The following is a 57,155-nucleotide window of genomic DNA, read 5'->3' on the forward strand; positions in this document are numbered from 1 at the left end:
GCCGGAAACTCTAACCTCCGGCGCTCCAATGTTGGGGTTCGGTCCATCGTCGACGGATCCTAGCTTCTGAGCGAGGGCATTCCAGGGGGCAAGGTCACCACTTGTAGATGCTCGCGTCGCTGACCCCATGCTTGCGGCAAAGGTCCGAGACCGGGATCCCGGCCTCGTGCTCCTTCAGGATCCCGATGATGTCAACGGCGGAGCAATTCCAGGCCAGTGGTGGAGTGGGCCCCTAACGCCGGACAAAGCTCATGCTGCTGATTTGGCAGTGACCCGGGAGTGCTGATCCTCGAACTGGGTGGGGCTGAGATAACCGAGCGCCGAATGAAGGCGCTTGGCATTTTAGACATCGTCGATGAACCTGGGGAGGGTCTCGGCGACGTCGGCGAAGGACTCGAAGGCCATCGGGTAGACGCCCTCGACCTTCAACGTCTTCATGAAGCTCTCCGCCTTGGCGTTGTCGTACGGATTGCCCCGCCGTCCCATGGATCCGACGAGGCCGACGTCGGCGAGGGCAGACCGATAGGCCAGGGCAGCATATTGCGATCCTCGGTCCGAGTGGTGAATGCATCCGGGCGGTGGACTGCGCCGTTCCACGGCCGCAGCCAGGGCGGCGAGGGTCAGGCGCGCGTCGATCGAGCGGCTGATAGCGTAGCCGACGACGCGGCGAGACCAGGCATCGAGAACGACCGCGACGTAGACGAAGCCGGTCAGGATCGCGACGTAGGTGATGTCGGCAACCCAGATCTGGTCCGGACCATCCGGAATCCGCCCGGCGATGAGATTCGGGAAGATCGGGTGGTCGTGGTCACTGTCGGTGGTCGCGACGTGACGCTGGCGGGTGCGGGGCTGAAGACCATGCTCTCGCATCAACCTCCTGATCTTCTTGTGGTTCACGACGACACCCTGGTGCCGGAGTGTCGCGCGGACTCGCCGCCAGCCGTAGCTTTCGAACTCTTCGCAGATCGCTGCGATCGCCTCGACGATGGCCGTGTCGCAGCTAGCCTCGGCATCGCCGTCGTAGTAGGTGGAGCGCGCGATCCCCATCAGCTGGCACCCTTCGCCGACGCTGATCCCGTCGGGCCGGTGATCACGGAGGTACTGCCGCTTCTCGCGCGCGGTCCGTTTTTCAGAGCCCCCTTTAGAAGCTCCAGCTCCATGGCCTGCTTGCCGACCAGCCGCTCCAGGGCCGCGATCCGTGCTTCGTACTCCTGGACCATGTCGGCCGCCACCGCCTCCTCTTCAAAGGCGCCGGCCTCATGCTTCTGAAGCCAGATGCGGATGAGGTTGCGCGACAGGTCGTGTCGTTTGCCTAGCGCGTGGAGCGTCTCGCCCGCCAGATACTCCTGGACGACCTGACGCTTGAACGCCGTGCTGTGAGTGCGGTGCCTGCTCATGGGCTTTCCTCCTCCGAAAGCCCGGACGCCTGTCAATTCGGAAGCCGCATCCTGTCCGGCTCAAGGGGCCCACTCCACCCAGAGGGGCAACGTCATCCGATTTTGATAGCCCCGGCCCAACTTCTTAAACAAAGCACGGCCAAGCCGCGCCTCATGGGCTGGTCCTTCCGATAGGCCAGAACGGAAATCATGCGGAAATGTCTCAGAGGGGCAACGTTACTTCCTCTGCTTCAGCGACGCCGTCCACAAGGCTGGGCCCCTCGCAATTAGCGGGACGCTGAGCCGTTGCGGATTGAACCGAGGATCGCTGAGATCTTCCGACTGGCATCAATCTGACGCGAGCAGATATAGTGTCGCTCTGTCGTCCCGAAATCGGCATGTCCAAGCAGTGGTGCGGCTAGCCGGGCTGTTTCAGGTGAGTGATCTGCCATAGCAGTCGCTGCGATTGTGCGGAACAGGTGAGGATTCACCGGCTGTCCAAGTAACCTTCGGGTAGTGGCAGTCACTCTCTGGTAAATGGAGTTCAGGGCAAGCCGTCCGCCGCCAGCACGGAGCCAAAGTGCAGCGGATCCGGATTTCGGGAAGCACGGCCGCACGCGTTCAAGGTAGTGTTCTACGATGGGTGTCAGTTCCGGAGTGATTTGCAGGCTGAGAGGCCTGCGGTTCTTTGTCTGGTCCGCAGTGAATCGAAGCTCGTAGGCTTGATCGCTTCGGACGAGGTGAACGCCAACATCGATCATGGCCATGTTGCGGATCCTGATCGGGGCCACTGTGAAGAATGCTACCACGAGCGTGTCGCGGTAGGCGAGACGAGCTCTGACGCTGGTCAGAGCCGACGCCCTAAGCCGATCTAGCTCGGAGAGACAAGTGGAGTAGACGTTCTCAATCGGAACCAGGCCGGCGTCTGGATCGCGACAAGGCCGCGCCCAACGCTTGACTCGCGCGGTGATCCCATCGAACCAGCGCCAGTCTTTGGCAGGTGCCAGCGCCTTTGCCACGACCTTCAAACCGATGAGCGAACTCTCGACGGTTTTGGGTGCTAGCTCAGCCATCATACTCCGCGCATAGGCGTTTACGGCTTCTGGTGTGACACGTTCGGTGGGGTCACTCCTTTCGTCCAGGAGATCATGGATATGAAGCCACTTTAGAAAGCAGCCGTAATGCCGCCGATTAGTCCGGCGAGTGGCCGCTGCCCAGTGCAGTCCAGACCCGGCATCCGTCAGAAGATCCCCTTCTCGGAACAGGCCGTCCCAGGCCCGCCGGTCGGCCGCCGGCCAAGCACTAAATAGCAGCTGGCGGGTGGCCATATATTCCCGTGGCATCGGCTATACCTCCGTCGGCAGCCCGGACCGGGCTTCATCAATGATCTTGTGGAGGTGGCGGCTCGCGACCTTGGTTTCGGTGCCAAGATAGGAACCAAGGGTGGTGTTCAACGACGTGTGGCCGAGGTGGCGTGAAATGAGGGCGTAGGCACCTGGATCGCGCTCGATCACGATCTTTCCGATGACGTGACGAAAGGCATGAGGATTGAGCCTGATGCCGGTATGCCGGTAAAGCGGCTCCGATATACAGTTCCGCATGGCGCTCTCGGACTTCGGGCCGCCCGTTTTTCCCGGAAACAGGTATGGTCCATCCGAGCCTGGCAGGATCGGGCGGTGATCGCGCAGATACTCGTCAAGCAAGACCACTGTCGCCGGCGGCAGAATGTGGTCGAGCGGTCGGTCTGTTTTGCTCTGATCGCGGTGAACGTGGAGGTACACGGTTCCATTGGCGCGACGGAAGCTCATGTCGAGCCGTAAAGTCCGCAAGCTGTGCAGGCGTAGGCCTGTATCGATCAGAACAGCCGTTGCCAGCGAGCGCTCGATGCCGCGAGCCCGGCGCTCCGGGTTTCTCTGGGTCCTAGCGCGAGCTGCCTCGTCGGCTGGGAAATGCAAAAGACGTTGGACATTGTCCGGATTGTCGAACTGCTCGACGCGTTCTCGGTGCCGCTTGCCCATTCCGGGCGGAAGACGTTGGTGCAGGCGCCTCAACACGGCTTTCAGCTGAACAAGGTCGGCTTCTGTGACTGGAACATGGATTTTGGCAATTCCGATCAGCGTCCGAGCGATCCTGGCAGCGTCGGTCGGAGGCAGCGTTGCATCGGATGGCATGAACGCACGGAGCGCATTCACGAAGTTTAGTGGTTGCACAAGAACGGCAAGGCTCGTGATCTCTTCAATGGGCAGATGGCCACCACGAACGAGCGCCGAAGCGGCACGTCGGATGTGGTAGACGGCGCTCTTAATCGTTGCCGGGCGTGCGGCTTTTGTTCGAGCGCGCAAGTCAAGCGGGTCCGCAGTCGTGGCAGAGGTTACCCAGCGCTCTGCGTCCGCGCCGAAGGATGCCGGAAATGCGGACAGCGGCAACATGAACGGCTCGGTCTTGAACGGAGATGAGAGCTTCGGGAGCGGCCACTCGCCTGAGATGCGCTTGCCGGCCATGTTGGCCACCGCGATCGTATGCTTCAGAATATTTCGGGGGTTCTTGACGAAGGACTCTGCCACCAGAGCCTCATGGAGGCCGAGGAGTGTTTCCTTGTCGACCTCGCTTGGGCCGATGCCGACGACCGTGCAGTAACGGGCCAAACGCGCCAAAGCGTGGCGCTCCTCCCTCTTGAGCTGTTTGAACAAAGTGTCCCACGCCAGCGATAGTGGCAGATCCTTCGTGAGCATACGCCGACGCATCCCATGCTGCTTGATGGCAGCTACAACCAATGATCGCACGTTGCGCCAGCGCAACTCGGTGACGCCGAGTGCTGTGGGTCCGTTTTCGGCGAACAACCGACGGACGGCCTCCGCAGTCGCAGGCAGCGCGTCGGTGGCTTGCACTCGAGAGAAGAGGACGCGCAGTGCGGAAAGCGTATCGCGCCGCCTTAGGGACGGTGGCTCTTCCGCCACACGCGCTTTGACATCCGCGAGGGTTACCGCTCCACCAGGGCGAAAGAGCTGGTCGCCTTCGGGTCGTTTCAAGGGCGACTGGTTGGATCCGGCGTCCGGCTCGGCAGTGGTAGGTCTTACCGACGCTGCACCTGAGACGACACACTCGTCAGGCATTTTGCTCTCCGGTTCTTCCTCGGGGAAAATCCCTGGAAAGCAGGGTTGAAAACGGTCATCGTGACGCTTTCTCGTGGACATAAGTATCCTCGTGTAGTCATAGATGTTCAGTCTAGCATGATAGTGAAACAGGTCCAGATTATCTTCCGCTCACCTAAGGTGATACTGTTTCACTACGCGATTGATTACATAGCGATAGCTGGACAGAACTGGACGGCGCTGGTCACCCGCGCCGGCGGTCGGCGATGAAGCGGTCGAGATCCGAAGGCGTAACCCGGATCTGCCGACCTATGCGCACGACGGGCAGTTCACCAGCTTCGTAGAGCCGGCGCAGCGTTTTCACCGACACGCCGAGGACCCGGGCTGCGTCGCCGAGGCTCAAGAGGCAGGTGGACGGGAACTCGCGCGAAGGGGCCGGGGCACGGGCGGCCAACTCGCCCCGGTAAGAGCCGCGGTCTTGCGAGACCGTTCGACAGTCCCCTGCAGTGGTCTTACTGCTGCCAGTACAGGAAGAAGTGAGAGCAGCTGCCACTTGGGAACCCGGCGCGCGAGCTTGTCCGGACCCCGGCTTTGCGGGTCGACTTTGAGCCGCCATCAAGATCTCTCCGACTGAAGGCGACGCAGAAGCGTCTCCAGCTCGGAGTGCGGAATCAGGACGCGGCGGCCGATCCGGATCGGTTTGATCTCACCCAAGCTGATGAGGTTGTACAGCTTGGTTCGCCCGATGCCGAGGACTCGGCAAGCCGAGTTAATACGATAGGAGAGGGGAGGATCGGTATGTACAGTCATGGACGCCTCCGTTGTCGGAGGTTCATCATTGGCCAACCAAGCCCAATCCTGTCATCGTTGTAAAACGCCTGGATTGCCCTGCCAATTACCCACGAGAGCTCGCACGGGACCGCTGCGACGTTTTTGCTTTTCGCAGCTGCTCGTATGACAGATCGAAGAACAGCTGGTTCTTCAACCACCCTATATTTCTAAGTAACGCCAAAAGCTCTGGAAGGGTTCCCGACGGAAGGCCACCATACTGGCTGATAGACGCGGTTCCTCCCGCGGATTCAATCCAGTCAATAAGAAGTCCCAAGTAATGATCGTGAATCACTGTGTTTTTTGACCGAGGTCGTCCTGGTGGTCTCATGTTTTTAACTTCTTGGATAGCTTCATGAGTCGCACTTGCAAGACGCCCTATAGTTTTCTTAATCTCCGCAATGTTCAGGCCTGACTTTTCTTCAATAAGGCCTGTTGCCACAAAGAAATATAGGTCGCCAGTATCCCCACTCGTGTCCGTCGTTACGGACTTTTCAAAAGCAGTGGCTGTTTTGTAAATGGTTTCAAGATGTGAAACCGGAGTTCCATAATCGAAAAACCCGGGGCCCCATTCTCTGTATTCTTCTCCATTCACTTTTCGAAGCCAGATTATAAGGAGTCTTAGAAACATTTCCTCTTTGTCATGGTCAGGTTTGCACAATTCTATGATAGATCTGATGTCGTCTAGTCGTAAAGCTGTAGATTTCTCGCTCATATAAGACCTCGAAAGCTTCAAACACCGCTCAGGCTTCCATTAGATTCGGCCGCTTCTGGGGTGTATCGCCCCTGCGATGCGTTTTTTCGGTGCGGTGGCCACCATGCGCAGTTGATCGGCTAAATCACGAAGAGTACGACTGCACTGCCAGCTCAGTTCTAAAATTTAGCTTGGAATCGTGCACCGCCACACCGGCTCTGCCCATGCGACCGAACAGTACATTGACTGATGTACTTATTCTGTGGAGGACTGCCGCTGTTTCCGACTGCCTGAAGGCGCCTACTTCCCGGTTACACTGTCAACGGCACCACTGCTCGGGCCGCGAGCTCGTCGAGGGCGTCCACCACGAAGGCTGCATAGTGCCGTTCGATCATCGCCGCCGACGTGTCATGGATCCCGGCCACCAGTCGGATGGGCAGTCCGGCGCGAAGGCCGCGTACGATAGACGAGTGCCGGAGGGCATAGGGTATCGTGTCGGCTGGAAGCTCGGCCCTCTCGATAATTGCAGCCCAAGGCCGCGTCATCTCGGCCGCTACACCCCAGGGCGCGCGGCGGTCGCGAGTCCAGACGCCGACCTCGGTTTGGCGATGCTTCCAGCGCTCCAGGAGTGTCATCGGCCCTTTGCGGCCGGCTATGGCTGGGCGCAGTGCCCGTAGCACGTCCTCGCCGACGCGCACCCCGACGCGGCCACCCTTAGCGCCGCGTCCCTTCCGGCTGGTCGGGATCATGAGCCGGCCATCGGCTGACTGCACGTCAGCGACGGTCATGCGGGCAACCTGAGAGAAGCGCGCGCCTGTCGCGGCGAGGACCAGTACTAGTCGTGCAAGGTCGCCATCCCATTCCGCCCTGGCGTCTACCTCCTGCGCAGCAAGTACGATCCGGCGCACGTCCGCATCACTAAGGATTTGTCGTCGCGCTTCGCCACCGTGGGCTTCAGGGGTGGCCAGTCCGTTCCGAACGACCACGGGTAAAGAGGCAGGAAGGCGCGCCCGGTGCATCCGTGCTGCAAGGTTGATCGCGGCCTTCAAATCATTGACCAGTCGTCGAACGCTCGCGGGCGCAAGCGTCTTCGCAAGCCCGGCGAGCCATGCCTCCAGATCGGGCTCGGCGAGCGAGTGCAGGGCCGTCGCTGCGAGAGGTGTTCCAAGGACATACCGCGTAAGCCGAGACCGCGCGTCCCGCTTCATGCCCGCGGGGCGTAGTGCTTCCTCCTTAGCCTCGCGAACTGCAAGGTAAGCTTCGATTGCGGTCGAGACGGTCAGCACCGGGCCAGCAGCGGCGGCGAGGCGGTCCGCGCGCACCTTTGCTACGTGGGCACGCGCAGTGCGTGCCGCTTGATCGAACGAGAGTACGATATCGCCATCTGCGTCGAGCGCGTCGTCCGCGGACGCGAGCGTCGCCTGTAGATAAGCGCCGCCACCCTCGTAGGAGCGGACCAGCCACCGGCCGCCGCGTACGCCCTTGCGATATCCAAGGTGTACGTCGGGATCAATGCCGCGCCAGTGCAGTCCGGTCTTCAGCTTTGCCCGTGCGTTCCGGGTGGTGATGCCGCTTTCGCTGAGGGTCTTCGCCATGGGTCGAAATCCGAAACCGTCAAATATTCATCAAATATATAGCAGCGCGTTTCGGCGGACGCCAGCGGACAATTTGCAGTTAAGTCTTTGATACGAAAAGAGCCAGCACGGACGGCAGCGGACGATAAAAGGTTAAAGTTTCGCCCTCTCACGGCGAAAACAGGGGTTCGATTCCCCTAGGGAGCGCCATTTCCACCCCCGGCTAAGTGTCTGATTCGTCTGGATTTCGCTTCGAGCGAACCGCATGCGTATGCAAGGACGTATGCAGGCCATGTCCAGTCATCTGACGCGCCGCGGCGCTGTCTACACCTTCCAGGTCCGCGTTCCTTCCGATCTTGTAACCCTTTTCGGGCACAGTCCTTTCTGGCTTCGGCTGGCGCGTATCCCGGCGGGCGACGCCGCCCGGGCAGCGCGTATCCTCGCCGGCCTCGTGCACGGCGTATTCCCCGAATGCATGGGCATTTTTTCGGGCACGTCGCGGGATCGCTCGCGGGTCAGCGACAACGACGGTTTCAACGGCGTCGTCTCGGAGCCCTCTGACACACGCCCTTTCGCTGAGTGGTGCGCCATCAGATCGGGAACGGCACGAGGCTTGCTTTACTGATCCGGATGACAACCAGTTCCGGCCAGCCACGATCCGCCATCCGAGTCGCCGTGATCGATGACAATCAGGTGCGCGCCGCCATCTTGGAGGATGGCCTGCGCGAGGCGGGCATTGTCGAGATCACCGTGCTGACGGGCATGGCCAACCTCCTGAAGCGGCTCGTCGCCATTGACCCGGACGTGGTCATCATCGACCTGGAGAACCCTAGCCGCGACGTGCTGGAGCAGATGTTCCAGGTCAGCCGCGTCGTCTCGCGCCCGGTGGCGATGTTCGTGGACCAGTCCGACGCGGCGACCACCGAGGCGGCGATAGAGGCCGGGGTGTCGGCCTATGTGGTGGACGGGCTGAAGAAGGAGCGCATCAAGTCCATCCTTGAGATGGCGGTCAGCCGCTTCAACGTCTTCTCACGGCTTCAGAACGAACTCGCGCAGGCCCGCAACGAACTCGCCGAGCGCAAGCTGATCGAGCGGGCCAAGGGCATCTTGATGAAGCACCGGGGCTTCACCGAGGAGGAGGCCCATGCGGCGCTGCGCAAGGCGGCGATGAATGAGAACAAGCGCATGCACGAGATCGCCCAGAGCGTGATCACGGCGGCGCAATTGCTCGGCTGAACACCGGGCGGCGGCGTCCAACGGCGGGCGCACCAAGGCGACGAAGCCGCACCGTTCGGATCCGATCGGATCCGTGAGCGCAATGCCGTGCGCGGACCGGATGCCGGTCTGCTGCCGACGACAGAATAGGTGGACAGCGTGCTAGAGGACGACACTTCGATCGAGGAGGAGCGGATCGGCGCCCTTCGGGCGGTCGGCAACGATCCGATCGCGACGGATCCGTCCGCGCCGACCGTCGTCCGTGCGGGCTTCATTCCGCTCGTGGACAGCGCGGCCCTGGTCGTGGCGGCCCGCAAGGGTTTCGCCACCGCCGAGGGACTCGCGATCGAGCTCGTGCAGCACACCAGTTGGGCAGCCCTTCGCGACAGGCTCGCGGTCGGCCATCTGGATGTTGCCCACATGCTGGCGCCGCAGCCGATCGCCGCCTCGCTCGGCGTCGGCGGGTTCGCGGTGCCGATGGCGGTGCCGATGGCGCTCGGCCTTGGCGGCAACGCCATCACCGTGTCGACGGACCTCTGGTCGGAGCTTCAGGCGGCCGGGGCGGTCGCCGGCGGCGGGCCGGCGGCACTCGGCGCCGCGCTGAAGGCGGTGGTGGCGCGCCGGCCAAGGCCGCTCATCTTCGCCATGGTTCACCCCTTCTCGTCCCACAACTACGAGCTGCGCTACTTCCTCGCCGCCGCTGGCATCCATCCGGACAAGGACGTCCGGCTCACGGTCGTTCCGCCGCCCTACATGGTGGAGGCCATCGAGAGCCGGCAGATCGACGGCTTCTGCGTGGGCGAACCGTGGAACAGCCTCGCCGTGGAGAGCGGCGCCGGCGTCCTTCTCCTGGCGAAAGCCGAACTCTGGCGCTCAAGCCCCTGCAAGGTGCTCGGGCTGCGGACGGCCTTCGCCGAACGCGCGCCGGCGACTGTGGCGGCCCTCGTCCGGGCCGTGGAGCGCTCGGCCCGCTGGGCGGACGACCCGGCAAACCGCGCCGAACTCGCGCACCTTCTCGCCGAGCCCGGCCTCGTCGGCGTCGACGCGCCGATCGTGGAGCGCGCCTTGTCCGGCCAACTCGTCCGCGAACGTGGCGCCGCGCCGCTGCCGCAACCGGACTTCCTGACCTTCCACGGCCGAGCGGCCACCTTCCCCTGGCGCAGCCACGCGCTCTGGTTCTACAGCCAGATGGTCCGCTGGGGACAGATCCCGCCGACGCCCGAGGCTGAGGCAGCCGCGGCGGCCACCTATCGTCCGGATCTCTACCGGGCCGCGCTCGCCGGCACCGACGCCATCCTGCCGTCGGCCTCCTCCAAGCTGGAGGGCGCGCTTACGGCGGAGCGGTCGGTGGGCACCAGCCACGGACGCCTCGACCTCGGCCCCGATCCCTTCTTCGACGGCCGCGTGTTCGACCCGGAGGACATCGCCGGTTATGTCGCCGGCTTCTCGTTGCGGGCGGATCCGCCCTGATTACGAAGCAGGCAGTATGCCTAGGGCCACAGCCTACTGACTAGGCGCCCGACCCGATGCCGCTGTCGCGGCGCGACAGCCGGGAGAGCGGAAAGGGAGCGGTTTTCCAACCGACGACCGGTTGGCACGCCAGGTGCATGGAATGTGCTGACTGCGCCAACGACGGCGCTTCTTCCTCAGATGATTCGCCCGAAGCCGGGCCCACCGCGCGACGCCGCCGGACCGAAGATGCTCCTCCTCCCGGGAGCCCTTTGGCCGGCGGCTTTTTTCGTTTTTCAATCGGGGCAGAGACCATGACCGAGACGACGAAGACCGGCCCGAACGCCGGGGCCACGACCGACGCAGGCGCCGGACTGGACCGCCGCCGCTTCCTGAAGACGACCGCCGCGACAGCCGCCACGGCCGCTCTCTTCACCGCCATCAAGGCGACCTTTCCGGGTGGCGCGTTTGCTGCCGGCACGGGTCCGGAGGTGAAGGGCACCAAGCTCGGCTTCATTGCGCTCACCGACGCCTCTCCGCTGATCGTCGCCAAGGAGAAGGGGATCTTCGACAAGCACGGCCTGCCCGAGATGGAGGTGCTGAAGCAGGCCTCCTGGGGCGCGACCCGCGACAATCTGGTGCTCGGCCTGGAGGGCGGCGGCATCGACGGCGCGCACATCCTGACGCCGATGCCCTACCTGATCTCGGCCGGCAAGGTGACGCAGAACAACGTGCCGCTGCCGATGGTGATCCTCGCCCGCCTCAACCTCGACGCCCAGGGGATCTCGGTCGCGCAGGAATACGCGGACTTGAAGGTCGGCGTCGAGGCCGGCGTCCTCAAGGAGGTCTTCGCCAAGAAGGCCGCCGCCGGCGCCATGGCCAAGGTGGCGATGACCTTTCCGGGCGGCACCCACGACCTCTGGATCCGCTACTGGCTCGCCGCCGGCGGCATCGATCCGGACAAGGACGTGGAGACCATCGTGGTGCCGCCGCCGCAGATGGTGGCCAACATGAAGGTCGGCACTATGGACGCCTTCTGCGTCGGCGAGCCCTGGAACGAGCAGCTCGTCAACCAGGGCATCGGCTACACCGCCTGCAACACGGCGGAGATCTGGAACCGGCATCCGGAGAAGTCGCTCGGCATGCGCCGCGACTTCGTGGAGAAGCACCCGGTCGCGAGCCAAGCCATCCTGATGGCCGTCATGGAAGCGCAGCAGTGGTGCGACGACATGGCGAACAAGGACGAACTCGCCGCCATTGTCGGCAAGCGCGCCTGGTTCAACGTGCCTCCGAAGGACATCGTCGACCGGATCAAGGGCGAATACGACTACGGCAACGGCAAGGTCGTCGCCGACAGCCCGCACTTCATGAAGTTCTGGCGGGACGACGCCTCCTTCCCCTTCAAGAGCCACGACACCTGGTTCCTCGCCGAGGACATCCGCTGGGGCAAGTTCGCGCCCGAAACGGACATCAAGGCCCTCGTCGCCGAGGTGAACCGCTCCGATCTCTGGCGCGAGGCCGCCAAGACCCTCGGCATCGCCGGCCCGGCTTCCGACAGCCGCGGCGCCGAGACCTTCTTCGACGGCAAGGTCTTCGACCCGGAAAACCCCGGAGCCTACCTGGAGAGCCTCGCCATCAGCCGGATGGCGTGACGGGCGAGGGGTACGCGCCGGGCCACCCCCCACCCCGACCCTCCCCCTCAAGGGGGGAGGGAGTTCGTTGCGGATCCGCTGCCTGATCCGCCGACCGGCACCGTTGTCGTCCCCTCCCCCCTTGAGGGGGAGGGACAGGGTGGGGGGTGGCTCCCGCGACCGCAGCCGCCCTTGAACACATACCTCGAAGCCAGGACCAGCCCATGCCCACCACCGCCCTCAAGATCGCCAAGCCCGCCGCGAAGGCCGCGGCTCTCGGCCCGGCAACCGTCGTGCCGCTGCCGGTAAAGGCACAGCCGTCCGGCGCGCGCCTCCTGGCTGTCGCCCGCCGGACGGCGGAACTGGTCGTTCCGCCGGCCGTCGTGCTCGCCGTCCTGCTCCTCGTCTGGGAGGTCACCTGTTCGTCTCCGACGGCCAGCCTGCCGCCGCCGAGCGTGATCGTCACCGACAGCTGGGAACTGATCGTCGCGCCCTTCTATGACAACGGCGGGATCGACAAGGGCCTCGGCTGGCATCTGATCGCGTCGCTGCAGCGGGTCGCGGTGGGCTATGCGATCGCCGCCGTCGTCGGCATCGCCGTCGGCGTGCTGATCGGCCAGTCGCTCTGGGCGATGCGCGGCCTCGACCCGATCTTCCAGGTTCTCCGCACCGTTCCGCCGCTCGCCTGGCTGCCGCTCTCGCTCGCCGCCTTCCGCGACGGCGAACCGTCGGCGATCTTCGTCATCTTCATCACGGCGGTCTGGCCGGTGATCATCAACACCGCGGTCGGCATTCGCAACATTCCTTCGGACTACGTCAACGTCGCCCGGGTGATCCGCCTCAACAGTCTGGAGTATTTCGCCAAGATCATGATCCCGGCGGCCGCGCCCTACATCTTCACGGGGCTCAGAATCGGTGTCGGTCTCTCCTGGCTCGCCATCGTGGCGGCGGAGATGCTGATCGGCGGCGTCGGCATCGGCTTCTTCATCTGGGACGCGTGGAACTCGTCCCTCATCTCCGACATCATCGTGGCGCTCGTCTACGTCGGCCTGACCGGGTTCTTCCTGGATCGGCTGGTCGCCTTCGTCGCCCTCCTCGTCACCCGCGGCACCGCGACCAGCTGAAGGCGAGCCGTCATGAGCAAGGCCTATCTCTCCATCGAAGCCGTGGACAAGACCTTCACGCGCGGCGGCGTCTCCTCCGAGGTGCTGAAGGGCGTCAGCCTGGAAATCGCCAGGGGCGAATACGTGTCGATCATCGGCCACTCCGGCTGCGGCAAGTCCACCCTCCTCAACCTTATCGCCGGCCTTACCCCGGTGACCTCGGGCGCGATCCTTCTCGACAACCAGGCGGTCGAGCAGCCTGGGCCGGATCGGGCGGTGGTGTTCCAGAACCACTCGCTGCTGCCCTGGCTCACCGTCTACGAGAACGTCGCGCTCGCCGTCGACAAGGTGTTCGGCCGAAGCCGCACCCGGGCGGAGCGGCACGACTGGACGATGCGCAACCTGGAACTCGTCCACATGGGCCACGCCAAGGACAAGCGGCCCTCGGAGATCTCCGGCGGCATGAAGCAGCGCGTCGGCATCGCCCGGGCGCTCGCCATGGAGCCGAAGGTGCTGCTCCTCGACGAGCCTTTCGGCGCCCTCGACGCCCTGACCCGTGCGCACCTGCAGGACCAGGTGATGCAGATCCACGCCTCGCTCGGCAACACGGTGATCATGATCACCCACGACGTCGACGAGGCGGTGCTCCTGTCCGACCGGATCGTGATGCTGACCAACGGCCCCGCCGCCCGGGTGGGCGAGGTGCTGGACGTGCCGCTGGAGCGGCCGCGTCGGCGGATCGAGCTCGCCGCGGATCCGACCTACATCCGCTGCCGCTCCGCGGTGCTGAAGTTCCTCTACGAGCGCAACCGCTTCGTGGAAGCGGCCTGAGGACATGCCCATGACCAGACAGAAGCTCATCGTCGTCGGCAACGGCATGGCCGCCGGGCGGGTGCTGGAGCACCTGTTCGAAGAGGCGCCGGATGCCTTCGACGTCACCGTGTTCAACGCCGAGCCGCGGGTGAACTACAACCGCATCATGCTCTCGCCGGTCCTCTCCGGCGAGAAGGCCTACGAGGACATTCTCATCCACGACGACGCCTGGTACGCCGAACGCGGGGTGACCCTTGTCAAGGGCGTGGCGATCGGGGCCGTCAACCGCGAGACGAAGACCGTCCGGGCGACGGACGGCACGGTCCACGGCTACGACAAGCTGCTGATCGCCACGGGATCGAACCCGGTGATCATCCCGCTGCCGGGCAAGGACCTGCCGGGCGTCGTCACGTACCGCGACCTCGACGACGTGGAGAAGATGATCGCGGCGGCGAACGCCGGTGGACGCGCGGTGGTGATCGGCGGCGGCCTCCTTGGGTTGGAGGCGGCCGCGGGCCTGAAGGCGCAAGGCATGGACGTCACCGTCCTCCACCTGATGCCGACGCTGATGGAGCGTCAGCTCGATCCGGCGGCGGGCTATCTCCTGCAGCGGGCGATCGAGGCGCGCGGCATCGAGGTGGTCTGCAAGGCCAACACCCACGCCATCCTGGGCGAGACCCGCGTCGAAGGCGTCCGCCTCGACGACGGGCGGGAGATCGCGGCGAGCCTCGTCGTCATGGCGGTCGGCATCCGGCCGAACATGGGCCTCGCCAAGGCGGCGGGTCTCGACGTCAACCGCGGCGTCCTCGTCGATGACGCCATGCGCACCTCCGACCCGGACATCTACGCAGTCGGTGAGTGCGTGGAGCACCGCGGCGCCTGTTACGGCCTGGTGGCGCCGCTCTACGAGATGGCGAAGGTGGCCGCGCAGGGCCTCCTCGGCGCGCCGGGCACCTATACCGGCTCTGTCACCGCCACCAAGTTGAAGGTGACCGGCATCGACCTCTTCTCCGCCGGCGACTTCGCGGACGCCAAGGGCCGCGAGGAGATCGTGCTCCGCGACGCGGCGCGCGGCGTCTACAAGCGCCTCGTCCTGGAAGGCAACCGGCTCGTCGGCGCGGTCCTTTACGGCGACACCGCGGACGGCACCTGGTTCTTCGACATGGTGCGCAGCGGCACCGACATCTCGGACCTCAGGGAGATGCTGATCTTCGGCCCCGCATTCTCGGGAGCCACCCCGCTGGACCCTACGGCGGCCGTTGCAGCCTTGCCGGATGACGCTCCCATCTGCGGCTGCAACGGCGTCTGCAAGGGCAGGATCGTCACGGCGATCACCGCCAAGGGGTTGTCGAGCCTCGACGAGGTGCGCACGCACACGAAGGCGTCGGCCTCCTGCGGCTCCTGCACGCCGCTCGTTGAAAAGCTCCTCACCGCAACCCTCGGCGACGCCTACGCGGCGGCGGCTGTCCAGCCGATGTGCAAGTGCACCGACCTCGGCCACGACGAGGTCCGGCGCCTGATCGTCGCCAAGAGCCTGAAATCCATTCCGGCCGTGATGCAGGAGCTGCAGTGGAAGACGAGCTGCGGCTGCGCCAAGTGCCGGCCGGCGCTCAACTACTATCTCCTCTGCGAATGGCCCGGCGACTACGTCGACGACCAGCAGTCACGCTTCATCAACGAGCGCGTCCACGCCAACATCCAGAAGGACGGCACCTATTCGGTGGTGCCGCGCATGTGGGGCGGCCTGACGACGCCGGACGAGCTGCGCGCCATCGCCGACGTCGCCGACAAGTTCAAGATCCCGACGGTGAAGGTCACCGGCGGGCAGCGCATCGACCTCCTGGGCGTGAAGAAGGAGGACCTGCCGGCGGTGTGGGCCGATCTCGGACGGGCCGGCATGATCTCGGGCGCCGCCTATGCCAAGGGCCTCAGGACCGTGAAGACCTGCGTCGGGTCGGAGTGGTGCCGCTTCGGCACGCAGGACTCCACCGGCCTCGGCGTCAAGCTGGAGAAGGCCATGTGGGGCTCCTGGACGCCGGCGAAGGTCAAGCTCGGCGTCTCGGGCTGCCCGCGCAACTGCGCCGAGGCGACCTGCAAGGACATCGGCGTCGTCTGCGTCGACACCGGCTACGAGATCCACTTCGCCGGCGCCGCGGGCATGCACGTGAAGGGCACGGAGGTGCTGACCCTCGTCGCCTCGGAAGCCGAGTGCATCGAGATCATCATGGCGCTGACCCAGCTCTATCGCGAGCAGGGGCGCTATCTGGAGCGGATCTACAAGTGGGCCGACCGTGTCAGCGTCGCGACGATCCGCTCCCAGGTGGTGGACGACGTGCCGAAGCGGGCGGCGCTCTTGCAGCGCTTCCTCCTCAGCCAGGCCACCGCGCAGGTCGATCCGTGGGCGGAACGCGTCAAGGGCTTCGAGGCGCACGAGTTCTCGCCGATGGCCGAAGTCGGCAAGATGGAGGCGGCGGAATGAACCGCGTGCTGCAAGGCCAGTTCGCCGCTGACTGGGTGGCGGTCGGCGCGGTCTCCGACATCCCGATCCAGGGCGCGCGCGTGGTGAAGAGCCGCCACGGCGACATCGCCGTCTTCCGGGCCGCCGACGACACGATCTTCGCCCTCCGCAACCGGTGCCCCCACAAGGGCGGCCCGCTCTCCGAAGGGATCGTGCACGGCCATTCGGTGACCTGTCCGCTCCACAACTGGGTGATCAGCCTGGAGACAGGTGCCGTCGAAGGACCGGACGAGGGCTGCGCTCGGGTCATCGGAGTGAAGGTGGAGGATGGGACAGTGTTGCTGGACCTGTCCCGGTTGACTGTCTCATAGGGATGTTCGCCCGCCTCCGGCGGCCGAAACCCCTCTCTCTAGCTCTCCCCCACAAGGGGGGGAGAGGACCTGTCGAGGATCCGGTGGGCAGTCGGGACCGGGTGGGAAACGGCAGAGGTCGAGCGATGCCGCTCCATCCTCCGCAACCTGTCCTCTCCCCCCTTGTGGGGGAGAGTTAGAGAGAGGGGTGCCGGCGCCGCCCTCTCCCGAGAAGACCGCAAACTCCGTCGCCAAGAGCCCCCATGCACCACACCCCACCCCCCGAAGCGATCGTCACCCGCACCACTTGCCCCTACTGCGGCGTCGGCTGCGGCGTGCTGGCGACCGTGTCGCCGGAGGGCGGTGTTTCGGTCTCCGGAGACCCGGACCATCCCGCCAATCTCGGACGTCTCTGCGCCAAAGGCGCGGCCCTCGCCGAGACGCTGTCGCTCGACGACCGCCTCCTGCACCCCACCGTCCGCGGCGAGCGCACGACCTGGGACACGGCGCTCGACCATGTCGCCGAGCGCTTCGCGGCGACGATCGCCGAACACGGGCCGGACGCGGTGGCCTTCTATGTTTCGGGCCAACTCCTCACCGAGGACTACTACGTCGCCAACAAGCTGATGAAAGGCTTCATCGGCTCGGCCAACATCGACACCAATTCCCGCCTGTGCATGGCGTCCGCCGTCGCTGGCCACAAGCGCGCCTTCGGCACCGACACGGTGCCCGGCACCTACGAGGATCTCGAACTCGCCGACCTCGTGGTGCTGGTCGGCTCGAACCTCGCCTGGTGCCATCCGGTGCTGCACCAGCGGCTGATGGCGGCGAAGGCCGAGCGTCCGTCGATGACCATCGTCGTGATCGATCCCCGGCGGACGGCGACGGCGGAGACGGCCGACGTCCACCTCGCCATCGCTCCGGGCTCGGACGTGGCGCTGTTCTGCGGGCTGCTCGCGCATCTCGCCGAGACCGGTTCCCTGGATCGCGACTTCATCGACATGCATACGGAGGGGTTCGAGGCGACGCTTGCCGTGGCGACGGCAATCGGGTTTCAGGGCGCTGTCGACGCGACAGGGCTCGATCCGGCCGCCCTCTCAACCTTCTACAGTCTCTACGGCCGCACCGAGAAGGTCGTCACAGCCTTCAGCCAGGGCGTCAACCAGTCGACGTCGGGGACTGACAAGGTCAACGCCATCCTCAACTGCCATCTCGCCACCGGGCGGATCGGCAAGCCTGGCGCGTCGCCCTTCTCGATCACCGGCCAGCCGAACGCCATGGGCGGCCGCGAGGTGGGCGGGCTGGCGAACCAGCTCGCCGCTCATGGCGAACTGGCCGATGCCGGCGACAGGGCCGCTGTGCGCGGCTTCTGGTCGTCGCCGACCATCGCTTCCCGGCCTGGCCTCAAGGCCGTCGACCTGTTCCAGGCGGTCGGCGACGGGCGGGTGAAGGCCCTCCTTGTCATGGCGACCAATCCGGTCGATAGCCTGCCCGACGCCGACGCCGTCGCAGCGGCCCTCGCCCTCTGCCCGTTCGTGGTGGTGGTCGACGTGGCCCCGACCGATACCACCCGCTACGCCCACGTGCTCCTGCCCGCCGCCGCCTGGGGCGAGAAGGACGGAACCGTCACCAATTCGGAGCGCCGCATCTCGCGGCAGCGCGCCTTCCTGCCGTGGCCCGGCGACTCGCGGCCCGACTGGTGGATCCTCGCCGAGATCGGCCGGCGCATGGGGTTCGACGGCTTCGACTATCCGGGACCGGACGCGATCTTCCGCGAACACGCGGCCCTCTCCGGCGTGATGGCCGCCCGGGGTCGCGACTTCGACATCTCCGGCCTCGCCGATCTCTCCAAGCCCGCCTACGACGCACTGGAACCAGTCCGCTGGCCGGTTCCAGAGGCAGGGCACGGCCGCGAGCGCTTCTTCGCCGACGGCGGCGCCTTCCGCCCGTCCGGACGGCTCGCCTTCGTCCCGGTGGAGCCGAGACCGATGCCGCCGACATCCGCCGACCGGCGTTTCGTGCTCAACACCGGCCGCGTCCGTGACCAGTGGCACACCATGACCCGGACCGGAAAGACCGCAAGGCTGTCGGGGCACATCGCCGAGCCCTATTGCGAGATCCACCCCGCGGACGCAACCGACGCCGGGATCGAGCCGGCGACCGTGGTTGCCGTGACCTCCGCGCATGGCCGCGCCCTGGTGCGCGCGCTCGTCACCGATCGGGTGCTGCCGGGGACCGTCTTCGTGCCGATGCATTGGACCGACCGGTTCGCGTCTCGGGCGCGCATCGACGCGGTCGTCGCCCCGGCGACCGATCCGGTGTCGGGCCAACCGGGCCTGAAGTCGACCGCGGTCTCCGTCGAACCCGCTGGCATGGCCTGGTACGGCTTCGCCGTGTCCGCCCGGCACCCGAATGCCGCCGACGCGGACTATCACGCCCTCGCCCGCGCCAAGAACGGGTACCGGATCGAACTGGCGGGGCGGCGCACGCCTGCCGACTGGGCGGCGTTGGCGCGGCGTGTTCTCGGCCTGGACGAGAGCGAGGATTGCCTCGTCGCGGTGGAGGATCAGGGCGCCCATGTCTGGCGGTTCGCGCTGATGGAGGGCGGCAGGCTGCGCGGAGCAGTCTGGTTCTCCAGGCGTCCGGTCGCCGTGTCGCGCAGCTTCGCCGCAGATCTCCTGGCCGATAGTTCCGCCGGAGCCGTCAGCCTCGCCGGCCGACCGGGCAGGGACCTGCCGGATCAGGGCGCGATCGTCTGCTCGTGCTTTGATGTCGGCGTCAAGGCGATCGAAGCCGCCGTCCTGTCCGGCCGCTGCACCACCGTCGAGGCCGTCGGCGCGCTGTTGAAGGCTGGCACCAACTGCGGCTCGTGCCGCCCCGAAATCGGGAGGATCGTCCATGACGCGACCCATACGATCCCCGCGTGAGGCGATGCCGGCCCGGATGGGACGGCTCGCCAAGCTGCCGGTCTTCATGGATCTCCGTGGCCGCCGTGTGATCGTCGCCGGGGGCGGTGCCGGCGCCGCCTGGAAGGCCGAACTTCTCGCCGCTGCGGGGGCGGCCGTGGAGATCTATGCCGACGATCCATCGGACGAGATGCTCCAACTCCTTGCCCGCGGCGCCGACGACGGATCGTTGACGCTCCACCGACGGCCATGGGCGCTCGATGCATTCACGCCACGGCCCGCCTTCGGGCTCCTTGTTGCAGAGGGCGAGGCCGAAGCCCAGGCCTTCCGCTGCGCGGCCCGCGCGGCAGGCGTGACGGTCAACATCGTCGACAAGCCGGCCTATTGCGATGTGCAGTTCGGAACCATCGTCAACCGCTCGCCGGTCGTGGTCGGCATCTCGACCGACGGCGCTGCGCCGATCCTCGGCCAGACCATTCGCCGCCGCATCGAGACGCTGCTGCCCCCCGGCCTTGCCGATTGGGGCGCGCTCGCACGGCGCATCCGCGAGACGGTCAATGCCCGGTTGAAGCCGGGCGCCGAGCGGCGGCGGTTCTGGGAGATGCTCGCCGAGAAGGCCTTCGGTCCCCCGCCCACAGTCACCGACGAAGCCGACCTTCTCGCCAACGCGGATGCCATCGCCCGAGCGGACGGCCCGCGTGGCCGCGTCATCCTCGTCGGTGCGGGACCCGGGGATGCCGATCTCCTGACCCTGAAGGCTGTGCGCGCGCTTCAGTCGGCCGACGTGATCCTGTTCGACGATCTCGTCTCGGCCGACGTGTTGGAACTCGCCCGCCGCGAGGCCAAGCGCATGATGGTCGGCAAGCGGGGTGGCCGCGAGAGTTGCCGCCAGGAAGACATCAACGACCTGATGATCACGCTCGCCCGACAGGGAAAGCGGGTGGTCCGGCTCAAGGCCGGCGACCCGATGGTGTTCGGCCGCGCCGGCGAGGAGATCGCCCGGCTCGAGCGGGAGGGCATCCCGGTCGAGGTCGTCCCCGGCATCACCGCCGGCATCGCCCTCGCCAGCGCGCTCGGCGTGTCGCTGACCCACCGCGACACGGCCCACTCGCTCCGCTTCGTGACGGGCCATGCCAGGACCGGTCACTTCGACGACGGACTCGATTGGCGCGGATTGGCCGATCCGGAAACGACCCTGGTCGTCTACATGGGCGGGCGGACGGCTCCGCAGATCGCGACCCGCCTGATAGCCGAGGGCCTGTCGCCCGAGACCCCGGTCGTGCTCGGCTATTCCGTCGGCCAACCGGGGCAACGGCTCGTCCGCAGACACCTCGTCGACCTCGCCGCCCCCGAGGCCGTCGAACCTGGCCCTGCGATCGTCATCGGTATCGGCCGCGTATTCGCGGCCGTTCGATGCGCCGAGTGCGCTTCAGACGACAGGTCGAGGGCCAGTGATGCCCCCAATACCACGGCTTCAGCATGTTCAAACCAGGATTTTGGCTTTGAGCGTCTATCCGCATGTAAACGAATCCCCCTGTCAGGGCGTAGGAGCTGCGGTTGATTGACTCTTTGTTCTCAAAACCCTGTCTAGAGCGCTTTCCGACCTGATGGAATCATCAGGTCGACAAGAAATCGCTCCAGATTCAATATCCTGGAGCATTGTCTCATCGACCAAGTCTTTCAACTTGGTCGGACAATGCTCTAGGGGAATTGCCTCATCTGCTGGGTGAGGCGTTGACGGCCAGCAAAGACAGGATCTCGAAGAGGATCTGAGCCCCCGCGTGGGCGGTGTTCGTCGTGGCGTCGTATTGCGGGGCAACTTCGACCACGTCGCCGCCGATGATCGGAAGGCCCGCGAGACCGCGCAGGATGGTTTGCGCTTCGCGAGTCGTCAGACCGCCGATTTCCGGTGTGCCGGTGCCGGGCGCGAAGGCGGGATCCAGGCTGTCGATGTCGAAGGACACGTAGACCGGGCGATCGCCCACGGCGACCCGCGCCGCTTCCACGATGCCGTCGAGGCCGATCCGGCCGATCTCCTCGGCATGGATCACCGTCATGCCCGACGCGTAGGAAAACTCCCACAGGAATTCCGAGGAGCCGCGGATCCCGATCTGGATGGTGTGCCGCGGATCGAGCGCACCCTCCAGAACCGCCTGGCGGAACGGTCCGCCGTGGTGAAAGCGGCAGCCCTCGAACGGGCCGCTCGTGTCGCAGTGCGCGTCGATGTGGACCATGGCCACGGGCCCGTGTTTCGCGCCGATGGCCCGCAGGATGGGCAGCGAGATCGAATGGTCGCCGCCAACCGACAGCGGAATCACATTCTGGCCAATGATCGCGGCGACCGCCCGCTCGATGTCGTCGTGAGATCCGGAGAGGTCGTAGCGGCTGCGGAACGGGACGTCGCCGACGTCCGCGACCGCCATCTCGAACACGGGTGCGACCTTCAGGGCGTGGTTGTAGGGTCCGACACGCTCGATGCCGCGTAACGCCCGTGGCCCGAAGCGGCAGCCGTTGCGGTTGGTGATGCCGAGGTCCATCGGCATACCGAGAAGGGCGACGTCGAGCCCGCCGAAATCGGGAGCCGACCAGTCGATCACGCGCGCCGGCGCGTCGAGGAGCGTCGGAAAGCCCGCATAGGGGGCGATGCGCTTGCCCGTCGTCCGGTCGATGACCCGGCCCGCCACGGCGGCGAAATGCGGATCGTGGATCACGGATTCGGCGTCGCCGCCGAAGCGGGCGCGCAGAGCCTGCAGATGATCGTCGGCCATGGTTGTTCTATCCTTTCAAGGCGATCCGTCGGAACGACCGCCGATCGCCACCGTGGCATCCGGCGTCCAGGAGAGCGCAATCGGCGTTCCACGGCCGAGCGCGGCGTCGAAGCCGTGGAAGGGCAAGGTGGCCCACAGCGTTCGGCCGTCGGAAACTGCCGCCAACACCTCGACCGTCGCCCCTCCGGTCACGATGTCGATGATAGTGCCGTCAAGGCCGGTGTCGATGCCCGGCCGCATCGGTCGGATCTCGATCCGCTCCGGGCGTAGCGCCACGGTCGCCGCTTCACCCACAGCGAGTCGGTCGCTGGGATCGAGAGCGTGGCGAAGGATCCCGCTTCCGACGTCGATCATCGCCGCGCCATCCTCGATCGCAACGACCTGACCTTCCAGAATGTTGTTCCGGCCCAGAAAGCCCGCCGCAAAGCGGGTGCGAGGCCGCGCGTAAAGCGAGCTAGGGCTCCCGATCTCGATCAGTCGGCCGCCGTCCATGATGGCGATGCGGTCCGACAGGTTCATCGCTTCGTCCTGATCGTGGGTGACGTTGACGAAGGTCGTGCCGAGCGTCCGGTGCAGCCGCCGCAACTCGCCTTGAAGGTCCGCCTTGAGCTTGCGGTCGAGCGCCCCCATCGGCTCGTCGAGAAGAAGGATCTTCGGCCGGAAGGCCAACGCCCGGGCAAGCGCCACGCGCTGCTGCTGGCCGCCGGACAGCTCTCGCGGCTTGCGATCGGCCAGACCGTCCAGGCGAACGAGGTCGAGCACTTCGCGGACGCGGGCGTCCCGCTCGGCGCGACCAAGTCCCCGGACCTTCAGCGGAAAGGCGACGTTGCCGGCGACCGTCAGGTGGGGAAACAGTGCGTAGCCCTGAAACACGACACCGAAATCCCGCTTCTCGGCGGGATCGTTGGCGATGGAGCGACCGCCGCAGAAGATGTCGCCGTGGGTTGGCGAAACGAAGCCCGCGACCGCCATCAGGACGGTTGTCTTGCCCGAACCGGAGGGTCCGAGCAGTGTCAGGAACTCGCCGGCGGCGACGTCCAGCGTCACGTCGTCAAGGACGCGGGTCGACCCGTAGTCCTTGGTGAGGCCCCATATCTGGAGCGCCGCGCCGCTCATCGGCCGCTCCGCTGGCCTGAGCCGATCCGGCGAAGGGCGAGGGCGGCCGTCCCGATCACGACCGTCATCACGATCGTCACCACCGATACGGCAGCGACCGCCGGGTCGATGTTGTCGCGGATGCCCGACCAGATCTGGCGGGGCAGGGTGAAGACCGAGCGGGAGGATACGAACAACGTCACCACGATCTCGTCCCAGGAGATGATGAAAGCGAAGAGGCCGCCGGCCGCCATGGAGGGCACAAGGTTCGGCAGCAGCACGCTGGCGACCGTCCGCATCGGCCCCGCGCCGAGACTGCGGGCGGCCTGCTCGATCCGGGGATCGAGACCGGCGAGGCCGGCCGACACGGTGAGGAAGACGAAGGGCATCGACACGATCGCATGGGCGAGGATCACGCCCGGCACGGTGTCGAACAGGCCGAGCGTGACCCAGGCGCGCGACAGGGCCAGAGCGGTCACGACTGGCGGCGCGACCAGCGGCAGCAGGGCGAGCGCGCGGAGGGCTCCGACCGCAAAGCCCGTCGCCCGCCAGACGCCGACCGCCCCGCCGGTGCCGAGGATCAGCGCAAGGGCCGCGGACGCCAGCGCGACGAGGAAGCTGTCGGCGAAGGCGCGCAGCCACAGGGGATTGGTGAGGATCTCGCGATAGTGCCGAAGCGACAGCTCTTCGGTTGGTATCGCGACGTAGCGCGTTGGTGTGAGCGACACCGGCAGCGTGACGAACAGCGGCAGGGCGAGGAAGACGGACACAAGCACGGCGGCGATGAGAAAGGGCCGGCGGAGGGGAAGACGGTGTTCGTCCATCAGGCAAGCCCCCGGCCTACCCCGCCGAGCCGGGTCAGAACCCCGACCGCGACGAGGGTTAGCGCAAGCAGCACCGCTGCCTGGGCCGCCGCAAAGCCCCAGCGCAAGGTCTGCAGCACGTTGACGCTGACATATTCCGACAGCATGACCACCCGACCGCCTCCGAGCAATGCCGGGGTGACGAAGAAGCCGAGCGAGAACACGAAGACGATCAGAACGGCAGCCAGAACCCCAGGCAAGGTGATCGGCAGCAGGATGGTGAAGAAGGTCCGCCGTTCCGAAGCGCCGAGGCTGCGAGCGGCAGCCACCACCCGCATGTCGATCTGCCGGAAGGCGGCGTAGAGCGGCAGGACCGCGTAGGGCGTCAGATAGTGGACCATGCCGATCACGACGCCGAGCTGGTTGCGGAGCAGGGGCAGCGGTTCCGGCACGATGCCGATGCCGATCAGCGCCTGGTTGACGATCCCGTTGCCCTGCAGAAGGATCATCCAGGAGAAGGCACGGATCAGCGCGGAGACCCAGAAGGGCATGAGAACCGCGGCCAGAAGGACGATCCTCAGCCGGTCGCCGGCCGCCACCAGCCCGTAGGCGGTCGCATAGCCGAAGACGACCGATATGAGCGTGGTGATGGCGCAGATCTCCAGCGTCGTCGCGAACACGCGGCTCGGACCCACTGCGGTGAAGAGCCTGACGTAGTTGCCGAACCCCGGTGCTGGGTCGGTGACGCTGAGCGCGAGCACACCGATCAGCGGCACGCAGTAGAATGCCATCACCACTGCCGCAAGCGGCAGGGCGAACAGGCCGTAGCGGCCGAGCCCGGCGACCGCGCCGCCGGGCGGCCGCCGGGCTTGCAAGCTTTGGATCGTCGCCACGGACGGTCAGGCCGAGATCAGATCGAGCCACTCGGTGAGAAGATCGTCGTAGTGCTCGGCATACCACGGTGTGTTGACGATGAAGGACTTGTCCAGGTGCGACATCGGGTTGATCCGCTTCTGTTCGGCGGTGAGGAGGGCGTCGGCGGCCGGATTGGCCGGCCCGTTGCCGAGTGTTTCGAGCAGCATGATCTGCTGTTCGGCGGATTGAGAGGAGGCGATGAAGCGCATGGAGGTCGCGACATCCGGCGCGCCCTTGGGCACCAACCAACAGCCGGTGGCCAGCACGTGGTCCGTCCAGATCCAGCCGATATCGCCGCCGCTGTCGCGCTCCAGCACCGACGCGCGGGTGTTCCAGATCGCGCCGATGTCCACTTCACCGTCCAGGAAGAGCTGCTGGCTCTGCCCGCCGGTTTCCCAGAGCACCAGATCGTCGCCGAGCGCCTTCACTTGGGTGCCGATCAGGTCCATGTCGGGCGGATAGATGGCATCGCGAGCCTTGCCGGCGCCCAGCATGCAGACCTCCGGCACGCCGCCGAGCCACTTCCACATGGTCCGCTTGCCGGGGAACTTCTCGGTGTCGAACAGGTCGGCCCAGCTGGTCGGAGGGGTCGGGTACTTGCTCTTGCGATAGGCGAGCACATAGGAGAAGGCGTAGTTCGCCACCCCGTGCTCCCAGATCATCCAGTCGTGGAGCTTGTCCTTGCTGACGACGGAGTAGTCGATGGGTTCCAGATACCCCGCCTTGCCGAGTTGATCGGCGTAGAAGCCGTCGCCGTCGGACACGTCCCAGATGACGTTCTTCTCGTCGACCATCTTCTTGATGTTACCCGGCAGCGGCCCGGCCCCGTCGAAGACGACGTTCACGCCGGATGCGGCGGTGAAGGGCGCACCCCAGGCTTCGCCCATGAACTTCACCGCATCACCGCCGAAGTTCGCGACCGTGATCGTCTTGTCCGCGGCGAGGGCTCTGCCGGCCGGTCCGGCGACCATCGCGCCGGCGCCGAGGGCGGTCAGACAGCGAAGAAAGGTGCGCCGGTCGATCCGGCCCTTGGCGAACAGTTCGCCGGCGAGGTCCACCATGTCCCGACGGTGGCTTCGTACGTCGTGTCTCCTGCTGGTCATGGCTGGATCCCTCTGTCGCTGAAGGCTGCGGCCCTTGCCGTCAGCCCTCCGTTTTTCTACTGTCGACCGTAGATGATGCGGCGCAGCGGCGCGGATTGAATTTTGCCAATCCTCACTTGAGCGGAGGCTGAACTGTCGGCACCGATCGAACCGGCGCTCATCCGCCGCAGCTTCCGCGGCAATCTCTCCGAGGTGGACATCCGCTTGCTGAGGGTGTTCCGCACCGTGGTCGAACGTGGCGGGTTCTCCGCCGCGGAGGTCATGCTCAACAAGTCGAAGTCGGCGATCAGCCTCGACATCTCCAACCTGGAGCAGCGACTCGGCGCCGTCTTGTGCGTCCGCGGACGCGGCGGCTTCGCGCTGACGGAAGAAGGCCAGATCGTCTATCTGGCCTCGCTGCAACTGTTCCATGACCTCGACAAGTTCCGCGACCGGATTGCCAACGGCCTGCAACGGCTGACCGGGACGGTTTCGATGTTGCTCCTCGACAACATCGTCACCATCGCCAGCCAACCCCTGTCGAATGCGCTCGCCGTCTTCGGCAAGCGCCATCCGGCGGTCGAGCTCAAGCTGGAATCGGCGAATTCGCTGGCCGTCGAGCGCGGCATTCTGGAGGGAGAGGCCGACATCGGCATCGCGGTGGTGCCGCGACCGCTGGCGACGCTCGTCACTTTTCCGCTGTTCCGCGAGGAGCTCCGCCTCTACTGCGGTCGCGACCACCCGCTCTACGCCAGCGAACCGGGTGCGCTCGACCCGGAACGCGTGTTCGACTATCCGCTGATCGAGCCGAGCGTAATCGACGATCCCGTCTTCGCCGCGAAACTGGAGAACTTTCGGATCTCGGGGCGGGCCAACAGCATCGACTCGCGCGTCCTGCTCGTCCTCAGCGGCATGCACCTCGGCTTCCTGCCGCCGGAGTTCGCCGAGCCGTGGATCGCGACCGCGGAGCTTCGCGAGGTGCCGCTCCCGGAGATGAGGACCGCGAACACCTTCTACGCCATCATCAAAAAGTCGACCCGGCAAACGGCGGCGGCGCAGCGTCTGCTGCAGACGATCCTCGGCGAGTTCAAGGCGCGTTCCGTCGGCTTGCCGGCCGACGCGTGACGGCGGATCGCCCAACGCGCATCATAGGGAGGCGGCCGGCGCATCCAAGTTGAGCCAGATCTCCTCCACCATGGCGCGGAGATCGAGCGCTTCGCGGCGGCGGTCCGAGAGTTCGTTGCCGTCGGCGTCCGTGATGGCGTATTCGCGGGGTCCGAGTTCGCTGAGGAAGATCACCTCGTCGCCGTCCTCCGCCCGAGCCTTCCAAGCGGAGAGGCCGTGCCGCCACCAGCGGAGGAAGGTCTCGACCCAGATGCGGTGCTGCGGGAAATGCAGCGGCACCTGGACCTGGTTGCGCGTGGCGACCCGGCCCTGGAACGATCCGGACCGCTCCAGGATCGTCCGGACCATGGCTTCGTAGTCCGGCGTGATCGGCTGCATCATCTCCCGGTCGACGACATAGTGGGACAGGTCGGCCGACAGCCGCATCTCGGGTATGTGCTCGATCAGTTGCAGCGTTGTGTAGAGGTCGTTGGTCAGGCAGTTGCGATGGGTCTCGAACTGGATCGGCATGCCTTCGCGATCCGCCATCTCGAGCCAGCGCATCGCGACCGGGATCATGTCGGCGAGGCGGAGCGGCATGACCTGGCCGACCACGATCACGAAGGGCGCTCCGATGGCGCGACCGAGGGCGAGGGCCGGCCGAAGCTCCTCGATCGTCCTCGGAAAGGCGGTCAGCAAGCCGGCGAGCCCCGTCCGCTCGTAGTGCGGAATGCACGCCCGGGCCTCTTCCAGCGACAGCGCGCCGAGATCGATGGCCATGCCCTTCCAGCCGTCCGCCTTCACCTGGTCGAACCGCTCGCCCACCGGCCGCTCGGGTCGGCCGGGATGACGGTCCTCCGTGGCCCAGAGCGACTGGTAGAAGCCGATCGTCGCCATGGCGGTTCAGTCCTCGAGCTTCAGACCGAGCGGGTTGCGGACATTGTCGGCCGGGGCGACCGGCTCCAGGTCCACGTCGTCGCTGATCCAGACCCGGTCCGACGGATAGTCCGCTTCGGTCCGGCCGCTCAGGAAGGCGCGGATCGCCTTCCACTGGAAGCCGAGATAGGTCATCTCCTCGGGCCTGCGGCCGCGGTCGGTGAAGATCGACCGGTGAAGGCGGGCGAGATTGTAACAGGGCACCCCCGGAAACGCGTGGTGGGCGGTGTGGTACTGCATGTTCCACGCCAGCCAGCGCATCACTCCGTTGGTGCGCGTCGACCGCGTGTTGAGCGTGATATCGTCAACGTGCGGCAGGCCCAGATGCTCGATCGTGTTCTGAAGCTGGTGCACGACCTTCGTGACCATCATCGGCGCGAGCCAGTGCGTCACCGCGAGCCAGCTTCCGGTCGCCACCGAGACCGCGGCGATCGCCCCATAGCCGAGAAGGTGCAGCCGCCCTTCGCGGATGACGTCCGCCTTGCGGCGTTCGGGGATGTAGGGCTCGCTGACGACGCCCGCCGAGAAGCGCAGGATGCGGCGGATGCGGGTGTACCAGTAGGTCGGACCCAGCACCCAGAGCAGGTAGGACTTGAAGTCGTAGGGCGGGCGCGCGAGTTCGCCGTCCTTCTCCCAGTTCTGGGTGAACCGGTGGTGCGCGAAGTGCTGGATCTGGTCGAAGTCGCGCGGATAGAGCAGCACGAATCCGAACAGGCGCCCGAACCACTCGTTCAGGAGCTTCGACGAGAACACCGTCGCATGGCTGAACTCGTGCTGGCCGGCGTAGAGGAAGTTGAGGAGCACCCCGTGAACGATGAAGACGGGGACCACCCACCAACTGCCCCAGGTCAGGGTAAGCAGCACGCCGGTCGACAGGATCGCGCCGAGGTGGCTGACGACCTGCACCGCGCCGCGCAGATCCGATTTCGAGGAGAGATCCCGCAGCGTATCCCGCATGATCATGTCCCGCCTGGCGAAAACCTCATCCATGTCGCACCTCTTCCCGGCCACGCCGGCCGCTCCCGATATCCCGGCACGACTATCGGGCGGACGGTAGCCGGCGACGATGCGAAGCTGCAAAACGGTTGTTGAGCGCGGGCGAAACTATCTCTCGCACGCTCGCCGACGGCGGCCGCTGGAAGTCTGACGAGGCTTCCGGTCGGCTGATAACCGAAGATCTGCCGCGTCGGTCGGAGCACGCCGTCCTGGTGCTCTGACCGCATCGCCGCGCTTCCCGGACGCGCCAGAGCATTCTCCGATCAAGGTGCACGACTTGATCGGAGAATGCTCCAGGCTTTTCAATCTGGAGGGATTTCTTGTCGACCTTACGATTCCGTCAGGTCGGAAAGCGCTCGAGCCATGGTCACGCGTCACGCTAACCTGCGGCTCGCTTTCGTCGTCGCAGTGCTTGTTTGGTCCTTATCTGTAAAACGGCGCTCTCGTTTTCGACTTCGAATAGTACAAACCCGTGCGGGTTGCCGATGTGGAACCGCGTGCGTCGGCGGCGGCGAAGATGTCGCGCGCCTTGGAGTACTGGCGGGTGTTGTAGTAGGCCCAGCCTCGCAGCACGGCGAGATCCTGGGTTTCCTTGCCGGACGCGGCGATCTTCTCCAGGAGGCTGATCGCCTCCTGGTAGCGCTTGCCCTCGTAGAGGGCCACGGCCTGGCGCGTGTCGCTGGCGCTCTCCTTCGGCCGCTTGTTCAGCCACACGCGAACCTGTCCACCATCGGATGCCACGGAGGCGTTCGCGACGCTGTCCTTCAAGGCGGCGATGGACGGGTAGCGCGGGGCGAGTTCGGCCAGGAGCGTGGCGGCCCGGCTCCGCTCACCAAGGCTTTGTGCGGTGAGCACGGCGCCGAGATGGGCGCCTTCGCTTTCCAGAACACTCAGCGATTGCTCGAACCACTGTTTGGCGGCCTTGAAGTCCTTGGTGTTGTAGCGATACCAGCCGAGGGCCTCGGCACCGAAAGCCGAATGCGTCGCCCGCACGGCCTCTTCCATTGCGGCCAGGCGATCGGCCGGATAGGCGGCCGCCCCGATCGTGGTGAGGGCCGCGGCCGTCACCTCCACGTGGAGTTTCGCCAGGTCGGGCGAAAGCGCCCGCGCGCGGTAGGCAAGGTCCTCGGCCGCTCGCTGATCGCCCTTGCGCTGCAAGGTGAGGATGAGGCCTTCGATCGCCTTCGGGTCTTCGGCAAAGCCGGCCGCCGTCCTGAACCAGGTCTCGGCCACGTCGAGGTTCGCCGCCGCATAGTGATACCAGCCGAGAAGTCCGGCGTCCGCCGACGAGCGGGTCTGGCGCGCAAGCAGTTCCAGGCGGGCGAGATCGGCCGGCGCCGCGGCGAATGCGGCGGCTTGTGGCGGGGCGACGACCAGGGGATCCGGTCCCGTCGTCAGGGCGGCGAGCGGGGCCGGGGCGACGGCCGGCACGGCGGACGGGATCACCGCCGCGACACGCCGGCGGACGCGATCGTCGAGCACGGCCTGAAACTCGTTCGTGCCGTCGGCGTTGGTCGCCCCGGTGGCGATCAGACGATCCACCGCCGTCTCCGGCAGCACCAGGCTCGCCTTCTGGACGGTTGCAAGCCGTTGCGGGGCGTCGGCGCAGCGCGTGAGCGCGTAGTCGAAGGCGGTCAGAGACTTCTCCACGTCGCCCAGGCGGCCCAAGGCCTCGGCGACACTCCAGACGATGTCGATCCGGGCACAGGACAGGAGCGTCGGGCGGCTGCGGGCCGCTTCCACCACGCCGGCGTCATTGCCCATGTTCGAGGCCGCCACCAGGCGGGCCACCGTCTCGCCGTCCGCCAGTGCGTCGAGGAGGTCGTTCGGCAACGGGGCATCCGGATTGTTCGTCCGGATCTCCTTGAGGGCGACGTGGAGGTCGGCGTAGCGGCCCTCCGCATAGAGCGCCCAAAGCGGGCCCACATCGATGTCAGGCGCCCGATCGGTCGCGTAGAGGTCGACGGGAGGCGTCCATCCCGGGTTTTCCGTCTGCAGGCGCCGGATCTCGGCGGCGATCCGGGCAGCGTCGTTCTGCGCGGCGTAGTAGCGAAGCGCCGACTCGTCCACCTGAACCGGCGGTGCGGGCGGCGGCGGCAGAGGGCCGAACAGCGCCAGGGGCGGAACCGTGCCGGCGGCCGGCTTCACCTGTTCGGCGTTGACGGTCGGAACAAGCGCGAGGGCGAACGCGGTGCCGAGGAGAAAGCGCTTCAAAGGCATGCGCCGTTTCCTTCTGAATGACCGATGAGGGCGAGAAGACCCAGTGTGGCCGGGTAGTAGAGATCGTCCGACACCGACGTGGCCGCAGATGATGCGGCCTCTCCCCCGGCAGGGTCGCCCGGGGCTATGCAGCGGGCCAGACCGATGACGAGCCGGTAGCCGTTCCCGCCGAGCGGTTCGCCGGCCGTCCCGGTCGCCACGTCGACGACCGAGGGTCCGGCGGTCTCGGCAAGCGAGAGGTAGCCGTCGAGCGGCGCCAGGTCGAAGGCGATCGCATCCGGCAGAAGCGCCAGATAGAGCGGGATGCGGATGCTCTCGTAGCCGAACACCGGCTTGAAACCGCTTGCCGGCTGCGGACTGTCGCCGGACAGCGACAGCCAATCGGTCGGCAGGTGCCGCGGACCGAAGCGGGCCGCCTGGAGCAAAGCCCGGCCGCTGTCCTCCACGCCGCGCCAGTCCAGGTCCGGCGTCAGGGGCTGGAGCGCGCGAAGGGCGGGGAAGACCCAGTAGGAAAGGTTCACGATCGGACCGTCAGGCCGATCCTTGGCGGTGAACCCCATGCGGCCGGGCAGCAGCACCCGGCCGAAACGGGTCTCGATGGTCGCCTCCTCCCAGATCGCCCGGGCGATGGCGCGCGCCTCGTCGCGAAGGGAGGCGTCCGACCATTTGTCGGCGCCGAGCGCCAGGCCCCACGCCATGAGAAGATCGCCATCCGTGGCGTTGTTCGGGTCGCCGACCGGCGGATCGGCGGCCGGGTCGTAGCGCCAGGCGGAGAGGCGCGAGCCCTCGACGGCGAGGTGCGCGCGCGCGAAGGCGCGAATGGCGTCGAAGGCAGGCCGATCGTTCAGGAAGGCCGCGAGCACCAGGCCGTAGCCCTGGCCCTCGGAATGGGAAATCCCGCGGTTCGCATTGTCGACCAGCCGGCCGCTCGGATCGAGATGCCGACGCTTGTAGTCGCTCCAGCGGTCCGCGAGGGCGGCCACGGTCGGCTCGGCCTTGGGCGCCGCCAGGGCAGGGGCGAGTGACAGCACCGTAAAGAGGGCTGCGACCAGGGGGACGAGGGCGCGCATCATCGCTCGACGCGCGGACGAGAGAGGGCCGCGCCGATGAAGCCGAGGAGGACGCCGAGGCCGAGGACGATCAGGGTGTAGAGCCCGGCCTCGTCGGTCAGCCATCCGGCGAGCGTGAGCCGGGCATTGCCGAGATCCAGCGGTCGGGTGCCGAAGAGAACCGGCTTCACCGCCGGACGGGTCTCGATCGTGTCTCCATCGGCGCGAAGGACCGTTCGGGCGCCGCCGATGGCGTTCCAGTCGTCCTTTGTGGCGAGGCGATTGAAGCCAGCCTCCATGGAGGGCGTGTCTTCCGCCGAGATGACGGTCCAGACAACCGGCTGAACGCCCTCGGCGAATGCTGTCCAGGCCGGCGCGTCCGGGGGCAGAACGGCGGACTGCGCGAGGATCAGGTCGCCCGATGCAAGCGGCGCCATCGGCGGCGCGCTCCGCCGTCCCGCGGCGCGATCCAGCCAGCGGTCGGCCACCGGTCGCCAGTCGATGGCGACGAGCGACTTGAAATCGAACCGTTCGACGGACTCGGCGGCGGGCCGGAACGCCTCCACAAGACGCGGCGAGAAGATGCTGGAGGGCGTTTCGGCCACCGCCTCTTCGGGCACGGCGAACCGGCCGGTGGTCGTCTTGAACGGGTTGTCGGCGACCGGACTCGAGGCGGGCTCGGAAACCGCCGGTGCCAGGGAGACCCGATTGCCCGACCGGAGGTCGGCAGGTCCGCTGCCGCCGGTGACGAACGACGGATCGGCGTGGTGCGCCAGGAAGGAAGGCAGTGCCGAGCGTGGCGCGACCACCAGACCGCCCGGGTCCGTCGGCCGGGGCTGGCTGAACCTGAGATCCAGCGGCACCGCGATGCCGAGCGCGACGGTCGCCCGCATGGCCATGGTCAGGCCGATTCCGAGCGTCGTGGCGTCCTGGTTCAGCACGTAGATCACCATCGGGCGACCGGGCGTGCTGTGCGGAAACCCGTATCCGACCACCCCGCCGAGTTCCGGCAAGGCACCCGTGTGCGCCAAGGCGGGGATTTCCAGGCGCGTGGTGTCCATTAACGCGAAGCGCGGCGACTGGTCGGCGGCGGTCGGGTCGCAGATCCTGTCGGCGGGCGTGCTCGTCCGGGATTCGAAGGTGAGCGTGTTGTCGCCCGGATGGAAGACGGTCAGCGGCAGCTTGACCTCGTGATCCTCGAACACGCCGCCATCCCGGGCTGCCAGATCGATGGTGGCGGCCTCACGGCCGTTGACGTGCACGGTGAAGGTGCTGTCCGTGTCCAGACCACCGGCATAGCCCCCGTCGAGACGGAGGATGGCCGCGCCGTAGCCGGCCAGATAGGCATCGGGCGGCAAGGTCAGCCGGACGCTGTCGGTGAAGCGGCGTCCCGATACGGTCGCGCTCTCGAAGCCAAGGTCGCCGAGGCTGACGTTCGCTCCGCCGTCGAGGGGGCGCCCCACTTCGTCCGCCAACGCCGCAAGGCCGTCGACCGAGCCGACGGGAGCGCGCATGGACCCCTGCAGCGCGCGGGCGGCGGCGTCGATCGCCTCGGGCGTGTCGCCGACGACAAGGACTTCCACCCGGCGCGCCATGGTGGTCGAGGTTCTGACCACGATGCCGGGCACCAGCTGGCGGCCACCCTCCGCCACCAGGGCGGCGGCTTCGGCAACGCTGGCGCGACGGACCTCCAGACCCGGGTCGCCGGTAGGGGCGGTGAGGATGTCCACGCGGGGAGACCAGGACCAGCCGGCCAGCATGAGGCTCTGGACGGCGCGCACCGTGGCGTCAAGGAGGAGGCGCTCCTCCCCCGCCGGTACCACCAGGCGGACATGCCCGGGCGCGCCGGCGCTTTCCAGCAGCGCCGGCAGGTGGGCCAGCGGGTCGGTCGTGGTGGATGCCGCCACTTCGCTGACGAAACCGGTCTGGACGGCGTCGAGCCGGGTCCAGAGCTCGAAGGTGCCCGTGATCGAGCAGTCGACCCGATGGCGCCCTTCCGCCACCACCGTCACGGCATTGAAGCCCGCGACCGCAAGACCCGCCGGCATCGGCAGGCGCATCGGCTGGCCGACCACCAGGTCCTCACCGTTCAGGATGGCGATCGCACGCCCGTTGATGAGGACGGTCAGCGTTGCGGCCTGCGGCAGCGCCGATACGGAGCGGTCGGCGAGGGTCAGTCCGAAGGCCTGGACCGTCCCCGCCTCCGAGGGCGTGAGATAGATCGGAAGCGTGAGCCGATCATACTCCCCGCGAAGGACGAGGCTTTCCGGCGCGGCCGGCAAGGGGCGGATCACCCCACGCCGGCCACCGGCCGGCGGCTCGCCGACATTGCTCGTCAGCACCAGGGTTTCAGCCGGGACGACAGGGGCCTCCACCGCGTGGGCCGCCGTGACGGTGGAGACGGCCAGTCCGACCCAAGCGGACAGCGAAACGGAAAGGATGGAGCGCATGCGGCGGTGGTCTCTTTTCGCGTGCGGATCGAGAGGCGGGCGAGAGGCGCTGTTCATGACGCTGGGGCCAATCCCTGCGCGGATGCCCGTGCATCCGTTGCCTCGTCGGAGAAGAGCGTCATGTCGAACGGCGCCGGCGCGGCGGCGGATGCGGCGGCCGCGGGTTTGCCCGATGCCGGCGCCAGGCTCTTGTCGGTGGCGGTCTTCTTGTCCCCGGTGCGATGGCGCAGGAGATAGGAGACGCCGCGCGCCGTCGCCGTTGCCGACCAGCCGAGGAGCTTGACGAGGAAGATCGGCAGGAAGCGCCGCACGCGTCGGTGCAGACGGCTGGTCCGGATGGCATCGATGTCCGCGTAGACGAGGGCGGCGATCAGGCGGAAGCGGGCCGGCGAGAGGTCGGCGAAGCGGAGGCCGACGAAGCGGCCCTCTCCGTCGACGCCGCTGTTGGCGACATCCACCGACACCTGGAGCACCTCGGTTTCGTCGCCGTCCGTCTCGACCCGCACGCGCAAGGTCGCCTTTTGGCCGGGCATGACCCTGGTGGCGCGGTCGCCCACCGGGCGCAGCTTCAGGCCGCCGCCGGAGACGTCCGTGACGAAGGCCGGAACAGCGACGCCCTCCACCGCGATGACCGCGGGATGGGACGTCTGGGCGAGCCGCGGCATGCGCCGGCGTTCGCGCCGCTCGGAAACGACGCCGAGGGCAAGACCGGCCACCACCAGGTTGAGCAGGTTCCACAGGCCGATGACCAGGATGAGATCGCGCGCCTCCGGCTCGGCGGACCAGCGCATAATGCTCACGCCGACCGCGGCCAAGAGCACGGCGAAGATGACGTAGTAGGGCGTGGAGAGTTCGGACAGATAGTCGTTCTCCACCGAGATGCCCTTGTCGGTCACGTCGAACTTCGGTTTGCGCGGGTTGGTCAGCACCGACCAGACCGCCGGCAGCAGGTGGACCGACTGGACGTATTCGTAGAGTTCCGAGATCAGCGGCCACCGCACCCGGCCATAGAGATGGCCCTGCATGAGCAGGAGGGCGGCCATGTAGACCATGGTGTAGGAGAAGAATTCCTCCATCGTCGCTCGATAGATCTGCATGTCGAGAAACAGGAAGAGCAGCGGCGCGACGAGGAAGATGGCGCGCGGGATCGGGAAGAGCCAGGACAGCGACGAGGACAGGTAGCAGATGCGCTGGGCGATGCTGAGACCCGGCCGCATCAAGGGGTTCTTCAGGATGAGGATCTGGATCATGCCGCGGCACCAGCGGGATCGCTGGCCGATGAAGGACGCGAAGGTCTCCGGCTGCAGACCGGCGATCATCGGCCGATCGACGTAGAGGCTGCGCCAGCCGCGGCTGTGGAGGTCCAGGGCGGTCTCGCAGTCCTCCGTGATGGACACGCCGGAGAACCCGCCGACCTCTTCGAGCGCGCTCCGACGCAGAACCGCGGCGGACCCGCAGAAGAAGGCCGCGTTCCAGTTGTCGAGGCCCTTCTGGACGATGCCGTAGAACATCTCGTTCTCCGACGGCATGGTGGCGAACGTGGCGAGGTTGCGCTCGATCGGGTCCGGGTTCAGGAAGAAGTGGGGCGTCTGGACCAGGAAGAGGCGCGGATCATCGGCGAAGTGGCCGACCGTCTCCTCGAGGAATTCGCGCGAGGGGGCATGGTCCGCGTCGAAGACGACGACCAGGTCGCCGTCCGTCTTCATCAGGGCGGCGTTGAGGTTGCCTGCCTTGGCGTGCTCGTTGTAGGCGCGGGCATGGTAGGTCACGCCGAGTTCCGCGGCCATGCGGGAGAAGTCCTCGCGGCGCTGGCGGGCGGCGGCGGCCTTCAAGGGATCGGGCGAGTTGCAACGCTGGTCGGTTCCGCCGTCATCCAGAAGGTGGACCTTCAGTTTGTCGGCGGGATAGCGGATCGCCTTGGCGGCCGCCAGAGTCGCGGCGACGAGGTCGAGGCTTTCGTTGTAGCTCGGCACGAACACGTCGATCATGGGCGCCTCGTCCGGTGCCAATTGGCGGGCGCGGGGCCGGTCCATCGGGCGGGCGACCGCGAACAGGCCGAGCAGCATGGTGAGGAAGCAGAAGAGTTCGGCCGACAGAACCACCAGCGACGCGACATGGTTGGTTACATCGCTGGCCGGCGGCAACGTCGCCGTCATGCGCCAGACCATGTAGCGGACGACGAGCGCGAGGCCCACGACAAGGAAGGCGATGCGGCCAGGGCCGCGGTGCGCCACCTTGTCGATGACCAGCATGGCTGCAAGGCCTGCGACGCCGAGCATCGCCTGGGCTTGCGGTCCGACCGGAAGGGACAGCACCAGAAGAAAAAGAACCAGGCTCATGGCCCCGACGGAGGTCAAAAGTCTCGACATCGAAACGCTCATCCTTGCCTGATCTGCAGGACCGGTTTTCGGCGAGTATCCGTGCGCACGCTGGTATCTAGCTTACCACCGGGAAATGACCCGCTCGGTGTCGGCCGCCCCGCGTATGCAGTCCGCTCGCGTGCTGCATACTTCGCACTTGCGGTGATAACTGACCGTTATCAAAAACAGTGAACATTTTATTTTTCTGCTTAAGTGAGAACGCGGCTTGCATCGACGGCTTGCGGCCGTCCGGATCGCCGCTTTACCGAGCGCCTGGCCGGCCGATCCCCGCCACAACGTCCGCCGACGCGCTCGCACTCTCTACGCCGCGCTCGACCCCGAGCGGGGCCTCATCGTGTGGCGAACAGACCGGATATCGCCGCCACGGACGATCTCGGCTCCAATTTGCCTGTGATCCGTGCATATGATGTGTTGAAGCACAGGCGTCCGAGAATGCGCAACGGGAGGGAACACCTGATGTCAAAGACAGTGAAAGATTATGTAACGGAAGCCAACGCGGTGGTACCCAAGCTGACCCCGGAGGAGGCCGCTCAACGCATGCAGTCGGACGATGTTCTCGTCGTGGACGTTCGCGATGCGGATGAGGTTCGTCAGACGGGGAAACTGAAAGGCGCGCTCAACGTCTCCAGAGGCATGCTGGAGTTTCGAGCCGATCCTGAGAGCAGTTACCACGATCCCGCCTTCCGCAAGGACCGAACCATCCTCTTGCACTGCGCCGCGGGTGGGCGATCCGCCATGTCGGGAAAGGTCCTGAAGGACATGGGCTATTCCGACGTCTACAACATCGGCGGCTTTTCCGAACTCGCGTCCTGCGGGATCGAGGTCGAGAAGAGTTGAGGTCCGTCCCCGGCGGATGCCGCACGGCGGGATGCGACGGGCCGGCCAAGGTGGAAGCGCTTCCTCACGGCAAGTCCTGCTGGTGGGAACCGCGCGTTTTCACCGGCGCGTCCGCGCCATCATGGCGAGGAAGAACAGGCCTCCGACAACCCCGGTGACGATGCCGATGGGCATGTCCTCCGGCGCCGCGAGGAGGCGCGCCGCGGCGTCTGCGAGGACGAGGAAGATCGCGCCGACGAGGGCGGCGAGGGGTACCATGCGCTCCACCGAGCCGCCGACCACGAGACGGACGACGTGGGGCACCATCAGGCCGACAAAGCCGATCGCCCCGGAGAAGGCCACCATGGCGCCGGTGAGGAAGGCGGTGGCGACGAAGACCGCCCGACGGAAGCGCTCCACCTCGATGCCGAGCGCGGCGGCGGTCTCGTCGCCGACCGTCATGGCGGTGAGGAGGCGGGCGTTCGCCATCAGCCAGCCGCCCCCGAGGAGAAGCGCGCCGACCGGCCAGGCGAGATGGCTCCATTCGGCCATGCCGAGCCCGCCGAGCATCCAGAACACAACCGTGTGGGCGGCGCGCGGATCGCCTAGGAAGATCAGGATGTTGGCCGCCGCCATGATGACGAAGGAGACGGCGACGCCGACGAGCACCAGCCGGTCGGCCGACCGGGCGGCAGTGGCCGTCGTCAGGGCAAGCACGAGACCGGTCGCCACGAGTGCCCCGGCGAAGGCGAACAGCGGCAGGGTGACAAGGCCGAGGAAGAGGCCGGTGTGGAGGAGCGCCACGATGGCGCCGCAGCAGGCGCCGGACGAGACCCCGAGGAGATGCGGATCGGCGAGCGGGTTGCGCGTCACCGCCTGGAGCGCGGTGCCGACCAGCGCGAGCCCGGCGCCGACGACGGCGGCGAGCAGCGCGCGGGGAAAACGGATCTCCCAAACGATGTTGGCGCGGCCAGCACTCCAGTCGGCGTGAACGAGGCCCGGCCAGAGCTGGTCGAGGGCAATGGCCCAGACCGTGCCGACAGGGATCGCCACCGCCCCGACGCTGACCGCGAATCCGATGGCAGCCACGAGAGCGAGACCCGCGCCGAGAAGCGACAGCGGAAAGCGGTGCAGAACGAGCGTCGTGCGGACGGCAAGGACGGCGGCGGTCATGTCGGGTTTCCAGGGCGCGGGCGAGGGCTGGCCGGGCCGCTCCCGCGTTGGAGAGGACCCGGCCGTCGCGGTCAGAAGGCTTCCGGGTGGAAGGCGGCGGCAAGCTTGGCGACAGCCTCCACGTTGCGCGGACCGGGCGTCGCCTCGACATAGTCGAGCACGACGAAGCGGTCGTTCCGCACCGCCGCGATGTCCGCAAAGGCCGGGTTCTCCATCATGAACCGGCGCTTCTGCTCGGCCGTGACGTCCCCGTAGTTGACGATCACCACCACCTCCGGATCGCGCTCCACCACGGCCTCCCAGCCGATCTCCGTCCAGGAGGATTCCACATCGTCGACGATGTTGCGTCCGCCGGCTGCCTCTATGAGGGCCGTCGGCATGCCGAAACGGCCGGAGGTGAAGACCTTGTCGGTGCCGCTGTCGTAGACGAAGACGCGCACCGGTTCGCCCGGCTTGGCCGTCACTTTCGCCCGGATGTCCGAAAGGGCCTTCTCCCAGCCGGCGATCAGCGCGTCTGCCCGGTCCGATACGCCGAAGATCAGGCCGAGGTTGCGGATGTCGTTGGCAAGATCGGCGATCGAGGCCTTGTCCTTCTTCATGATGTGGATGCAGGACTCGGTCAGCTCGTAGACCTGGATCCCGAGCGGCGCGAGGGTGTCCGGGGTCACCTCGCCGCCGACCTTCATGCCGTAGTTCCAACCGGCGAAGAAGAAGTCGGCGTCGGCGCCGGCGAGCACCTCCTTGGTCGGGTACTTGGCGGAGAGTTCCGGCAGCGCCTGGACACCCTCGCGAAGCCGCTCGTCCAACGTCTTCCAGCCGCTGACGCCCGTGTAGCCGACCATCCGGTCCTGGAGCTTCAGGGCCAGCATCATCTCCGTCAGGTTGACGTCGTTGGAGATGGCGCGCGCGGGCGGGGCGCCGAAGGTCACGTCCCGGTCGCAGCTCTTCACGGTGACGGGGTGGGCGATGGCGGCGGCGGTGCCGAGGAGAAGGGCGGCGGCGGCGGACAGAAGGCGCATGGTTGACCCTTTCGGTCGTCGGGATGAGGTGTCAGGCGGGGAGGGAGAAGTGGAACCGCGTGGAGCCGGCCGACACCGGCCGGTCGATGCGGACGTCGACGTCGAACGCTTCGCGGATGACCGGGGCGGTCAGCACATCGGTCGGTGCGCCGGCGGCGAGCACGCGGCCGCCTTCGAGAACCACGACCCGATCGGCGATCGCGGCGGCGACGTCGAGGTCGTGCACCGTCGTTACCACCGTGATCGGCAGCGTGCCGATGAGCGCGAGGAGTTCCAGCCGGTGGCGGATGTCCAGATGGTTGGTGGGCTCGTCGAGGATCAGCACCTCCGGCTGTTGGGCAAGCGCGCGGGCGACCATGACCCGCTGCCGCTCACCCCCGGAGAGGGTGCCGACGTCGCGACCTTTCAGGTGGCCGACGTCGACCCGCGCCAATGCGACGTCGATCGCGGCGTGGTCCGCCTCGTCGAGGCCGAAAGCGGAGCGCCGGTGCGGCAGGCGCCCGAGCGCCACCATCTCGCCGACCGTCAGGCCGAAGTCCGCCGGCGTCTCCTGGGGCACGGTCGCGACCCGCCGGGCGAAGGCCGGCCCGGCCATGGTCCAGACGTCGGTGCCGGCGAGGCGAACGCGCCCTCCGGTCGGCCGCTGCACGCGGCCAAGACAGCGCAGGAGGCTCGATTTTCCCGCGCCGTTCCGCCCGACGATGGCGACCGTCTCCCTGGGGAGGACGGCGAGATCGACACAGCGCAGGATCTCGCGTCCCCGCGGACTCCAGGCAAGCGCCTCGGCGGACAGGATGGGACTGGTCGGCATCGGATCCGTTCGTGTCATGCGTCTGGCCGGTTTGCTTCAGCGCGCGTCGTGCGGACCGTCGCCAGGCCGACCGGGCGCTGCGCGTGGGTTTTCAATGTAATGTTATAACGTAACATTCTAAGGGGAAGAAACAGCAACGGAGGGGTGCCGTCAAGCCCCGTCCTGGCTCCATCCTGGCCGCACTCGGAGAAGCCGGCGGGGCCTCTGCGCAGTTCTCCGGCCGCGCTCGACGCCGTCGACGCATGTTCGAGCGTCGACCCTTCGCATCGCCCACACCGAGCCGCGCCTCCGGTTGCACACCGAGGATGCCCTCGGGCGAACCGTACCCCCGGGACCGCTGCCGTCGTTTGCGGCCCGGGCGATCCGCGGTTCGGTCGTTTCGGCGCTGCGGGGCATGCCGGTACAAACCCTTACCAAGCCGTAACTTGACGGGTGAGGGCGTGGTGCGGAAGGTCCATGTCGGCGAGCCGACGGCCTCATCCGTCGCGGCTCCCGGCCCGTGGCGCGGAGGGGCGCCAGTCCGGAGCGTTTCCTGCGCGATGGACCAGGGCTCTTTCTCGGAGGGAGGAGAACCATGAAGACGATCGCACTCGCACTCGCAATGGCGCTTGCCGCCAGCGCGGTCCCGGGCACGGCCCAGGCGGCGCCGCTCTGCGAAGGCTCCAAGCTGGGCTTCGCCGGGCTTCTGGCCAAGTGCAACCGCGGCGAGCCGATCAAGCTCACGCTGGCCTCCGGCAAGCCGCTCTACGAAGGCGAGCAGCCCGTCCAGCTGCAGTCCGGCGCCTACTACGAACTCCACATCGAGGCCGACGGTTCGGCCGAGCTCGCGATCGCAGGGCCGGAATTCCTGCGCTCGATCTGGATGAACGAGATCGTCATCAACGACATCGAGGTTCGCCCGATGGCCATCGACTCCATCGAGTTCGACAACGCCGGCCTGGTGAAGTTCTCGTTCGTCGCCATCAAGCCCGGCCGGTTCGACCTGCGCATCCCGAACACCACCGGTGAATCGCAGCGCGTCAGCCTCGTCATCCAGTGACACGCGTCGCCCGCACCGCTGTCGCGGTGCGTGGTCACGGACGAAGCGGGGACCACTCGGACCAACTGCGCGCGGTCCGCAGCCCGTCCACCGCTTGCACTTGCAAGGGCGCCGATCGGATCGGCGCCCGAACCCCGATTTTCGATCAACGCGCCGATGGCTGCTGCAAGAAGCGCGACATCATTCACGGAGGAGACTGGAAGCTCATGATCAAGACCGTTCTTTTCGCTGGCGCCCTCGTGCTTCTGCCCGCCGCCGCCATGGCCCAGGAGGTCCCGGCCGACGTGGTCACCAAGATCCAGGCCATGCTCACCGAGATGCAGTGTGAAGTCGATGCCGAGAACGTCGAGGCGGACGGCGAAGGCTACGAACTCGACGACGTGTTCTGCGCCGACGGCCAGTACGACATGAACCTCGACGCCAACCTCGCGGTCGTGGACAAGAAGAAGGAGTGAGCCCGAAAAGGGACGGTCCCCCGCGCCAGGGGCGGGGTAGGGTGTCCCTTCGGGTCGACGGTCCCGGCGTGACGGCTTCGTCACGGCGGGCGTTTCGCACCACAGCCGCCGGCGGGTCTTTTCCAGGGCCCGCCGGCTTTGCTTTGCCGGTCGGACGCCCGGGTCGCTTTCCCGGCCGGCCTTGCCGCTTCACCAAGGCTTCCCGTCTTTCTGCTCGAAAAGCCCATGTTGCGGCATTCTGGCACGAAGACGATCCGCGGCGCCCGTCTTCTATCACGGGCCAAGCGCCTGCGCTTCGGGGGAATTTTGCCCGAAGGCCGATCGGCCCGGCGGAGGTTCGGGAAGAAGATCCCGCATCGTGCGGGCACTTTCGCTCATGACCCGGATCTCGTCCGCGACAACTATGACGACGAGGACATCGAAGAAGACCGTGTCGACCCGGAGAGCGCACCGCCCGTCGCGGCTTCGTCCGATCCGGAGCCGCCACCGCAGACCGCCGACGACGAACGGTCGGCCGCGCCCGATGAACCGGCCGTCGCCGAAGGAGCCCCCATGTTCCGCCGCCTCCGTTCGGGCCTCAAGGCCGTCGCCAGCCTCGTCGTCCCGGTCCTGGCGCTCGCCGCGCCCGCGGCGGCCGATCCGCTGCTCTATGTGGCGGGTGACGGTGACTCGTCCGTCTACATCTACGGCACGGTCCACAGCCTCCGGCCGGAGATGCCCTGGTACAGCCAGGCGGTTTCGGCAGCGCTCGCCAAGAGCCAGTCGCTCTGGCTGGAGGCCGGGCGGGAGCCGGGGGAGACGTCCAACATCCTCCGGGAGCTCGGCTTCGCGCCGTCGGCGCGCCTGTCGGCGCGGCTCGCACCGGACGACCTGGAGGCGCTCGCCAACGCCGCGCTGTCCCTCGGCGTCGATTTCGACCGCATCGACCCGATGCGCCCGTGGCTCGCCGCCGCCACCCTCGGCGTCGCCGTCAACCGGCGCGAGGGCCTGACGGCGCTCGGGGTGGACCTGTCGCTCGCCGGCGAGGCGTCGGCCCATGGCATCGACGTGGTCGGCCTCGATGCGCCGGACGAACCGGTCCGCATCTTCGCCAGTCTGCCGCCGGAGGCGGAGCTCGCCATGCTGAACACGCTGGTGGCGGACATCGCGGCCGGTCGGCGGACGAACGGGGAACTGGTCGACGCCTGGCTCGCCGGCGATGCTGAGGCCATCGAGCGGCTCGGCCACGGCCAGTTGAAGGACGCCGATCCGCGGCTCTACGAAACGCTGATCGCCAAGCGAAACACCGACTGGCTGCCCGCTGTGGAGCGGCTGATGCTCGGCGCCGGATCCCATTTCGTGGCGGTCGGCGTCCTCCACGTGGTCGGCCCGCACGGGCTGCCGGCGCTCCTCGCCGCGCGCGGCTACACCGTGGAACGGGCCGACGCCGATCGGTGAGCCCCATTCGCTCCGGGCTGGGACCCGGACAGGCCGGCATCAGCCGGCCTCCGCCGCCTTGACGGCGGGTGGTCACCGGCCGGCCGCGCGCGGTCCGAACTTCTGGATCGCCTTGAACACCAGGTCGGGCAGGGTTTCGGCGTCGAGCTTGGATTTCAGGATGGACGACACGTTCGCCACCGTCTTGTAGCTGACGCCCAATTCCTCGGCGATCTCCCCGTAGGAGCGCCCCTCCGCCAGAAGGGCGAGGATCTCCTGCTCCCGGCGCGTGAAATCCTTCAGGCCTGCGTTCTGGCCCGGATCGGGAGCAAGCGCCACCTGCATCGCCAGTTCGCCGGGAATGTAGCGCTGGCCGACGCGCACCTTGTCGAACGCGAGGCGGATCTCCTCGGGCGAGGCGTCTTTGTGCACGTAGCCGGTCGCCCCGACGCTCAGCGCCTTGCGCACCACGGTCGGCTCCACATGCATGCTGAACACCAATATCGGCAGCGATTTGTCGACGATCCTGAGGCGGCGGATGTAGCCGAGGCCGGCGAGCGCCTTCTTGGCGATGCCGAGGTCTACGATCATCACGTCCGGCCGCTCGCGGCGATAGAGCTGGAAAGCGTCCAGAAATGTGCGTGACGCCTTCACTTCGCAGGCCCCGCTCTCCTCGATGAGACGACGGCACCCCTGGAGCACGATGGGATGATCGTCGACGATGATGACCTTTGTCATGGAGTGGCTTCGGTGTCCTGGTGCTCGGCGACGTGCCGGTGTTCGATCGGGATGCGGAGGTCGGCGAGCGTGATGCCGTCGCGCCGGACGGGCCGGTTCCAGACGCCGCCGAGCGCGCGCGCCCGGTCGGCGATCCCGGCGAAGCCGTAGCCGTGGCGGTCCGCCGCGTCCGCGCGCGGCCCCGATCCGTCGTCCGACACGCGGGCGACGAGGTCTCCGGCGCTTTCGCCGACCTCCACGTCGATCCGCCGCGGCTGGCCGTGGCGTAGCGCGTTGACCACGCTCTCCTGGATGAAGCGGTAGACCGTGAGGTCCGCCGCCTCACCGTAGCTTGCCGGTCCGGTGCGGATGGTCAGGCCGATGGCGCAGGCGCCGTCGAGCCGGGTCAGGGTCGCGACCAGGTCCTCGACCAGTTCGGCCAGCGGCACCTCGCCAAGCGCCATCGGCCGCAGCGACGTGATCAGGCGCCGCATCCGCACCTGGATCGCCTGGGCGAGGTCGGCAAGATCGCCGGCCGGTCCGGCCACCGATTCCACGGTCCCGCTCGCCCGGGTTGCGGCCGACCGCAGGCCGAACAGGTAGGGTCCGATCTCGTCGTGGAGATCCTGGGCGATCTGGCGGCGCTCGTCGTCCTGCAGGGTGAGGAGGCGCCGGTTGAGGTCGCGGTTCTCCGCCTCGCGCAGGCTCAGCCGCTCGGCAAGGTCGTTGAACCGGTCCGCGATCGCCGCCAACTCGGGGATGCCGAGGTTCTCCAGGCGCACGTCCATGCGGCCGCCGTGCAGATGCTCCAGCCCGTCGGTGACCGCGCAGATGCGCCGGAACACTGTGTTGAGAAGCAGGACCGAGGCGCCCATCAGGAGGATGGTGAAGCCGATGGTCACCGGCATGATCAGGCGGAAGTCCTGCCAGACCTCCAGGATCTCGTCATGCGGCTCGCTCATCAGCACCACGGTCGCGGCGCCGCCGTCCCGGAAGGCGAGGGGGATGTCGTCGCGCAGCCGCTCGATCGCCAGCAGGTTGAAGAACCAGGCCGGCGGTTCCTGCTCGTCGTCATCGTCGTCATCGCCGGCAAGGGTCGCCGGGCCGGGCGGCGCGATGACGCGGCCGGCCCCGTCCATCACCAGGGCGCGCACGTGGCGCGTCGCGCCGGACTGGAGGCCAAGCTCCTCAAGAAGGTCGTCGGGGGTGTCGGCCTCCTCCAGCGCCGCCTTCCGGGACGTCAGGTAGAGCGATGCGACCGCAAAGGAGGACGACACCTCCTCCTCGACCGCCACCCGGGCGTTCAGGATGATGGCTGCCGCGAGCGCCACCCAAAGCCCGATGCCGAAGGCCACGAAAGCGCCGATCGCCCGTGCCCGGAAGGAGAGGCCGAGCCACGCCGTCCGGCGGTCCGGTGTCGCCGTCGTCGTCTGCGGCTGGGTTCCGCTGAGGCTCACGGCATAGCCTCCTTGGCCTCGTCGACGATGGCCGCGACGGCGGCCGCATGGTCCCGGCCGCCCTGGCGCAGCACGATGTAGGCCTGCGCCCGCACGCCAAACCAGGACCGCTCGCCGCGGCGGTCCGCGAAAGCGAGGTCGGACAGCATGGCCTCGGGCAGGATCGCCTCGCCATGTTCCCGCGCCACGTCGGTCAGCTGCGCCGTCCGGTTGGCCAGCATGCGGCGGTTCTCGTGGAACCGGCTCTCCGCCAGGTCGAGAGCGGCCGTGACCTTCGGCAGGCGGGGATCGTCGCCGACGAAATCCCGGCCTGAGGAGCGTTCCACCAGCCAGTGCGCGGGCGAGCGGACGTCGTCGATGGTCAGCCAGTCCTTGGACGGCTCGCCCGCCCGGCGGGCGAGTTCGGTGGTGGCGCCCGATTGAGCCACCTCGACCGGCGCGTCGTCGCAGCCGGCAACGGCGAGCGGAAGGGCGAGCGGAAGCACGATCCGGACGAATGTCGACTTGGATATAATTTGGCGCACGACAGCCATCCACGCAAAGCAAACAAGCCGCCGGTTCGCGTCCAGCGCTGGCGCAACTTACCATTTCCGGCAGGTGCGTCATCCAATCGCGGTGAAGGTTACATAGATTTAATAAGACGATGGTGCGGTGCGGGAAAATGTTGTTGTTTCGTTGTTTTTGCCTTGAAAGCCCATTGCGGCAAATGTTGGACGGGAACTACTTCCCGACTTGGTGCGGGACTACTGCTCAAGACGCACGATGCTGTTCCACGCATGGTCGGCTTCGGAACACGACGCGGTCGCACACGGCCGCAGCAAGAGGCGATCGCCGCACCGTGAGGTCGGCCGAAACCATAAAGCCGCCGTCGGTTCTGGGAAGAAACGGTCCACCAAGAGGGGGATACGATGGGTGCACTGAAATCATTCGCCACGGCGGCTTCGGTCGGGGCCTTCGTCGCCGCCGGCGTGACGCTGGCGACGCCGACCTATGCCAACGACAAGCTCGTCGAGCTGGCCAAGAGCCCGGAAAACTGGGTGATGACTGGGCGGGACTACAAGGCCCAGAACTACAGCACGATGACGCAGATCAACAAGGAGAACGTCAAGGACCTGCGCTCGGCCTGGTCCTTCTCCACGGGCGTCCTGCACGGCCATGAAGGCACGCCGCTCGTCGTCAACGGCGTGATGTACATCCACTCGCCGTTCCCGAACACGACCTACGCGATCAACCTCGACGATCCGGGCAAGATCATCTGGGAGCACAAGCCCAAGCAGGACCCGACCGCCCGCTCCGTCGCCTGCTGCGACGTGGTCAACCGTGGTCTGGCCTACTGGCCGGGCGACGACGAGGTCGGCCCGCTCATCCTGAAGACGCAGCTCGACGGCCACATCGTGGCGCTGGACGCCGAGACCGGCGCCGAGCGCTGGAAGATGGAGAACTCCGACATCAAGGTCGGCTCCACGCTCACCATCGCCCCCTATGTGATCAAGGATGCCGTGCTGGTCGGCTCGTCCGGCGCCGAGCTCGGCGTGCGCGGCTACGTCACCTCCTACAACGTCAAGACCGGCGAGCAGAACTGGCGCGCCTACGCCACCGGTCCGGACGAGGAGATCCGCCTCGCCGACGACTTCAACGTGGCCAACCCGCACTACGGCCAGAAGGATCTCGGCCTCGCCACCTGGGAGGGCGATGCCTGGAAGATCGGCGGCGGCACAAACTGGGGCTGGTACGCCTACGACCCGGACGAGAACCTCTTCTACTACGGCTCGGGCAACCCGGCGCCGTGGAACGAGACCATGCGTCCGGGCGACAACAAGTGGACGATGACCATCTGGGGCCGCGATGGCGACACCGGCATGGCCAAGTTCGGCTACCAGAAGACCCCGCACGACGAGTGGGACTACGCCGGCGTCAACGTCATGATGCTCTCCGAGCAGAAGGACAAGGACGGCAAGACCCGGAAGCTTCTGACCCATCCGGATCGCAACGGCATCGTCTACACCCTCGACCGCACCAACGGCGACCTGATCTCGGCCGACAAGCTCGACGACACGGTCAACTGGGTGAAGGAAGTCCAGCTCGCGTCCGGCCTGCCGGTCCGCGATCCGGAGTTCGCCACCCGGATGGACCACAAGGCGCGCGACATCTGCCCGTCGGCCATGGGCTACCACAACCAGGGCCACGACAGCTACGATCCCGATCGCGAGCTGTTCTTCATGGGCATCAACCACATCTGCATGGACTGGGAACCGTTCATGCTGCCCTATCGGGCCGGCCAGTTCTTCGTCGGCGCGACGCTGTGGATGTACCCGGGCCCGAAGGGTGACCGCCAGAACTACCTCGGCCTCGGCCAAGTGAAGGCCTACAACGCCATCACCGGCGAGTACAAGTGGGAAGTCATGGAGCGCTTCTCCGCTTGGGGCGGCACCATGGCGACCGCTGGCGGCCTGACCTTCTACGGCACGCTCGACGGCTTCATCAAGGCCCGCGACAGCGACACCGGCGAACTCCTGTGGAAGTACAAGATGCCGTCGGGCGCCATCGGTCACCCGATGACCTACGAGCATGACGGCGTCCAGTATGTGGCCATCTACTACGGCGTGGGCGGCTGGCCGGGCGTCGGCCTGGTGTTCGACCTGACCGACCCGACCGCCGGTCTCGGCGCGGTGGGCGCGTTCAAGGAACTCGCCAAGTACACCAAGATGGGCGGCGGCATCATGGTCTTCTCGCTGGACGGCAAGAGCCCGTACACCGAAGACATCAATGTCGGCGAGTGGAAGCCGACCAACGGCTGATCGCCATCCGGACGAAGGGACCGCGCCGCGCGGCGCGGTCCCGACCCGACCTGAAGGACGCTGTCCCCCCGGCCATGTTGCGCCCGGCCGGTGCGCCCTCACCCGACACCCTTCAACTCCGCGGGCCGCAGCCGAACGGCGCGCCCGTCTCTTCCAAGAGGGAATCGCCATGTCCATCCGGACCGTCTCCAAGCGCGCGCTGCTCGCCGCCGTCGGCGCCCTGACGCTGACCGTCGCCGGTGCCCCGGCCAACGCTGCCGAACCGCTCCGCATCTGCGCCTCCACCAAGGAAGCCCCCTATTCGGACGCCGAGGCCGGCGGCTTCGAGAACCGGATCGCCGTGAAGCTCGCCGAGGCCATGGGCCGCGAGCCGCGGTTCGTCTTCTCCGACAAGTTCGCCATCTACATCGTCCGCGATCTCCTGGAGACCGGCGAGTGCGACGTGGTGCTCGGCGTCGACGCCGGCGACGCGCGGCTCGCCACCTCCATGCCGATCTACCGGACCGGCTACGTCCTCGTCAGCCGCGAGGACAAGAACTTCACCAGCGGCGATTGGGAAGACATCCGCGACACCCGCTTCAGCCGCTTCGCCGTGCGCTTCTACACACCGGCCGAGACCATCCTGAAGTATACCGGCAAGTGGGAAGACAACGCGGCCTATCTCTACGGTCTGATCAACTTCAAATCCAACCGCAACACCTACAACCAGGTCGAGGCGTCGAAGCTCGTCACCGAGGTGGCGTCGGGCGAAGCCGACCTTGCCATCGCCTTCGCGCCGGATGTGGCCCGCTACGTGAAGTCCAGCAATGTGCCCGTGCGCATGACGCTGATCGAGAAGCCCATCACCCGGTCGGACGGCAAGATCATCCCGCTGCAGTACGACCAGGCGATCGGCGTGCGCAAGGACGATACGGCCCTCCTTGAGGCCATCAACGCGGCCCTGCCCAAGATCCGCGGCGACATCGAGACCATCCTCGCCGATGAGGGCATTCCGCTCCTCCCGCCCAGCAGCTGAGATCCGTTTCTGTTGGAGTAGTCCAGATATGAAGTCCTGGTTCGTGAAGGCCGGTCTGGCGAGTGTCGTGACGTCGACCCTCGCCGTGACGGCAGCCGCTCAGATCCCCCTTTTCAACGTGGTCACCGGTGAGACGCTCGATCTCACCTATGCGCTGGAGGAGGGGCGCGATACCGACGCGGTCAAGACGTTCCTGTCCACAGGGGTGAACATCTACAACGAGAACCCCGAGTTCCTGCCCAAGGGCGAAGAGATCTACCTGATGGCCTGCTCGGGCTGTCACGGTCATCACGCCGAGGGCAAGATCGGGCCGGGCCTCAACGACAGCTACTGGACGTACACCGGCAACGACACCGACGAAGGTCTGTTCCGCACCGTGTTCGGCGGCGCCCAGGGTCAGATGGGGCCCCAGTACGGCCACCTGACCCTCGACGAGATGCTGCTCTCCATGGCCTGGGTCCGGCACATCTACACCGGCGATCCGAGCACGGCCACCTGGCTGACGCCGGAGCAGCGGACGACCTTCAAGCCCTATCCGAAGACCCATCCGGATCCCAACGGCTGAGCCGGATCGACGACCGCGAGGGGCCGCCCGGCCCCTTCGGCGGCGGGGCGGATGTCACCCCGCCATCTCCGGGAACGGTCGGGTCCACGCCCGACCGTCGCTCCGGACATGAAGGGCCGCGGACCGCCCGCGGTCCGAAGCCTGAAGAAGACGCATCGCCAAAGGAGGAAAAACCCATGAGGATCGTCGCCACCGCCGTCGTCGCCGCCGTCATCGCCCTGTCGGGCGTCGCCACCGCGTCCGCCTACGACGGCACCAACTGCAAGGCGCCGGGCAACTGCTGGGAGCCGAAGCCCGGCTACCCGGACAAGGTCGAGGGGTCCAAGTACGACCCGCAGCACGACCCGATGGAGCTGAACAAGCAGTCCGAGTCCATCAAGGCCATGGAGGAGCGCAACGCCCTTCGCGTCGCGCACTTCAAGAAGTCCGGCGAATTCGTCTACGACGTCAAGAAGATCCCGGCGCCCTGATTGCTCTTGCCGGTGGGGAGAGTGGCCCGGGTCTCCCTCGTCCCGGGCTGCGCGCGCAGCTCCCCGCCGGTTCGCCGAGGACGGGTCGTCCGCGGACACGCAGGCATCAAGACCGTTTCCGTCTCTCCCTAGACCACACGAAACGCTCTGCCGCGCCCGCGGATGACCCGTTCCCGGTAACCGCTGTTCCAAGGTCGGAAAGCCCATGCTCACGCCTGCTTCGACCCCCATCGATCTGGCCGCATGGCGGTCCCGGGCGCTCGCTTTCGAGCGCGCCGTGAAGACCGCCGTGCTCGGCCAGGACGGAGCCGTTCGCCTGATGACCATCGCGGTGCTCTGCCGTGGCCATGTGCTCCTGGAAGGCGACGTCGGCGTCGGCAAGACCACCCTGCTCAGGGCCGTGGCCCGGGCGCTCGGCGGCCCCTACGAGCGGATCGAAGGCACGGTCGACCTGATGCCGAACGACGTGGTCTACGCCGCCTTCGTCGGCGAGGACGGCCGGCCGCGGGTGGAGCCCGGCCCCATGCTGCGCCACGGCGAGGACCTGTCCGTCTTCTTCTTCAACGAGATCAACCGGGCGCGGCCCGAGGTGCACGCGCTTCTCCTGCGCGCCATGGCCGAGCGCAGCCTCACCGCCTTCCGCCGCGAATGGAGCTTCCCGCACCTCCAGGTGTTCGCCGACCGCAACCGGGTGGAGCGCGAGGAGACGTTCGAACTGCCGGCCGCTGCCCGCGACCGCTTCTTCATGGAGATCGCCATCGCCGCGCCCGCCGAGCCGGAACTGCGCCGCCGGCTGGTGTTCGACAGTCGCTATCACGACACCGACCGGCTGGTGGAGACGGTGCCGGAGGCCGTGGTGGACTTCCGTGGCCTTGCGGCGTTGGCCTCCGCCATCCAGGAGGCCGTGCACGCCGCCCCGGCGATCGAGACCTACGTGTTCGACCTTTGGGAGGCCCTCCGCGCGCCGGCCGGTGCCGGCCTTATCGTTCCGGGCGTCGCGATGGACCGGCTCGTCCAGGGCGGCGCGAGCCCGCGCGGCGTCTCCGCCCTGGTGCGGGCCTCCCGCGCCCACGCCTTCCTGGACGGTCGCGACTTCGTGGACCCGCGCGACGTGGCGGCCGTGTTCGGCCCCGTCATGGCCCACCGCATCTTCCTGTCCGCCGCCTACGAGAGCCGGCGCGACAGTGTCGTCCCGGCCCTCCTTGAGGCCGCCTTCGCCCACGTTCCCGTGCCGCGGTGAGGGCCGTCATGCCGGATCGCGACCCGCTGGAAGCCTTCGCCGATCTGGATGTCCGGGCCCGCGGCCGGCTGTTCGCCGTGCGCCCAGGCCGGCACCGCAGCCGCGGCCTCGGCACCGGCGGCGCCTTCGCCACGCTCGTGTCGCTGCTCGACCATCCGGACCCGCGCCGCATCGACGTGCGGGCAAGCCTCGCCGATCCGTTCGAGACCGTCCTGGTCCGCCGTCATCGGCAGGCCGTGGCCGCCAAGGTGGTGGTGATCCTCGACACCTCCGGCTCCATGACCGCCACCGGCCGGGTCGACCGGTCGGCCGTCGCCCGCCTTCTCGTGGCGGGCTTCGCCCGCGCGGTGGAGCGCTCGTCCGACGCCTTTGGCCTCCTCACCGGCGCGGCGGACGGGGAGGCGGTCTGGCCGCCGGCACGCCGCCGCGGCCTTGCCGCGGCGGTGGCGGCGACGCTCGCCGGCACGACCTTTACCGGCGACGGGCTGGACCGCCTCGACGCCGCCATCGCGCGGCTCCCCGCCGGTCGTGCGGTCGTCTTCCTGGTGTCGGACTTCACCCAGCCGCTCGCCTGGCTTGCCGAACGCCTCGACCGCCTGGCCGGCCACGACGTGCGCCCCATCGTTCTTCGCGACACCGCCCTGGAAGCTCCGGACCCGCGCTTCGGCCTCGTCGAACTCGCCGACCTGGAGCGGCGCCGGAAGCGGCTCGTCCTGATGCGCCCGAGCCTCGCCCGCCGCTGGCAGGAGGCCGCGGCGGCCCGGCGCGCCGCGCTCGGCGCCCTCTTCGACGATCACGACTGCGCGGCCTTCGACGTGGTCGACCAGATCGACGTGGAACGGCTGCTGGAAGCCCTGCTCGAAACCGGGGGGCGGGCATGAGGCGGTTCGCGGCGCCCCTTCTCCTCGCCGCGCTGGTCGGCCTGTCCGCCACCGGCGCCGCACGCCCTGCCGAACCGGAGGTGCGGCTCGACCTGCCGCGCGACCACGGCTGGTGGATCGGCGACGTGCTCGCCATGGCGGCCGAGATCACCGTGGACGCCGACCTGGTGCTCGACCCGGCCTCGCTGCCTCGGCCGCGCACGGTCGACTACTGGCTGGAACTCCGCGCCGCCGATCTCCTCGACGGTGGCGTCCGCGACGGCCGGCGGACCTACCGGCTCAGCCTGGAATACCAGACCTTCTATGCCCCGCTGGAGCCGAAGGCGATGACCGTGCCACCGGTCGTCCTTGCCTTCCGCGCCGGGGGCGACCCGGTCACCGTCACCGTACCGCCGTGGCGCTTCGTCACCGCGCCGGTGCGCGAGATCCTCGCGCCGACGTCGCCGGCGGCGCTGCGCGACCCGCGCGCGCCCCAGGTGGTCGACACCCTCCCGGCGCAGGTCCGCGCCGGGTCGGCCCTTGCGGTGACGGCGCTCGCGGGCGGCCTCTTTGCCTGGCACCGCAACCTGCCGCCGTTCCGGCGCCGCGACCGGCCCTTCGCCGACGCCGCCCGGGCCCTCCGGCGCACCCGCAAGGCACCGGACGGTCCGGACCGTCGGCGCGCCGCGTTGATCGTCCTCCATCGGGCCTTCGACCGGGCGTTCGGCCGCCGCATGGGCGCGGCGGACGTGGCCGCTTTCGTCACCGCAAAGCCCGCCTTCATGCCGCTCGGGGAGCGGATCGCGGCCTTCTTCGAGGCCTCCCGCGCGGTCTTTTTCGCCGCCACCCCGACCGACGGGGCGACGTCCGAAGACGACCTTCGCGCCTTCGCCGAAGCCCTCGCGGCCGTGGAAAGGAGGCGCCCATGATCGCCTTCGACCGGCCGTGGCTGCTCCTCCTGCTCCTGCCGGCCATCCTTCTGCCGCTCCTGGTGCGCCAGCCGTCGCCGTCCGGCGTGCCGGATCTCGGCCTCGTCGTCGCCGATCCGCTCTCCACCGCCGTGGCGGTCGCGCTCCGTGCGGCCGGGATGATCGCGCTCGCGGCGCTCGTCCTTGCCGTCGCCGGCCCGGGCGTCGGCGGGGGCACGGTCACCCGCGAGGGCATCGGCGCCAACATTGTCTTCCTGTTCGACCGGTCGTCGAGCATGGACAACAGCTTCGCCGACCGGCTGCCGAACAGCGACGAGGAATCCAAGGCGACCGTCGCCAAGCGCCTGATCCTGGAGTTCCTGGACCGGCGCCCGCGCGACCGCATCGGCGTCGCGGCCTTTTCCACCACGCCCATGATGGTGATGGGCATCAACGACCACCTGAACGCCGTGCGCGGCGCCGTGGCGGCCATCGACAAGCCGGGCCTCGCCCACACCGACGTCGGCCGCGGCCTGATCCTGGCGCTCGACATGTTCGGCGAACGGACCGGCGGCGAATCCCGCGCCCTGATCCTGGTGTCGGACGGCGCCGGCGTGATCGGCCGCGAGGTGCAGGACGCCCTTCGCGCGGCGGTGAAGCGCAGCCCCGCCAACCTCTACTGGCTCTTCATCCGCTCCAAGGGCAGCTACGGCCTTTTCGAGGTGCCGGAACGCAAGTCCGACGACACGCCGCGCGCCCGTCCGGAGCGCCACCTTCACCTGTTCCTGCAGTCGCTCGGCATTCCCTACAGGGCCCTTGAGGCCCAGTCGCCGGAGGCCATCGGCGAGGCGATCGCCGAGATCGACCGGCTGGAATCCAAGCCCATCACCTATGTGGAGACGACGCCGCGCACAGCCCTCGCGCCCTACCTCTACGCCGTCGCTGTGGCGGCCCTTGCGGCCCTCGCCGCGGCGGTCACGTTGGAGCGGGGCCTCGTCTCCGCCGGCCAAGGCCTCCTGCCGCCGCTCCGGCGGGCGGACGGTGCCCCATGACGGCGATCACGCTCCGCCGGGCGATCGGCCCCGTCCTCGTCGTCCGTGGCTGGCTGGTCGGGACGGTGCTCGTCCTCGTCGCCCTCATCGGCCTCGGCCTAGCGCTCGCCGACCTCGCCTTCGTGGTCGAGCAGAAGCGGGCCAACCAGCTCATTCGCGACCTTGCGGCCGGCCGCGACGTGGCCGTCGAGCCCGGCGACGGCGCGGAAGCCCTTTATGCCCGCGTCCGCTTTCTCACCGAGCGCGGCTTCGTCGACGAGGCCGAGGCGCTCATCGAACCCATCGTGGCGTCCGGCAAAACGTCTCTTGCGGCGGCCACCTACCAGAGCGTCGGCAACGCGCGGTTGCTGCTCGCGTTCGAGGCCGGCGAGCGGCAGGACGTGGATGGCGCCGTCCCCCAGGTGACCCTTGCCAAGGACGCTTACCGGCGGGCGTTGACCCTCACCCCGGACGACTTTGACCTCAAGGTCAACCTGGACCTTGCCAGCCGGCTGGTGCGCGACTTCCCCGACAACGGGGAAGGGGAGGGCGAGGAGGAACCCGACGCCAAGCCGAAGAACCTCTGGACCGAGCTTCCCGGCGTGCCGGAGGGGTTGCCATGACCCTTCGCGCCGCTCGCTTCGCCCTCTTCCTCGCCGCCGCCGCCCTCGCGCTCGCGGCGGCGTTCCGCCCCTCGGCGGAACGGGAGACGGCGACCTACGAGATCATGCTGGTGGTCGACATCACCCGCAGCATGAACGCCCGCGACTACACCCTCGACGGCGCGCCGGCGAGCCGCCTCCAGGTCATCCGCGCCCGGCTGCCGGCGCTGGTGGCGGCGCTGCCCTGCGGCTCCAAGGTCGGGCTCTCCATCTTCACCGAACGGCGCGCCTTCACGATCTTCGACCCGGTGGAGGTGTGCGATGCCTACCACGTGGTGACCGAGAGCATCGCCGCGCTCGACTGGCGCATGGCCTGGGAGGGCGACAGCCGGGTGGCCGAGGGTCTCTTCCACGCCATCGGCATGGCGGATAACCGGGGCTACGACCTCGTCTTCCTCACCGATGGGCAGGAGGCGCCGCCGCCGCCGTGGACCGGCGGCGCGACCTTCGAGGGCGAGACCGGCCGCGTCGCCGGCCTCGTCGTCGGTGTCGGCGGGCGCACGCCGGTCCCGATCCCCAAGTTCGACGATCGCGGCCGGGAGATCGGCTTCTACGCCATGGAGGAGATCCCCCAGGAATCCCGAGTCGGCGCCCCGCCGCCCGGCGCGGAGACCCGCGAGGGCTGGCATCCACGCAACAACCCGTTCGGCGAGATGCCGCCCGGCACCGAGCACCTGACCGCCGTTCGCGAGAGCCACCTCGCGGATCTCGCCCGCCAGGTGGGCTTTTCCTATGCGCCGCTCGGCACCGGCGCTGACCTTGCCGCCGCCGTGGCGGGCGCCGCACGGCCGCACCCGATCGTCACCCTCACCGACCTTTCTCCCCTCGCCGGCGCCGCCGCCCTCGGCGTCGCGACGCTCGCCCTCTTGGCCCGCCTCCTCGCGGGCCTCTTCTCGACCATGAAAGGCAGATCCTTGACCCGTCCGGAGTTTCTTCTCGTCGCCGCCGCGCTCCTCGTCGCCTCCGCCGCACCGGCGGCGGCGCACGGTCCCACCCCGCAGAAGGTCGCCGAAGCTATCGACATCGCCGTCCCGTGCGAACTCATCTGGTCCAAGCTGCGCGACTTCGGATCGATCGGCGACTGGCATCCCGGCCTTATGAAGGTCGAGGCGACCGGGGCCTCCGAGCGCGGCGCCACCCGAACCATCACCCTTCTCAACGGCGAGACCGTGGTGGAGAAGCTCGACGAAGTGAACGGCGACCTGCAGTCCATGTCCTACCGGCTCTCCACGGAGAACCTGAAGGCCCTGCCGGTCAGCTTCTACACCGCCAAGATGACCGTCAGCCGCCCGGAAGGGGGCGCCAGCTGCCGGGTGGACTGGGAGGGACGCTTCTACCGCGGCGACACCACCAACGAGCCGCCGCCGGAGCTCAACGACGAGGCGGCCGTCACCGCCATGACGGACTTCTTCAAG

50 protein-coding genes, 1 tRNA gene and 1 pseudogene (1 of these 52 running past the window's edge) are annotated in these 57,155 nt (G+C 67.5%); 26 read left to right on the forward strand and 26 right to left on the reverse strand.

Features of this window, described 5'->3' with window-relative positions; translation table 11 throughout:
- Positions 1–97: 97 nt before the first annotated feature.
- The 9 genes and pseudogenes from BUQ68_RS17635 to BUQ68_RS17675 all read right to left on the reverse strand — a co-directional run.
- Positions 98–217: pseudogene (locus BUQ68_RS17635) on the reverse strand (transposase); the annotation flags it as partial.
- A gap of 125 nt (positions 218–342) precedes the next feature.
- On the reverse strand, positions 343–1,074 hold the full coding sequence (locus tag BUQ68_RS17640; RefSeq protein ID WP_139315265.1) for an IS3 family transposase: 732 nt from the start codon (positions 1,072–1,074) through the stop codon (positions 343–345).
- Complete coding sequence (locus tag BUQ68_RS17645) at positions 1,047–1,397, reverse strand: transposase (RefSeq protein WP_075217333.1); 351 nt, start codon at positions 1,395–1,397, stop codon at positions 1,047–1,049. The genes BUQ68_RS17640 and BUQ68_RS17645 overlap by 28 nt, the downstream gene beginning before the upstream one ends.
- 266 nt (positions 1,398–1,663) lie before the next feature.
- On the reverse strand, positions 1,664–2,719 hold the full coding sequence (locus BUQ68_RS24585; protein WP_083656680.1) for a site-specific integrase: 1,056 nt from the start codon (positions 2,717–2,719) through the stop codon (positions 1,664–1,666).
- Between the two features lie 3 nt (positions 2,720–2,722).
- Positions 2,723–4,489: a tyrosine-type recombinase/integrase gene (locus tag BUQ68_RS22940; protein ID WP_175577842.1), complete on the reverse strand. Its 1,767-nt coding sequence runs from the start codon at positions 4,487–4,489 to the stop codon at positions 2,723–2,725.
- 223 nt (positions 4,490–4,712) lie between these two features.
- Positions 4,713–4,871: a helix-turn-helix domain-containing protein gene (locus BUQ68_RS23850; RefSeq protein WP_175577843.1), complete on the reverse strand. Its 159-nt coding sequence runs from the start codon at positions 4,869–4,871 to the stop codon at positions 4,713–4,715.
- 212 nt (positions 4,872–5,083) lie between these two features.
- The gene (locus BUQ68_RS24590) at positions 5,084–5,278 is read right to left on the reverse strand and encodes a helix-turn-helix domain-containing protein (RefSeq protein ID WP_075217337.1); all 195 of its coding nucleotides are present in this window, start codon (positions 5,276–5,278) and stop codon (positions 5,084–5,086) included.
- Between the two features lie 85 nt (positions 5,279–5,363).
- Positions 5,364–6,011, reverse strand: coding sequence for a hypothetical protein (locus BUQ68_RS23375; protein WP_139315266.1), 648 nt, complete (start codon positions 6,009–6,011; stop codon positions 5,364–5,366).
- A gap of 290 nt (positions 6,012–6,301) precedes the next feature.
- Positions 6,302–7,585, reverse strand: a complete 1,284-nt coding sequence (locus tag BUQ68_RS17675) for a tyrosine-type recombinase/integrase (RefSeq protein WP_075217338.1) — start codon at positions 7,583–7,585, stop codon at positions 6,302–6,304.
- Positions 7,586–7,705: 120 nt separating this feature from the next.
- Between BUQ68_RS17675 and BUQ68_RS23855 the strand changes: the two genes are divergently transcribed.
- The 11 genes from BUQ68_RS23855 (at position 7,706) to cysG (ending at position 21,050) form a co-directional block, all read left to right on the forward strand.
- Positions 7,706–7,774: transfer RNA gene (locus BUQ68_RS23855), tRNA-Glu, on the forward strand.
- Positions 7,775–7,856: 82 nt separating this feature from the next.
- Positions 7,857–8,189: a DUF6538 domain-containing protein gene (locus tag BUQ68_RS17680; protein WP_139315267.1), complete on the forward strand. Its 333-nt coding sequence runs from the start codon at positions 7,857–7,859 to the stop codon at positions 8,187–8,189.
- A gap of 5 nt (positions 8,190–8,194) precedes the next feature.
- Complete coding sequence (locus tag BUQ68_RS17685; protein ID WP_075217340.1) at positions 8,195–8,800, forward strand: ANTAR domain-containing response regulator; 606 nt, start codon at positions 8,195–8,197, stop codon at positions 8,798–8,800.
- A gap of 129 nt (positions 8,801–8,929) precedes the next feature.
- Complete coding sequence (locus BUQ68_RS17690; RefSeq protein ID WP_245293304.1) at positions 8,930–10,249, forward strand: CmpA/NrtA family ABC transporter substrate-binding protein; 1,320 nt, start codon at positions 8,930–8,932, stop codon at positions 10,247–10,249.
- Between the two features lie 293 nt (positions 10,250–10,542).
- The gene (locus BUQ68_RS17695) at positions 10,543–11,880 is read left to right on the forward strand and encodes a CmpA/NrtA family ABC transporter substrate-binding protein (RefSeq protein WP_075217341.1); all 1,338 of its coding nucleotides are present in this window, start codon (positions 10,543–10,545) and stop codon (positions 11,878–11,880) included.
- Between the two features lie 203 nt (positions 11,881–12,083).
- On the forward strand, positions 12,084–12,983 hold the full coding sequence (ntrB, locus tag BUQ68_RS17700) for a nitrate ABC transporter permease (RefSeq protein WP_075217342.1): 900 nt from the start codon (positions 12,084–12,086) through the stop codon (positions 12,981–12,983).
- 12 nt (positions 12,984–12,995) lie between these two features.
- The gene (locus BUQ68_RS17705; protein WP_075217343.1) at positions 12,996–13,793 is read left to right on the forward strand and encodes an ABC transporter ATP-binding protein; all 798 of its coding nucleotides are present in this window, start codon (positions 12,996–12,998) and stop codon (positions 13,791–13,793) included.
- A 10-nt stretch (positions 13,794–13,803) separates the two neighbouring features.
- The gene (gene nirB, locus BUQ68_RS17710; protein ID WP_075217344.1) at positions 13,804–16,254 is read left to right on the forward strand and encodes a nitrite reductase large subunit NirB; all 2,451 of its coding nucleotides are present in this window, start codon (positions 13,804–13,806) and stop codon (positions 16,252–16,254) included.
- Entirely contained in the window at positions 16,251–16,604 is a 354-nt protein-coding gene (gene nirD / locus BUQ68_RS17715; RefSeq protein ID WP_075217345.1) for a nitrite reductase small subunit NirD, read from the forward strand. The genes nirB and nirD overlap by 4 nt, the downstream gene beginning before the upstream one ends.
- 242 nt (positions 16,605–16,846) lie before the next feature.
- On the forward strand, positions 16,847–19,510 hold the full coding sequence (locus tag BUQ68_RS17720) for a nitrate reductase (RefSeq protein WP_075217346.1): 2,664 nt from the start codon (positions 16,847–16,849) through the stop codon (positions 19,508–19,510).
- Positions 19,482–21,050 carry a siroheme synthase CysG gene (cysG, locus tag BUQ68_RS17725; RefSeq protein ID WP_083656683.1) on the forward strand — a complete coding sequence of 523 codons (1,569 nt, stop codon included), beginning with the start codon at positions 19,482–19,484 and terminating at the stop codon, positions 21,048–21,050. The genes BUQ68_RS17720 and cysG overlap by 29 nt, the downstream gene beginning before the upstream one ends.
- 154 nt (positions 21,051–21,204) lie before the next feature.
- On the opposite strand, the gene speB is transcribed toward cysG, so the two are convergent.
- Genes speB through BUQ68_RS17750 form a run of 5 tightly spaced genes read right to left on the reverse strand, consistent with a single transcriptional unit; the run spans position 21,205 to position 26,173 of the window.
- Complete coding sequence (speB, locus tag BUQ68_RS17730) at positions 21,205–22,257, reverse strand: agmatinase (RefSeq protein ID WP_075217348.1); 1,053 nt, start codon at positions 22,255–22,257, stop codon at positions 21,205–21,207.
- Positions 22,258–22,272: 15 nt separating this feature from the next.
- Positions 22,273–23,373, reverse strand: a complete 1,101-nt coding sequence (locus tag BUQ68_RS17735) for an ABC transporter ATP-binding protein (RefSeq protein ID WP_075217349.1) — start codon at positions 23,371–23,373, stop codon at positions 22,273–22,275.
- Positions 23,370–24,176: an ABC transporter permease gene (locus BUQ68_RS17740; protein ID WP_075217350.1), complete on the reverse strand. Its 807-nt coding sequence runs from the start codon at positions 24,174–24,176 to the stop codon at positions 23,370–23,372. The genes BUQ68_RS17735 and BUQ68_RS17740 overlap by 4 nt, the downstream gene beginning before the upstream one ends.
- On the reverse strand, positions 24,176–25,030 hold the full coding sequence (locus BUQ68_RS17745) for an ABC transporter permease (RefSeq protein WP_210215658.1): 855 nt from the start codon (positions 25,028–25,030) through the stop codon (positions 24,176–24,178). The genes BUQ68_RS17740 and BUQ68_RS17745 overlap by 1 nt, the downstream gene beginning before the upstream one ends.
- A 24-nt stretch (positions 25,031–25,054) precedes the next feature.
- Complete coding sequence (locus BUQ68_RS17750; protein WP_075217351.1) at positions 25,055–26,173, reverse strand: ABC transporter substrate-binding protein; 1,119 nt, start codon at positions 26,171–26,173, stop codon at positions 25,055–25,057.
- A gap of 204 nt (positions 26,174–26,377) precedes the next feature.
- Here BUQ68_RS17750 and BUQ68_RS17755 point away from each other — a divergent pair, with 204 nt between their 5' ends.
- Positions 26,378–27,277: a LysR family transcriptional regulator gene (locus BUQ68_RS17755; RefSeq protein ID WP_139315268.1), complete on the forward strand. Its 900-nt coding sequence runs from the start codon at positions 26,378–26,380 to the stop codon at positions 27,275–27,277.
- Between the two features lie 21 nt (positions 27,278–27,298).
- Here the strand turns inward: BUQ68_RS17755 and BUQ68_RS17760 are convergent, their stop codons facing one another.
- The 6 genes from BUQ68_RS17760 to bcsA all read right to left on the reverse strand — a co-directional run bounded on the left by BUQ68_RS17760 (position 27,299) and on the right by bcsA (position 37,276).
- Positions 27,299–28,153, reverse strand: coding sequence for a xylose isomerase (locus BUQ68_RS17760; protein WP_075217353.1), 855 nt, complete (start codon positions 28,151–28,153; stop codon positions 27,299–27,301).
- 6 nt (positions 28,154–28,159) lie between these two features.
- Entirely contained in the window at positions 28,160–29,182 is a 1,023-nt protein-coding gene (locus BUQ68_RS17765; protein ID WP_075217354.1) for a fatty acid desaturase, read from the reverse strand.
- Positions 29,183–29,611: 429 nt separating this feature from the next.
- Positions 29,612–31,408 (reverse strand): hypothetical protein, encoded by a 1,797-nt coding sequence (locus BUQ68_RS17770; RefSeq protein WP_139315269.1) that lies wholly within the window; start codon positions 31,406–31,408, stop codon positions 29,612–29,614.
- The gene (locus BUQ68_RS17775) at positions 31,399–32,478 is read right to left on the reverse strand and encodes a family 8 glycosyl hydrolase (protein WP_175577844.1); all 1,080 of its coding nucleotides are present in this window, start codon (positions 32,476–32,478) and stop codon (positions 31,399–31,401) included. Before BUQ68_RS17775 ends, BUQ68_RS17770 begins: the two co-directional genes overlap by 10 nt.
- Positions 32,478–34,907, reverse strand: a complete 2,430-nt coding sequence (locus BUQ68_RS17780) for a cellulose biosynthesis cyclic di-GMP-binding regulatory protein BcsB (protein ID WP_075217357.1) — start codon at positions 34,905–34,907, stop codon at positions 32,478–32,480. The genes BUQ68_RS17775 and BUQ68_RS17780 overlap by 1 nt, the downstream gene beginning before the upstream one ends.
- 53 nt (positions 34,908–34,960) lie before the next feature.
- Positions 34,961–37,276 carry a UDP-forming cellulose synthase catalytic subunit gene (gene bcsA, locus BUQ68_RS17785; RefSeq protein WP_083656686.1) on the reverse strand — a complete coding sequence of 772 codons (2,316 nt, stop codon included), beginning with the start codon at positions 37,274–37,276 and terminating at the stop codon, positions 34,961–34,963.
- Between the two features lie 468 nt (positions 37,277–37,744).
- Here bcsA and BUQ68_RS17790 point away from each other — a divergent pair, with 468 nt between their 5' ends.
- A complete protein-coding gene (locus BUQ68_RS17790) occupies positions 37,745–38,125 on the forward strand; it encodes a rhodanese-like domain-containing protein (RefSeq protein WP_075217359.1) in 381 nt (126 codons plus the stop codon).
- 99 nt (positions 38,126–38,224) lie between these two features.
- Here BUQ68_RS17790 and BUQ68_RS17795 read toward each other — a convergent pair whose 3' ends face one another.
- From BUQ68_RS17795 to BUQ68_RS17805, 3 genes are all read right to left on the reverse strand, one after another.
- A complete protein-coding gene (locus BUQ68_RS17795; RefSeq protein ID WP_075217360.1) occupies positions 38,225–39,277 on the reverse strand; it encodes a FecCD family ABC transporter permease in 1,053 nt (350 codons plus the stop codon).
- Positions 39,278–39,348: 71 nt separating this feature from the next.
- Positions 39,349–40,296 carry an ABC transporter substrate-binding protein gene (locus BUQ68_RS17800; RefSeq protein ID WP_075217361.1) on the reverse strand — a complete coding sequence of 316 codons (948 nt, stop codon included), beginning with the start codon at positions 40,294–40,296 and terminating at the stop codon, positions 39,349–39,351.
- A gap of 31 nt (positions 40,297–40,327) precedes the next feature.
- Positions 40,328–41,107: an ABC transporter ATP-binding protein gene (locus tag BUQ68_RS17805; protein WP_075217362.1), complete on the reverse strand. Its 780-nt coding sequence runs from the start codon at positions 41,105–41,107 to the stop codon at positions 40,328–40,330.
- Between the two features lie 574 nt (positions 41,108–41,681).
- Between BUQ68_RS17805 and BUQ68_RS17810 the strand changes: the two genes are divergently transcribed.
- From BUQ68_RS17810 to BUQ68_RS17820, 3 genes are all read left to right on the forward strand, one after another.
- Positions 41,682–42,146 carry a cupredoxin domain-containing protein gene (locus BUQ68_RS17810; protein ID WP_075217363.1) on the forward strand — a complete coding sequence of 155 codons (465 nt, stop codon included), beginning with the start codon at positions 41,682–41,684 and terminating at the stop codon, positions 42,144–42,146.
- 206 nt (positions 42,147–42,352) lie between these two features.
- Positions 42,353–42,601, forward strand: a complete 249-nt coding sequence (locus BUQ68_RS17815; RefSeq protein ID WP_075217364.1) for a PepSY domain-containing protein — start codon at positions 42,353–42,355, stop codon at positions 42,599–42,601.
- 552 nt (positions 42,602–43,153) lie between these two features.
- Complete coding sequence (locus BUQ68_RS17820) at positions 43,154–44,038, forward strand: TraB/GumN family protein (RefSeq protein WP_175577845.1); 885 nt, start codon at positions 43,154–43,156, stop codon at positions 44,036–44,038.
- Between the two features lie 72 nt (positions 44,039–44,110).
- Here BUQ68_RS17820 and BUQ68_RS17825 read toward each other — a convergent pair whose 3' ends face one another.
- From BUQ68_RS17825 to BUQ68_RS23860, 3 genes are read right to left on the reverse strand one after another with little or no spacing between them, the layout of a single operon-like run.
- Entirely contained in the window at positions 44,111–44,755 is a 645-nt protein-coding gene (locus BUQ68_RS17825) for a response regulator (RefSeq protein ID WP_075217366.1), read from the reverse strand.
- Positions 44,752–46,191: a histidine kinase gene (locus BUQ68_RS17830; protein WP_075217367.1), complete on the reverse strand. Its 1,440-nt coding sequence runs from the start codon at positions 46,189–46,191 to the stop codon at positions 44,752–44,754. The genes BUQ68_RS17825 and BUQ68_RS17830 overlap by 4 nt, the downstream gene beginning before the upstream one ends.
- Positions 46,188–46,715 (reverse strand): hypothetical protein, encoded by a 528-nt coding sequence (locus BUQ68_RS23860; RefSeq protein WP_175577846.1) that lies wholly within the window; start codon positions 46,713–46,715, stop codon positions 46,188–46,190. The genes BUQ68_RS17830 and BUQ68_RS23860 overlap by 4 nt, the downstream gene beginning before the upstream one ends.
- A 393-nt stretch (positions 46,716–47,108) precedes the next feature.
- On the opposite strand from BUQ68_RS23860, the gene BUQ68_RS17840 reads away from it, so the two are divergent.
- The 10 genes from BUQ68_RS17840 to BUQ68_RS24490 all read left to right on the forward strand — a co-directional run.
- Entirely contained in the window at positions 47,109–48,989 is a 1,881-nt protein-coding gene (locus BUQ68_RS17840; RefSeq protein ID WP_175577851.1) for a methanol/ethanol family PQQ-dependent dehydrogenase, read from the forward strand.
- Between the two features lie 169 nt (positions 48,990–49,158).
- Positions 49,159–50,004, forward strand: coding sequence for a methanol oxidation system protein MoxJ (moxJ, locus tag BUQ68_RS17845; RefSeq protein ID WP_075217370.1), 846 nt, complete (start codon positions 49,159–49,161; stop codon positions 50,002–50,004).
- A 28-nt stretch (positions 50,005–50,032) separates the two neighbouring features.
- Entirely contained in the window at positions 50,033–50,569 is a 537-nt protein-coding gene (gene moxG / locus BUQ68_RS17850; RefSeq protein WP_075217371.1) for a cytochrome c(L), periplasmic, read from the forward strand.
- 176 nt (positions 50,570–50,745) lie between these two features.
- Positions 50,746–51,039: a methanol dehydrogenase [cytochrome c] subunit gene (locus tag BUQ68_RS17855; protein WP_075217372.1), complete on the forward strand. Its 294-nt coding sequence runs from the start codon at positions 50,746–50,748 to the stop codon at positions 51,037–51,039.
- A 205-nt stretch (positions 51,040–51,244) separates the two neighbouring features.
- Positions 51,245–52,279: an AAA family ATPase gene (locus BUQ68_RS17860; RefSeq protein ID WP_075217373.1), complete on the forward strand. Its 1,035-nt coding sequence runs from the start codon at positions 51,245–51,247 to the stop codon at positions 52,277–52,279.
- An 8-nt stretch (positions 52,280–52,287) separates the two neighbouring features.
- Positions 52,288–53,160 carry a DUF58 domain-containing protein gene (locus BUQ68_RS17865; RefSeq protein WP_075217374.1) on the forward strand — a complete coding sequence of 291 codons (873 nt, stop codon included), beginning with the start codon at positions 52,288–52,290 and terminating at the stop codon, positions 53,158–53,160.
- Entirely contained in the window at positions 53,157–54,068 is a 912-nt protein-coding gene (locus tag BUQ68_RS17870) for a hypothetical protein (RefSeq protein WP_075217375.1), read from the forward strand. Before BUQ68_RS17865 ends, BUQ68_RS17870 begins: the two co-directional genes overlap by 4 nt.
- A complete protein-coding gene (locus tag BUQ68_RS17875) occupies positions 54,065–55,099 on the forward strand; it encodes a vWA domain-containing protein (protein ID WP_075217376.1) in 1,035 nt (344 codons plus the stop codon). Before BUQ68_RS17870 ends, BUQ68_RS17875 begins: the two co-directional genes overlap by 4 nt.
- Complete coding sequence (locus tag BUQ68_RS17880) at positions 55,096–55,701, forward strand: hypothetical protein (protein WP_075217377.1); 606 nt, start codon at positions 55,096–55,098, stop codon at positions 55,699–55,701. Before BUQ68_RS17875 ends, BUQ68_RS17880 begins: the two co-directional genes overlap by 4 nt.
- Positions 55,698–57,155, forward strand: the 5' portion of a protein-coding gene (locus tag BUQ68_RS24490) for an SRPBCC family protein (protein ID WP_075217378.1). It continues 36 nt past the right edge of the window; the window shows 1,458 of its 1,494 coding nt (coding positions 1–1,458); it begins with the start codon at positions 55,698–55,700; its stop codon lies off the right edge, out of view. The genes BUQ68_RS17880 and BUQ68_RS24490 overlap by 4 nt, the downstream gene beginning before the upstream one ends.

The organism is Mongoliimonas terrestris (genome assembly GCF_001927285.1).
Lineage (GTDB): Bacteria > Pseudomonadota > Alphaproteobacteria > Rhizobiales > Pleomorphomonadaceae > Chthonobacter > Chthonobacter terrestris.

Bases quoted from the DNA above. Each gene is read 5' to 3' on its own strand.
- BUQ68_RS17770 (WP_139315269.1), bottom strand. From the start codon at position 31,408: ATGCCTTTGAAGCGCTTTCTCCTCGGCACCGCGTTCGCCCTCGCGCTT.
- BUQ68_RS24590 (WP_075217337.1), bottom strand. From the start codon at position 5,278: ATGACTGTACATACCGATCCTCCCCTCTCCTATCGTATTAACTCGGCT.
- BUQ68_RS17820 (WP_175577845.1), top strand. From the start codon at position 43,154: ATGTTCCGCCGCCTCCGTTCGGGCCTCAAGGCCGTCGCCAGCCTCGTC.
- BUQ68_RS17680 (WP_139315267.1), top strand. From the start codon at position 7,857: ATGTCCAGTCATCTGACGCGCCGCGGCGCTGTCTACACCTTCCAGGTC.
- bcsA (WP_083656686.1), bottom strand. From the start codon at position 37,276: ATGTCGAGACTTTTGACCTCCGTCGGGGCCATGAGCCTGGTTCTTTTT.
- BUQ68_RS17795 (WP_075217360.1), bottom strand. From the start codon at position 39,277: ATGACCGCCGCCGTCCTTGCCGTCCGCACGACGCTCGTTCTGCACCGC.
- moxG (WP_075217371.1), top strand. From the start codon at position 50,033: ATGAAGTCCTGGTTCGTGAAGGCCGGTCTGGCGAGTGTCGTGACGTCG.
- BUQ68_RS17760 (WP_075217353.1), bottom strand. From the start codon at position 28,153: ATGGCGACGATCGGCTTCTACCAGTCGCTCTGGGCCACGGAGGACCGT.
- BUQ68_RS22940 (WP_175577842.1), bottom strand. From the start codon at position 4,489: ATGCCTGACGAGTGTGTCGTCTCAGGTGCAGCGTCGGTAAGACCTACC.
- BUQ68_RS17800 (WP_075217361.1), bottom strand. From the start codon at position 40,296: ATGCGCCTTCTGTCCGCCGCCGCCGCCCTTCTCCTCGGCACCGCCGCC.
- BUQ68_RS17880 (WP_075217377.1), top strand. From the start codon at position 55,096: ATGACGGCGATCACGCTCCGCCGGGCGATCGGCCCCGTCCTCGTCGTC.
- BUQ68_RS17685 (WP_075217340.1), top strand. From the start codon at position 8,195: ATGACAACCAGTTCCGGCCAGCCACGATCCGCCATCCGAGTCGCCGTG.
- BUQ68_RS17810 (WP_075217363.1), top strand. From the start codon at position 41,682: ATGAAGACGATCGCACTCGCACTCGCAATGGCGCTTGCCGCCAGCGCG.
- BUQ68_RS17860 (WP_075217373.1), top strand. From the start codon at position 51,245: ATGCTCACGCCTGCTTCGACCCCCATCGATCTGGCCGCATGGCGGTCC.
- BUQ68_RS17645 (WP_075217333.1), bottom strand. From the start codon at position 1,397: ATGAGCAGGCACCGCACTCACAGCACGGCGTTCAAGCGTCAGGTCGTC.
- BUQ68_RS17750 (WP_075217351.1), bottom strand. From the start codon at position 26,173: ATGACCAGCAGGAGACACGACGTACGAAGCCACCGTCGGGACATGGTG.
- BUQ68_RS17765 (WP_075217354.1), bottom strand. From the start codon at position 29,182: ATGGATGAGGTTTTCGCCAGGCGGGACATGATCATGCGGGATACGCTG.
- BUQ68_RS17855 (WP_075217372.1), top strand. From the start codon at position 50,746: ATGAGGATCGTCGCCACCGCCGTCGTCGCCGCCGTCATCGCCCTGTCG.
- BUQ68_RS17740 (WP_075217350.1), bottom strand. From the start codon at position 24,176: ATGGACGAACACCGTCTTCCCCTCCGCCGGCCCTTTCTCATCGCCGCC.
- BUQ68_RS17790 (WP_075217359.1), top strand. From the start codon at position 37,745: ATGTCAAAGACAGTGAAAGATTATGTAACGGAAGCCAACGCGGTGGTA.
- BUQ68_RS17775 (WP_175577844.1), bottom strand. From the start codon at position 32,478: ATGCGCGCCCTCGTCCCCCTGGTCGCAGCCCTCTTTACGGTGCTGTCA.
- BUQ68_RS17720 (WP_075217346.1), top strand. From the start codon at position 16,847: ATGCACCACACCCCACCCCCCGAAGCGATCGTCACCCGCACCACTTGC.
- BUQ68_RS24585 (WP_083656680.1), bottom strand. From the start codon at position 2,719: ATGCCACGGGAATATATGGCCACCCGCCAGCTGCTATTTAGTGCTTGG.
- BUQ68_RS17735 (WP_075217349.1), bottom strand. From the start codon at position 23,373: ATGAGCGGCGCGGCGCTCCAGATATGGGGCCTCACCAAGGACTACGGG.
- BUQ68_RS17825 (WP_075217366.1), bottom strand. From the start codon at position 44,755: ATGACAAAGGTCATCATCGTCGACGATCATCCCATCGTGCTCCAGGGG.
- BUQ68_RS17780 (WP_075217357.1), bottom strand. From the start codon at position 34,907: ATGCGCTCCATCCTTTCCGTTTCGCTGTCCGCTTGGGTCGGACTGGCC.
- BUQ68_RS23375 (WP_139315266.1), bottom strand. From the start codon at position 6,011: ATGAGCGAGAAATCTACAGCTTTACGACTAGACGACATCAGATCTATC.
- nirB (WP_075217344.1), top strand. From the start codon at position 13,804: ATGACCAGACAGAAGCTCATCGTCGTCGGCAACGGCATGGCCGCCGGG.
- BUQ68_RS17695 (WP_075217341.1), top strand. From the start codon at position 10,543: ATGACCGAGACGACGAAGACCGGCCCGAACGCCGGGGCCACGACCGAC.
- speB (WP_075217348.1), bottom strand. From the start codon at position 22,257: ATGGCCGACGATCATCTGCAGGCTCTGCGCGCCCGCTTCGGCGGCGAC.
- cysG (WP_083656683.1), top strand. From the start codon at position 19,482: ATGACGCGACCCATACGATCCCCGCGTGAGGCGATGCCGGCCCGGATG.
- moxJ (WP_075217370.1), top strand. From the start codon at position 49,159: ATGTCCATCCGGACCGTCTCCAAGCGCGCGCTGCTCGCCGCCGTCGGC.
- BUQ68_RS17815 (WP_075217364.1), top strand. From the start codon at position 42,353: ATGATCAAGACCGTTCTTTTCGCTGGCGCCCTCGTGCTTCTGCCCGCC.
- BUQ68_RS17805 (WP_075217362.1), bottom strand. From the start codon at position 41,107: ATGCCGACCAGTCCCATCCTGTCCGCCGAGGCGCTTGCCTGGAGTCCG.
- ntrB (WP_075217342.1), top strand. From the start codon at position 12,084: ATGCCCACCACCGCCCTCAAGATCGCCAAGCCCGCCGCGAAGGCCGCG.
- BUQ68_RS17705 (WP_075217343.1), top strand. From the start codon at position 12,996: ATGAGCAAGGCCTATCTCTCCATCGAAGCCGTGGACAAGACCTTCACG.
- BUQ68_RS17865 (WP_075217374.1), top strand. From the start codon at position 52,288: ATGCCGGATCGCGACCCGCTGGAAGCCTTCGCCGATCTGGATGTCCGG.
- BUQ68_RS17675 (WP_075217338.1), bottom strand. From the start codon at position 7,585: ATGGCGAAGACCCTCAGCGAAAGCGGCATCACCACCCGGAACGCACGG.
- BUQ68_RS17870 (WP_075217375.1), top strand. From the start codon at position 53,157: ATGAGGCGGTTCGCGGCGCCCCTTCTCCTCGCCGCGCTGGTCGGCCTG.
- BUQ68_RS17875 (WP_075217376.1), top strand. From the start codon at position 54,065: ATGATCGCCTTCGACCGGCCGTGGCTGCTCCTCCTGCTCCTGCCGGCC.
- nirD (WP_075217345.1), top strand. From the start codon at position 16,251: ATGAACCGCGTGCTGCAAGGCCAGTTCGCCGCTGACTGGGTGGCGGTC.